Here is a 55,783-nt window from a genome sequence, read left to right as displayed (position 1 = left end):
TCCTGCACCCGGTGGCGGTGACGATCTTCGGCGGCCTCGTCAGCGCGACGCTGCTCGACACCGTCCTGACCCCCGTCCTGTTCCTGCGCTTCGGCCGCACGTCGCTGGAACGGCTGCGCGCCCTCCACGCCGAAGCCCCGGCCCACCCATCGCCGTCGGGCACGCCCCCGCGCCCGGCCGAGGCGTACTGACCCCCGAGGAGACACGCGCATGATCCGAACGAGCATGACCCTTGCCGCCGGCCTGCTGGCCGCAACCGCCGCCGACGCCCACGAGACTGCGGGCCGGCACGGCGGGCGCGTCGCCGACGCCGGCGACTTCCACGTCGAACTCGTCACCCGGGGCGAGACCGTCGACGTCTACGTGTCGGACGGCACGCAGGCGCCGGTCCCCGTCGCGGGCTTCAGGGGCACGGCCATCCTCGTGGCCGGCGGCAAGGCCGCCCGCGTGCCGCTGGAGCCGGCCGACGGCAACCGCCTGACCGGGAAGGCCCCGGCGGCGCTCGGCGACCGCCCGAAGGGCGCCGTGCAGCTCGCCGCCCCGGACGGGGCCACCGTCAGCGGCAAGTTCAACTGAACCGACCACCGAAGGGATCTCTTCCATGACCGTCGCCCGGACCCTCCTCGCCGCCGCCCTGCTGACCGCAGGCCTCGCCGGCACCGCCCGCGCGCAGGGCCTGCACGACCACGGTTCCATGTCCGGCCAGGGGAGGGGATCGATGAAGCCGGACCCGAAGGACGACGCCTCGACCCGGGCGTTCAAGGCCGCCGACCAGGCGATGATGACGGACATGGACGTCCCCTACACCGGCGACCCCGACGTCGACTTCCGCACGCACATGATCCCGCACCACAAGGGCGCGGTCGCCATGGCCGAGGTCGCGCTGAAATACGCCCGGGACCCCGCCACGCAGGCGATGGCCCGGAAGATCATCGCCGACCAGACCACGGAGATCGCCGACATGGAGGCGTGGCTGAAGCGGCACGGCCGGTAGTCGCCGCCGGGGCCGGGCCGCCGACAGGGGCGCCCGGCCCGCGTCCCGATTCCACCCGCGCCTGTCCGGGGGCAACCGATGCATGCCGCCCGCAAGGCCACGCTCCACCGCATGGCCCCCTCCGAGCGCCTCTGTCCCTCCGGCCTGAAGGCCTAGGACCTGCGCGAACGCGGGGGCTTCGCGGTCGAGGACCGCAGGCTCACGGCCCGCGATGAGGCCGAACGCCTCAAGGACGAGCCCCCGGTCAAACCGACGCCCCGGACCTTCATCGACGACCTGCAGCGCCGTCTCGGCAAGGCGGCCCACGCCCGAACATGCCGACCTCCGTGCCGGCCAACGCGGTGTTCAAGGCGGTCGACCTCGAAGGGCGCGACATCGAGTGCGCCTGCGCCGGCGGGGCGAGCACGGTGCCGCCCGGCTTCGTCGCGCTGACCGAGAGCGTGATGATGGTCGCCCTGGCGGTCCGGATGCTGGCGATGCCCCCGTGAGCGGGGTCGTCGGCCTCTTCCCGCGGGGCCGGCCGCTCCCTGCGGCTCTTCAACCCGGCGATCCGGCCCCCCGGCTGAGACGCGTGGGGCATGTGGTCCGGCCCGTCGGCGCCCGCTCGCCGTGGACTGAGGCCCCTTCCGCGGGCGGCACGCCACGCTGGAGGCGCACCACCACGGGACGGTCAGCCTCCGAGCGGGCCGCGTACGCCCCTCACGTGCCGAACGGGCATCACTCGCGGGTCCATGGGCTGGCATCCATGGCCTGGCACGGTCTGAGCGAACGGTGTGAAACAGCCATGTGAGCCGCACCAGCACCTTCAGCTACGGGCTTGAATGTGCTGGCGCGCCCTACGGGAATCGAACCCGTGTTTTCGCCGTGAAAGGGCGACGTCCTGGACCGCTAGACGAAGGGCGCTCTGGCTAGGCCGGGGTTCTATAGTCGGACCGGAGACGCCCGGCAACCGTTCATGCGCGGCACTGGTGCCACAGGACCCAGGTTTGACCGCGGGCCGGGTTGGGGCGATGGAGGACGGATGCCCCAATCCCCCCCTCGCATGACCCTCGTCCTCGGCGGGGCGCGGTCCGGCAAGAGCGCCTACGCGGAGGGGTTGATCGAAGCCTGCCCCGGCCCGTGGCTGTATCTCGCCACCGCGCAGGCCTTCGACGACGAGATGGTCGCGCGCATCGCCCAGCACCGCGCCCGGCGCGCCGGGGCGTGGCGCACCCGCGACGTGCCGCTCGCCCTGCCGGAGGCGGTCGCCGCGTCCGAAGGGCCGGTCCTGGTCGATTGCCTCACGCTCTGGCTCACCAACCTGATCCTCGCCGAGGCCGATCTGGACGCTGCGACGGCGCGCCTCCTCGCAGCCTGCGCCGGCGCGCCCGGCCCGGTGGTGCTGGTCGGCAACGAGGTCGGGCTCGGGATCGTGCCCGACAACGCCCTCGCCCGCCGCTTCCGCGACGCAGCCGGCCGCCTGCACCAGCAGCTCGCCGCCCGGGCCGACCGGGTCGTGCTCACCGTGGCCGGCCTGCCGCTGGTCGTGAAGCCGCAAGCCCCCACCGCAGGAGCCTCCGCATGAGCGACGACGACGCCCGCCACCGCGCCAAGATGGAGAAGCGCAAGGCCGTCCAGGATGCCGAGGTGGCCGCCAAGACCCTCGAGAAGGGCCTGCTCCTCGTCCATACCGGTCCGGGCAAGGGCAAGAGCACGGCGGCGCTGGGGCTGATGCTGCGGGCGCTCGGCCGCGGCTGGCGGGTCGGCATGGTGCAGTTCATCAAGGGCGGCTGGGATACCGGCGAGCGCCACGCCGTGGCGGCATTCGGCGACCGGGTCGTGTGGCACACCCTGGGCGAGGGCTTCACCTGGGAGACCCAGGACAAGGCCCGGGACATCGCCGCCTGCCGCCACGCCTGGGAGGTCGCCGCCGGCCTGATGGCCGATCCGACGATCCGCCTGCTCGTCCTCGACGAACTGAACATCGCGCTGCGCTACGACTATCTCGACCTCGACGCCGTCGTCGAAGCCCTCCGTACGCGGCGGCCGGACCTGCACGTGGTCGTCACCGGCCGCAACGCCAAGCCGGCCCTGATCGAGGCCGCCGACCTCGTCACCGAGATGGGCAGCGTCAAGCACCACTTCGCCGCCGGCGTGAAGGCGCAGGAAGGGATCGAGTTCTGAGCCCACCGCGGACAAAGGCCCTGATGATCCAGGGCACCGGCTCCGATGTCGGCAAGTCGCTGCTCGTGGCGGGGCTGGCGCGCGCCTTCACGGAGCGGGGCTTAAGGGTCCGGCCGTTCAAGCCGCAGAACATGTCGAACAACGCCGCCGTCACCGCCGATGGCGGCGAGATCGGCCGCGCGCAGGCCCTCCAGGCCCGGGCCGCCCGGGTGGCGCCCTCCGTCCACATGAACCCGGTCCTGCTCAAGCCGCAGAGCGAGGTCGGCTCCCAGGTGGTGGTGCAGGGCCGGATGGTCGCCACCGTGAAGGCGCGCGACTACCAGGCCTGGAAGCCCCGGCTGATGTCGGCCGTCCTCGACAGCTTCTCCCGGCTCGCCGGGGAGGCGGATCTGGTCCTCGTCGAGGGCGCGGGCTCGGCCTCAGAGGTGAACCTGCGGGCCGGCGACATCGCCAATATGGGCTTCGCCCGGGCCACCGACACGCCGGTGGTGCTGGTCGGCGACATCGACCGGGGCGGGGTGATCGCGAGCCTCGTCGGCACCAAGGCGGTGATCGACCCGGAGGACGCCGCCCTGATCGCGGGCTTCCTCGTCAACCGCTTCCGCGGCGACCCGAGCCTGTTCGCCGACGGCATGCGGCTGATCGCCGAGCGCACCGGCTGGGCGGCTCTGGGCCTCGTGCCGCACTTCCCCGATGCCGCGCGCCTGCCGGCCGAGGACGTGCTGGGGCTCGCCGGCTCGGAGTCGCGCGGGCCCGGAGCCGTCACGGTGGCGGTGCCGGTGCTGCCGCGCATCGCCAATTTCGACGACCTCGACCCCCTGCGGGCGGAGCCGAACGTGTCGGTGGTGCTGGTCCGGCCCGGCACGCCGATCCCCGCCGAGGCCGCCCTCGTGCTGCTGCCGGGCTCCAAGACCACGATCGACGACCTGGAGGCCTTTCGCCAGGAGGGCTGGGACGTCGACCTGCGCGCCCATATCCGCCGGGGCGGGCGGGTGCTCGGCCTGTGCGGCGGCTACCAGATGCTGGGCAACAGCCTCGCCGACCCGCACGGGATCGAGGGCGCGCCCCGCACGGTGGCGGGCCTCGGGCTCCTCGACGTCGACACCGTCATGACCCCCGAGAAGCGCCTCGCGGCGGTCACCGGCACGAGCCTGCCGGACGGCGTTCATTTTGCCGGCTACGAGATGCATATCGGCGCGACGGAGGGCCCCGACGCCGCCCGGCCGCTCCTGCGCCTCGCCGACGGGCGCCTGGACGGGGCGGTCTCGGCGGACGGGCGCGTGGCCGGCACCTACGTGCACGGCCTGTTCGCCCACGATGCCCAGCGGGCGGCCTGGCTCGCGCGCCTCGGGACGGCCTCGGACGGCCTGGGCTACGAGGCCGGGGTCGAGGCGGCGCTGGACGGCCTCGCGCGACACATCGCGGCCCATGTCGACTGCGACCGCCTCCTGGCGCTTGCCCGGTAGGCGCGGGCCGCGCCAGGAATTACTCTGTGTAATGCCGGTCCCGCCACGAAGGGCCGCACGCGCCAGAGGAACGCCCCATGCCCCCCACGCAATCCCCCGTCGGGGAGGATCTCGGCGCGAGCACCGTCCGCACCGTGACGCTGCGGCTGATGCCGCTCCTCGGCCTGCTCTACCTGATCGCCTATATCGACCGGCAGAACGTCTCCTACGCCAAGCTGGAGATGGTCGGCAGCCTCGGCCTCTCCGAGACCGCCTACGGGCTCGGGGCCTCGCTGTTCTTCCTCGGCTACTTCCTGTTCGAGGTGCCGGCCAACGTCTTCCTGGAGCGGGTCGGCGCCCGGATCTGGTTCGCCCGGATCATGATCACCTGGGGGATCGTCACCGTCCTGCTGGGCTTCACCCAGGGCACGGCGATGTTCTACGTGCTCCGCTTCCTGCTCGGCGCCGCGGAGGCCGGCTTCTTCCCCGGCGTGCTGTTCGCCCTGACCCTGTGGTTCCCGCAAGGACACCGGGCGCGGATGATCGGCTGGTTCATGATCGCCAGCGCGGTGGCCAACGCGGTGGGCGCGGCGGTGGGCGGCGCGCTGCTCGGCCTCGACGGGCTCCTCGGCCTCCAGGGCTGGCAATGGGTGTTCCTGGCCACCGGCGCGCCGGCGATCCTCATGGCCGCGGTGGTGCTGGTGGTCCTGCCGGACGGTCCCGAGACGGCGCCCTGGCTGTCGCAGGCGCAGCGCGACTGGCTCGCCCGCACCCTGCGGGCCGAGCGCGAGGAGGGCGGCCATGTCGACCACGGCAACCCCTTCGCGGCGCTCCTCGACCGGCGGGTGCTGATGCTCGCCGGGGTCTACGTCTCCCTGCCGCTCGCCGCCTACGGACTGGGCTACTGGCTCCCCACCGTGGTCAAGGGCTTCGGCGTCTCGAACCTCACCAACGGCTTCCTCAACATCATCCCCTGGATGGCCACGGCCGTCGCCCTCTGGTGGGTGCCGCGCCACGCCGCCCGCACGGGCGCGCAGGGCAATGCCCTGACCTGGCACGTCGTCGGGCCGGCGCTGGTGGGAGCGGCGGGCCTCGCGCTCTCCGTCGTCCTGCCGGGCAACGCCGTGAAGTTCGCCTGCCTGTGCGTGGCCGCCGCCGGGACCTTCGCGGCCCAGCCGGTCTTCTGGTCGATGCCCGGGACCTTCCTGCGCGGCGCCTCGGCGGCGGCCGGGATCGCGGCGATCAACTCGGTGGGCAATCTCGGCGGCTTCGTCGCCCAGAACGCGGTGCCGTTCATCCGCGACCAGACCCGGAGCGACCTCGTGCCGATGCTGTTCCTGGCCGCCTGCCTCGCCGTGGGCGCCGGCCTGATGTTCGTGGTGCTCTCCGCCCTGCGCCGGGACGCGGCGCGGCGGGCGGCGCCGAATGGGGCACGTCCGGCCTGAACACGGGCCGGATCCGTGCGTTATCCTTCCTCAAGCCGGATCGTCCGGCAGGATGATGCAGGACCGCATCCCGCGGGACAGCGTCGAGGAGGACTACACGATGAGCCAGGGATTTCCCCTTATGATCCTCGCCTTCGGGACGCTCGGCGGCATCTGGTTCCTGGCCGCCGCAGCCCGGAAGCAGGTCGCAGACGCCAAGGGCAGCCCGGAACGCTCCAACCTGATCCACCAGCACGGCGGCACGCCGCGGCCGAACATGCCGGGCACCGAGCACTGAGGCTCCGTCAGCCGGCGGCGATCCGCCGGCAATGATCGAGGGCGGCGCCGATCAGGTTGTCGCTGGCCTCTGGCGTCCGGAACGCCGAATGCGCCGAGAGGGTGACGGCGGGCAGGGACACCAGCGGGTGGTCCGCCGGCAGGGGCTCGACCGTGAACACGTCGAGCCCGGCCTGCGCGACGCGGCCGCTGCGCAGGGCCTCGACCAGGGCGGCCTCGTCGATCAGGGCCCCGCGGGCGGTGTTGATCAGGAGGACGCCGGGCTTCATCGCGGCGATGCGCGCGGCCGAGAGGAAGCCGCGGGTCTCGTCGGTCAGGAGCAGGTGGAGCGAGACCACGTCGCTCTCGGCGAGCAGCCGCTCCAGCGGCACGAAGGTCACGTCCGGATGCGCCTTGGGCGTCCGGTTCCAGGCGAGCACCCGCATGCCGATGCCCCGGCAGAGCCGTGCCATCTCGGCCGCGATCCCCCCGAACCCGACGAGGCCGACCGTCTTGCCGGTGAGCTGGACCGCCTCGCGGCGCAGCCAGGTGCCGGCACGCATCGCCCGGTCCATCTCGGATAGGCCGCGGGCCGCCGCCCACATCAGCGCGAAGGCGCATTCGGCCACCGCCGTGTCGCCGTACCCCTTGATGGTGTGGACCGTGATCCCGCATTCGGCCGCGAGGGCCTCCGGGTCCATGTAGCTGCGGGCGCCGGTGCCGAGGAACACCACGTGCCTCAGGCCCCCGCAGGCCCGGGCCACCGCGCGGGGGAGGGCGGTGTGGTCGATCACGGCGATCTCCGCCCCGGACAGGAGGCCGGGCAGGTCCTGCGGAGCGATGCCGGGATCGGCGTGGATCGCGAAGGGCGGGTCGTCCGGCCGCAGCAGCCGCCGGGCCACCGCCGCCAGGGTCTCGTTGGCATCCACGAACACCGCGCGCATCGGGGTCTCCCTGTCCGGTCCCGTCACGATGCGTCGGGAGCGCGGGCCGTGCCAAGGCCCGGTCGGCCGGGGCGGACGGGTCAGCCCGCCAGCGCCAGGGACAGGGCGAGCAGCCCCAGCACGAGCCCGCCCTGGAGCCAGCAGGCCGTCCGGTACAGGGTCAGCGCCCGGGCGATGTCGTCGGCCGTGGCCTCGGCCCGCCCGTCGCCCATATGGGCGTCCGGGACGAGGGTGCCGTCATAGACCCGCGGTCCCGCGAGCCGCAGGCCGAGCGCCCCGGCCATGGCGGATTCGGGCCAGCCGGCATTGGGCGAGCGGTGGCGGCGCGCGTCCCGGGCCATCGCCCGGAGCGCGCCCCGCGCGTCGGCGCCGCGCAGGAGCGCCGCCCCGGCGATCAGCAGGCCCGCGAGCCGGGAGGCCGGCAGGTTCACCCCGTCGTCGAGCCGCGCCGCAGCCCAGCCGAAGGCTTCGTAGCGGGGCGTCCGGTGGCCGATCATGCTGTCGGCGGTGTTGATCGCCTTGTAGAGGGCGCCCCCCGGCAGGCCGAGGCCGCCGATCCAGAAGGCCGGCGCCACGATCCCGTCGGAGAAGTTTTCCGACAGGCTCTCGATCGCGGCGCGGCAGACCGCCGGTTCGTCGAGGCGCTCGGGGTCGCGCCCGACGATCATCGCCACCGCCCGGCGCCCGGCCTCCAGGCCGCCGGTGCGCAAGGCCTTCTCCACGGCGGCGACGTGCTGGTGCAGGCTGCGCTGCGCCGGCAGGCTCGCGCAGAGCAGGCCGAGGAGGAGCAGGGCGGGGAGGGGGCCGGCCAATCCCGCCAGCACCGTGAGGGCGAGGGCCGGCAGGCCCACCGCGGCAAGCAGGCAGGCCAGCGCGGCGCAGCCGGCGATCCGCCGCCGCCGCGCGGAGCCGCGGTTGAGGCCGCGCTCCAGGGCGGCGATCAGCCGGCCGATCCAGGTGACAGGGTGACCGGCCGCCCTGTAGAGCGCGTCGGGATAGCCGGCCGCCGCCTCGATCCCGAGGGCGACGGCGAGGACGGCAAGCGTGTCGGCAAACGTACCGGGCAGATGGACCATTCGGTGTGGAGCGTTCCCACGCGTGAGGTCGCCCCGATCGCGCATGGCGGCGATCTCGGCGGACTCCGCAAAGCCTTTCCCGACGCGCCGGAGCCCTGGCTCGACCTCTCGACGGGGATCAATCCGGTCCCGTACCCCGTGCCGCCGGTGGAGACCAGCGCCTGGACGCGGCTGCCCGAGGCCGCCGAGCTCGGGGCGCTCCGGGCGGCGGCCGCCGCGGCCTACGGCGCGCCGGACGCCGCGCATGTCGTGCCCGCCCCCGGCACCCAGATCCTGATCGAGACCCTGCCCCGGCTGATGGCGCCGACCCGCGTCGCGGTGCTCGGGCCCACCTATGCCGAGCACGCCGCCGCCTGGGCGCGCGCCGGGCACGCGGTGACGGAGATCCGGAATCTCGATGCCCTCGGCGAGGCCCGGGTGGCGGTGATCGTCGATCCCAACAACCCGGACGGGCGGACCCTGCCCCTGGCCGAGCGCCGGGCCCTGGCCGCGGCCCTCGGCAAGCGGGGCGGCCTGCTCATCGCCGACGAGGCCTTCGCGGATCTGGAGCCGGTGGAGAGCCTGTGCCCACACGCGGCGCCGGGCCTCGTGGTGCTGCGCTCCTTCGGCAAGACCTACGGGCTCGCCGGCCTGCGCCTCGGCTTCGCGGTGGCCGATCCCGGCACGGCGACCCGGATCGCCGAGGCCCTCGGACCCTGGGCGGTGTCGGGCCCGGCCCTGGCGATCGGGCGCGCCGCCCTGTCGGATGTGGGCTGGCGCGCGCAGGCCGCGGCGGCGCGGTCCGCGGACGCGGCCCGCCTCGACCGGATGATCGCCCGGGGCGGCGGCCGGATCGTCGGGGGCACCAGCCTGTTCCGGACCGCCGACTTTTCCGACGGGCCCGACCTCTACCGGCGGCTCGCGGCGGCCGGGATCGCGGTGCGGCGCTTCGCGGATCGCCCGGAGCGCCTCCGCTTCGGCCTGCCGGCCGGGAAGGCGGCGTGGTGCCGTCTGTCGCGGGTCCTCAGGTAGACCGCACGCCGGGCGGATGCGGATCGCGCGCCGCCACGATCACGGCCAGCGCCGAGAAGGCGAGGCCCACCGCGCAGACCCCCGCCCAGCCGACCAGCAGGAACGCCTGCGAGCCGGCATAGGCGCCGAGCGCCCCGAACACGAACAGGGTCGTGAACAGGACCGTGTTGATGCGGCCCCGCGCCCCGGGGACCAGGGCGTAGGCCCGCGTCTGGTTGGCGATGAGGGCGCCGTTTATGCCGATGTCGATCAGCAGCACCCCGAGGGCCACCGCGACGAGCGACCACGTCCCGCCGGCCCAGAGCACCATGAAGGACAGCGCCACGAGCAGGCTACCGCCGAGCACCACGGGCTTGGCGCCCCGCCGGTCGGTGAAGCGGCCCGACAGGGGTGCCACGAAGGCGCCGCAGACGCCGATCACCCCGAACAGCCCCGCGCCCGCGGCGGAGAGTCCGAAGGGCGGCCCCTCCACCAGCAGCGCCAGGGTCGCCCAGAAGGCGTTGAAGGCGGCAAACAGCAGCGCCTGCGACAGGCTCTCGCCGTGCGCAGCACCGGCTGCGTGCGGGCGAGGTGCAGGATCGACAGCATCAGGGCGCGGTAGCGCAGCGGGTGCGTCTGCACCGTGTGGGGCAGGGTGGCCCGGGCGATGGCCGCCATGGCGAGCGCCAGCAGGGACGCGACCAGGAAGACCGGCCGCCATCCGAGATGCGCCCCCAGGACGCCGCTCGCCGTCCGGGCGAGCAGGATGCCGGTGAGCAGGCCCGTCATGACCTGGCCGACGATCCGCCCGCGGCTCGCATCCGGGGCGAGTTCCGCCGCGAACGGGACCGCCTGCTGGGCCGCGCTGGCCAGCACCCCGACCGCGAGGTGGGCGAGGGCGAGGCTCGCGAGGTTCGGGGCCAGGCCCACCGCCAGCAGCGCCAGGGCGAGTCCGAGGCATTGCCCCACGATCAGGGTGCGGCGCGGCAGGGCATCGCCGAGGGGCACGAGCCCGACGATGCCGAGCCCGTAGCCGACGAGCGCCGTGGTCGGCACCCACAGGGCGGCGCGGTCGCCGAACTCCGCCACGATCAGCCCGAGCAGCGGCTGGTTGTAGTAGATGTTGGCGACCGCTCCGCCGGCGATCAGCGTCAGGCCGAGCCGGGCCTTCGCGTCGAGCGTCGTGGTCACGGCTGGGTCGGGGGCAGGCAGGCACGCCGCCGCGGAAGGGCCATGGTCGGGTCCGTGTGCGGGAGAGGTCCGGGCCGCGAGCGATACGGGCGGAGCGTGCGGTGGAGCAAGCTGCGGCGATGCATCCCTGCCGGCACGCCCCCGGCCCCTTCACCGGAACCGAGGGCGCCCCATATGCGGAAGATGCAGCCGGCGCCGTCCGCACGCGAGCGGGCGCCGCAGGCCATGCACCGGGCGTCGAGCCGATAGAGGTTCCGAACCGGATTACGAACGAGAGGGCGGTTTCGTTCCGGATGAACGGGGCCGGAACCGCCGCAGCAGGGAGTACGGGATGCCGAACTACCGCATCGACTTTGCCAAGGAGATCCTCGGGGTACCGTTCACGGTCGGCTCCGTGGCGATCACGCGGGCCCGCGATCCCGAGCGCGCCCGCCGCGCCGCCGAACTCCGCTTCGCCCGCCAGCACGGCGTCGGCGACTGGCGGGAGCGGGCCGACCTCGCCACCGTCGCCGAACAGCTCTGACGCACCCGACCCGGGATCGTCACACGACCTTCGTGCCGCTCCCGCACGCTGGGAGCGCGCCGTTCGGGCCGGTCAAGCTCTGGTCGCGGCGGCCGCGGCGCCGTAGAATGGCGGGCGGATCGGGACGCTGAGCGAGCCGCCCCGGAGTGGGCGGCGGCTGCCGGATCCGCACGCGCCCGTCCGACGAGCCGGCGTCGCGGGGCCGGAAGCGTCTCGAATCCGGGTCGACGGGGGTCAGTGCAAGGGTCATGGCGGCGATCTCCTTCTTCGGCGACCTGCTTCAGACCATCAGCGAGCGCGGCCGCGACCTGATCGGCATCGGGCGCGGGGACATGACGTCCCGGGCCAGCGCGGGCGACCTCGTCAAGCTGTGCGAGGACCTGATCTCCCGGCGCGGCGAGGCCTCCGGGGTGGCGCTTGCCCGCCTGATCCTCGACCGCTACGCCAGCTTCGGGCAGGCGGAGCGCCACGCCTTCCTGCGGGCCATCGCCCTCGATTTCGATGCGGACCACGAAGCCGTCGACGAGGCGATCGCCGCCTACCGGGCCGCCCCCTCCCGCGCCCGCCTCGGCAGCCTGCACGAGGCCGCCGAGCCGCGCAGCCAGGAGCTGATCCGCCGCCTCAACCTCGCCCGCGGCGGCACGCTCAGCCTCGTGCGGATGCGCGAGGACCTGTTCGACCTGCGCCGGGCGCTGCGCGCCGGCGACGAGGCCGACCCCGCCCTGATGGACGCCGTCGACAGCCTGGACAGCGATTTCGAGCACCTGTTCGCCTCGTGGTTCAACCGCGGCTTCCTGGTGCTGCGCCACATCGACTGGACGACGCCGGCCCATATCCTGGAGAAGATCATCCGCTACGAGGCGGTGCACGCCATCGCGGACTGGGACGACCTGCGCGCCCGCATCGAGCCGCCGGACCGGCGCTGCTTCGCGTTCTTCCACCCGGCGCTGGCCGACGAGCCGCTGATCTTCGTGGAGGTGGCGCTCACCGACCAGATCGCCCCGGCCATCGCCCCGATCCTGTCGCGGGAGCGCAAGCCGCTGCAGCCGCAGGCGGCCAACACGGCGGTGTTCTACTCGATCTCGAACTGCCAGAAGGGGCTCGCCGGCGTCACCTTCGGCAATTTTCTGATCAAGCAGGTGGTCGAGGACCTCACCCGCGAGGTGCCCACACTCAAGACCTTCGTGACGCTGTCGCCGGTGCCGGGCTTCGCCGCGTGGCTGGCGCGGGAGCGCCGGGCCGACAGCCCGCAGGGCCTGCTGCCCGAGGATGTCGAGGTCCTGCGGGCGCTGGACGACCCGAACTGGCCGGCCGACAAGGCCCGGGCCGAGACGGTGCGCCGGGCGCTGATCCCGGCGGCGGCGGCCTATTTCCTGCGCGCCAAGAACGAGCGCGGCCGCCCCCTCGACCCGGTGGCCCGGTTCCACCTCGGCAACGGCGCGCGCCTCGACCGCATCAACTTCCTGGGCGACACCTCGAAGAAGGGTCTGGCCCAGTCGCACGGCCTGATGGTCAACTACCTCTACGACCTCGCCGCCATCGAGCGGAACCACGAGACCTATGCCAATCTCGGCACCGTGGTGGCCGCGCCGGCGGTGACCCGTGAGCTGCGCGCCAAGCTGCCGCCGCCGCGGGCCGTGGTGCTGGCCGAGGCGTAGGATCCGGGCCGGTCGGGGCCCGCCTGTCACCGCCGGGCCGCGGAGCCCCACCGGAAAGGGCTCGCCGGAAGGCCCTCCGGGCGGTTATGGGTGCGTCAGACAGACAGGTCCCGCGACAGCTCTAGCCTCACGATGACGAACCACCTCTTCTCCCTGGTGCGGGACGGCGTCCCCGATCCCGCCAAGACCGTGATCGAGACCCCTGAGGGCCGCCGATACACCTACGCGGACCTGATCGCCCGCTCCGGCGCCTACGCGGCGGCCCTGCGGGCGGCGGGCGTCGAGACCGGCGACCGGGTGGCCGTGCAGGTCGAGAAGAGCCCCGAGGTGATCTTCCTGTATCTCGGCGCGGTCCGGGCCGGCGCCGTGTTCCTGCCGCTCAACACCGCCTACACCCCGGCGGAGATCGGCTACTTCCTGAACGACGCCGAGCCCGCCGTGTTCGTCTGCGACCCGGGCCGGCGCGACGCGCTGGCGGAGGCCGCCGCGGGCGTGCGCCGGATCTGGACCCTCGACGGGGCGGGCGGCGGCAGCGCCGCCGAGGCCGCGGACCGGGCCGGGGATGCGGGGAGCGCCTTCGCCGACGTGCCCCGGGGCCCGGAGGATCTCGCGGCGATCCTCTACACCTCCGGCACGACCGGGCGCTCCAAGGGCGCCATGCTGACCCACGACAACCTCGCCTCGAACGCCCGGACCCTCGTCGATTTCTGGCGCTTCACCGCCGACGACGTGCTGATCCACGCCCTGCCGGTGTTCCACACGCACGGCCTGTTCGTGGCGACCAACACGGTGCTGGCGAGCGGCGGCTCCATGCTGTTCCTGCCCCGCCTCGACCCGAAGCTGATCCTGAGCCTGATGCCCCGGGCCAGCGTGCTGATGGGCGTGCCGACCTTCTACACCCGCCTCCTCAAGGAGCCGGGCCTCACGCCGGAGGCGGCCGGAGGCATGCGCCTGTTCGTGTCGGGCTCGGCGCCGCTGCTCGCCGAGACGCATCGCGCGTGGCAGGCCCGTACCGGCCACGCCATCCTCGAGCGCTACGGCATGACCGAGACCAACATGAGCACCTCGAACCCCTATGCGGGCGACCGGGTCGCCGGCACGGTGGGCTTCCCCCTGCCGGGCGTGTCCCTGCGGGTGGTCGATCCGGAAACCGGCGCGGCCCTCGGTCCGGACGCGGTGGGCATGATCGAGGTGAAGGGCCCGAACGTGTTCCTGGGCTACTGGCGCATGCCCGAGAAAACCGCGGCCGAGTTCCGGGCCGACGGGTTCTTCATCACCGGCGACCTCGGCAAGGTCGATGACCGGGGCTACGTCCACATCGTCGGGCGCGGCAAGGACCTGATCATCTCAGGCGGCTTCAACGTCTACCCCAAGGAGGTCGAGACCGAGATCGACGCGCTGCCGGGCGTGGTCGAATCCGCGGTGATCGGCTTGAGCCATCCCGATTTCGGCGAGGCCGTCACCGCCGTGGTGGTGGGGGGCCCGGGATGCCCGGACGAGGCCGGCGTACAGGCCGCCCTGGAGGGCCGGCTCGCCCGGTTCAAGTGCCCCAAGCGCGTCCTGTTCGTGAGCGAGCTGCCGCGCAACACCATGGGCAAGGTGCAGAAGAACCTTCTGCGGGACGCGCATGCGGAGCTCTACCGGGACTGACGATCCGATCCGCCGGCAGGGACCGGCGGATCGGGAATTCGGCCGCACCGTCGTCGCGCGCGGCGGGATGACGGTGCGGGCGTAACGCGACGGTGCCGATCCGGAACGCGGATCAGAGATTGTGCTCCTTCCGCTCGCCCTCCGGCGGCGTGTGGCTGTCCGGATCCACCACCTTGCGGGCGGCCGCGTTCAGGTTGTCCGGATCGAGGGCGGTCTGGACGAAGTCGCGGCCGATGCTGGTCACCTCGCGGGCGTAGCGCAGGCCCTGGTCGCGGACCTCGTCGGCCCAGGGACCGATGCTCCGATCCTCCTGGCGGGTGCGCGGCAGCAGCGCGCCGAGCAGAAGGCCGGCGGCCACGCCGACCACGCCGACGAGGAGGGGATTGTCGTCCACGAAGCGCTCGACGGCGGTGCGGCCGCGGTTGAGCCCGTCGATACCCTGGGTGGTCAGGCCGTCCAGCGCCCGCATGTTGCGCCGGCGCAGCGTGCCGGCCCGCTCCCGGACCTCGTCGTAGGCGGACGCCGCGCGGTCGCGGGCCTGATCGGCGGCGCCGCCGAGACGGTTGCCGACATCGTCCGCGAAGTCCGACACCGTCTGCCGTGCCTGTCCGGCGAGATCCGCGGCACGGTCACCGGCCGCCTGGACGCCCTCCTTCACGGTGGCGGAGGCGGCGTCCACCCGCGAGGCGCCGGTGGCGCCGCCGCTCGAATGGCCGCCGGCCGAGAGGGGCGCGGCGCCGTGCGGCAGCGGGTCGTGCAGCCCGCGGGGGTCGGGCCGGAGCGTGAAGTCTCCCGCCGCCGCGCCGGGGATCCCGCGCGGGTCGCCGAGACCGGCCGGATCGGGCCGCAGGCTCCCGTCCCGAGCGCCGTGCGGCGGCGCCTCGCCGGGGCGCGGCTCGGGAATGCTGGAGGGGGTGGCGGGGGTACCCGGCTTGTCGGTCATGGCGGTGTCCTCGAATGTCGGTCCCGGCAGCCCGCCTTCGGCGCCGGTCTGCCCGGCCGTCCGGCCGGGCGCGGGAGGTTTCTCGGTCCGGGCCCCGCCCGGTCGTCAGATCTCGGTCGTGTCCAGCGGATCGCGGGCCGGGCGCGCGGTCGGAAGGTCGGGGTCGTAGCCGCGGGCCGCGCCGGTGTTCAGGGTGGGCACGCGCTCCGCCGAGACCTCGGTGCGCCGGCGCTGGGCGTCGCGCGCCATCCGGTTGAACAGCAGGCCGACGCCGGCCGCGATCAGCAGCACCGGCACCGGGTTGCGGCGCACCGCCTCCAGGGCCGAGTCGTAGGTGCTGTTCAGGGCCGGCACCCGCCGGGCATTGCCCAGCATCTCGTCCACGAGGTTCGGCACCGAGAGCCGCCCCTGGATGCGGTCGATCGTGTCGTCGAGCCGGGCGCGGCTCTCCTCGATCTCCTTCTCGAGGTCGTTCATCGTACTCATCCGGACACGCGCTCCGACAGGGCCTGGGCATCCTGGCGGACCTGGCGCGTGGTGCGCTTCGGGGCCAGGGTCGAGAGGGACAGGACGCTGCGCGCCCACAGGGCCATCCCGAGGGCGAGGGCCAGCAGCACGCCGCCGACGATCAGGGCCGAGAGCCACTCGGACCCGACGATGGTGGCGAGCCATTTCACGAAGGCGCCGATCAGGACCAGCAGGGCGACCACGGCGAACACCGCCGAGCCGACCATGCAGGCGAGGCCGACGATGAGCTGGCGGATGTTGCCGGCCATCTCGGCCCGGAACAGCGCGATCTCCTTGCGGGCGAGTTCGTTGGTCTCCCGCAGGGCATCGCCGATGAGGCTTTGGATGCTGGAGGCGCCGGTCTGGCGCGGGTCGGAGCCGTGCGTCATGGCGTCAGGCCCGGAAGCTGTCGCGGGCATCGCCGTCCGGCGCCTCCGGCGGCAGGCTCGACGACTTGATGAAGCGGGCGGCGATCAGGCCGGCCACGAAGGTCCCCACCGCCACCGCCACCGGCGCGCGCCGGGCGAAGGCCTCGGCCTCGCTGTAGAAGTCGCCGAGGCTGCGGCGTTCGATGGAGGAGCCGAGCTGCTCCAGCCCGTCGGCGGCGCTGTCGAAGAAGGCGCGCACGTTCGGCTTGTCGCCGAGGTCGCGGCCGGAATTGCGGATCGTCTGGGCCAGATCGTGGACCGACTGGGCCGCATCGCTCTTGCGCTGCTCGACATAGGTCTGGGCCTGCAGCCGGGCCGCGTCGAGCAGCCCGCGGCCGCGTTCGGCCGCCACGTCGGCCAGCCCCTCGACATCGCCCTGCAGGGCGCGCCACTGGGCACGCTCCTCCGCGGCGGTGTGCGGCGCCGCGCCGTGCGGATCCGCAACCGGGTCCACGGGGGCGCCCTGCGGTAACTCGTTGCCGGCCATCTCGAAAATACTCCTCGCGGCGCGGGTACGGAGCCGCTCGCGGCGACCGCGAGCCCCGCGATGGCTGAGTAACCGACTCGGCTGTCACGGGTTCCGGTCCCGGTGCACAGTTCCGATCTGCGCACGGGCTCCGACGGGACGGGCGGCACCGCTCACTCCACGTTCAGGCACGATCTGCCAGAACCGCCACGCTTGCACAACGCGCCCGATCGGGACGGAGCGGCCCCCCTGTCCCGGAACGGTAGGGCCTCGACTTGACCCGCGCCCGGCTTCACGCTTGGGTTGCCTGACAAGCAACAAAGGATCGCGCAGGCCCCCCGCGCGTTCTGACATGTTAGTGAAGTCTCGATGCAGGCGCGGCCGGCCGCGCCCCTGATCCGGAGCCGACCCGCGTGGCACGCCTTGTGATCGTATCGAACCGCGTCGCCATCCCGGAAGAGGGCGGCAAGGCGGTGGCGGCGGGCGGCCTCGCCGTCGCGGTCAAGGAGGCCTTCACGGCCTATGAGGGGCTTTGGTTCGGCTGGAGCGGCACCATCTCTGAGGAGCCCTCCGAGGAGCCGACGCTGATCGACCGGGGCCGGGTCCAGTACGCGGTCGTCGACCTCTCGCCGCAGGACCACCTCGAATATTACGCCGGCTTCGCGAACCGCGCCCTGTGGCCGATCATGCATTACCGGCTGGGGCTCGGCGCCTTCTCGCGCTCGGATTATGCCGGCTACAGCCGTGTGAACCGGACCTTCGCGCGGGCGCTCGCCAAGCTGGTGGAGCCCGACGACATCATCTGGGTGCACGATTACCACCTGCTGCCGCTCGCCGCCGAGTTGCGCGGCCTCGGGCTCGACAACCCAATCGGCTACTTCCACCATATCCCCTGGCCCGCCGCCGACGTGTTCAACTCGCTGCCGGCGAGCGGCGAGCTGCTGCGTGCCATCGTCGATTACGACCTGATCGGCCTGCAGACCGAGGCGGACGTGCAGAACCTGCAGCGCAACCTCGTCGATACCCAGCGGGCGATCCCGCTGGGCGGCGGCTCGCTGATGGTGGATGGCCGCCGCACGCGGATCCGCGCCTTCCCGATCGGCATCGACGTCGCGGGCTTCAAGGAGGCGGCCGAGAAGGCCAACGCCAACAAGGTCGTGCGCGAGACCATCGCGGGCCTGCGCACCCGCAAGCTGCTGATCGGCGTCGACCGGCTCGACTATTCCAAGGGCGTGCCCGAGCGGATGGAGGCGGTGGAGAGCTTCTTCGCCTCGAATCCCGACCAGCGCGGCAACGTCACCTACATCCAGATCACGCCGAAATCCCGCAGCGAGGTGCCCGAATACGAGCAGCTCTCACGCGACGTGAACGAGAAGGTCGGCGAGATCAACGGCTCGCTGGGCGACCCGGCCTGGACGCCGATCCAGTACATCACCAAGGCCTATCCGCGCCCGGTGCTGGCGGGCCTCTACCGGGCGGCCCGGGTCGGCCTCGTCACGCCGATGCGCGACGGCATGAACCTCGTCGCCAAGGAATACGTGGTCGCCCAGTCCGAGGACGATCCGGGGGTTCTGGTCCTGTCGAAATTCGCCGGCGCCGCCCGGCAATTGCCCGAGGCGCTGCTGATCAACCCCTACGACCGGTTCGAGGTGGCGGAGGCGATCCGGGCCGCGCTCTACATGCCGAAGGCCGAGCGTGTGGCGCGCTGGAAGCCGATGGTCGAGCGCATGACCCGCGAGGACGTCGATTGGTGGGCGCGCAACTTCCTGGCGGAGCTCGAGAATTTCCGCACGATGGAGCGCGAGGCCCCCACCGCCGCCGCGGCCGCCGAATAGCCGGCGCAGCCCGCTGATTCCGCCTGCAGCCCCCCGTGTGACCGGACGCCCCACATGATCGCCGTCGATGACGGGGTGCCGGCGCCGCTCGGCGCCCATTTCGACGGGCGCGGCGTCAACTTCGCCCTCTTTTCCGAGCACGCCACCGCGGTCGATGTCTGCCTGTTCGAGGCGGGGGAGCGGCACGAGACCCGCACGGTGCGGTTGCCCTGCCGGACCGACGACGTCTGGCACGGCTACCTGCGCGGCGTGCTGCCGGGCCAGCTCTACGGCTACCGGGTGCATGGCCCCTGGGATCCGGCGTCCGGCCACCGGTTCAACGCCTCGAAGCTCGTCCTCGACCCCTACGCCCGGGAGATCCGCGGCCGGATCCGCTGGCACGATGCGCTCTACAGCCATCGCCGGGGCGGGCGCGAGGACCGGATCGACCGGCGCGACAGCGCGGTCTACATGCCGAAATGCGTGGTCACCGCCCCGGAGGTGCCCGATCTGGCCCTCACGCCGGTGCGGCGGCCGCTGGCCGAGACGGTGGTGTACGAGGCGCACGTCAAGGCGCTGACCCGCACCCATCCCGACATCCCCGAGGCGGAGCGCGGCACCTACGGGGCGCTCGCCCACCCGGCGATCATCGAGCACCTCGTCAGGCTCGGCGTCACCGCCCTGGAGCTGCTGCCGATCCAGGCCTTCGCGGACGACCGCTTCCTGGTGGAGAAGGGGCTCGTCAATTTCTGGGGGTATCAGCCCCTGGGCTACTTCGCCCCGGAGCCGCGCTACCTGGGGGAGGGCGGACTGGGCGGCCTGAAGGCGGCGATCCGGGAGCTGAACGCTGCCGGGATCGAGACCTGGCTCGACGTGGTCTACAACCACACCGCCGAGGGGGACCACACCGGCCCGACCCTGTCGTTCCGCGGCATCGACAACGCCAGCTACTACAAGCTCGATCCCGCCGACCCGCGCCGCACCATCGACTGCACCGGCTGCGGCAACACCTTCGACGCGAGCCATCCGCGGGTGATGCAGCTCGTGCTGGATTCCCTGCGCCATTGGGTCACCGCCTACGGCATCGCGGGCTTCCGCTTCGACCTGGCCTCGAGCCTCGGGCGCGCGCCCTTCGCCTTCACCCCGCAGGCGGCCTTCTTCCAGGCGGTGGCGCAGGATCCGGTCCTCGCCCGGGTGAAGATGGTGGCCGAGCCCTGGGATATCGGGGAGGGGGGCTACCAGCTCGGCGGCTATCCGCGCGGCTGGAGCGAGTGGAACGACAAGTTCCGCGACGCCGCGCGGGGCTTCTGGAAGGGGGATTCCGGCACGCTCGCCAAGGTCACGCAGGGGCTGACCGGCTCGCGGGAGGTGTTCGCCCCGTCCCGGCGCTCGCCGCTGGCCAGCGTCAACTTCATCGCCAGCCACGACGGCTTCACCCTGGCCGACACGGTGGCGTACGAGCAGAAGCACAACGAAGCCAACGGCGAGGACAACCGCGACGGCCATAACCACAACGTCAGCCGCAACTACGGCGTCGAGGGCGACACCGACGACACGGCGATCCTGGCTCTACGCGCCCGCCAGAAGCGCAACATGCTGGCCACCATGATGCTGGCCCAGGGCGTGCCGATGCTGCTGATGGGCGACGAGCGCTCCCGCAGCCAGGGCGGCAACAACAACGCCTATGCCCAGGACAACCCGACGAGCTGGATGGACTGGAGCGTCGATCCGGATCCCGCCCTCACGGATTTCGTCGTCAACCTGCTGGCCCTGCGCCGGGCCCAGCCGGCCCTGCGGCGGCGGCGCTTCTTCACCGGCGCGCTGATCGACCCCGACGAGCCCCTGCGCGACGTGCACTGGCTCTCCCCCGAGGGCACCGAGATGGAGGGCCGCCACTGGTCCGACGACGGGCTCCAGGTGTTCGGCATGCAGATCGGCAACGACGGCGATCCGGGCGACCGCCTCCTGATGCTGTTCAACGCCGGGGAGGGCGCCGTCCCGTTCCGCCTCGCCCCGGTGGTGGGCGGCCCCTGGACGCCGGTCTTCGACACCGGCGAGCCCGCGGGCGCCCGCGCGCCCGGCACGCCGGCCGTCGAGTCCGGGGCCGCCGTGCCGCTGCCCGGCCGCACGGTCCTCGTGCTCACCGCACCGGGGACGGAGACCGGAAACCGGGGCGGCTGGGTGCCGGAACGCTAGGGGCAGGAGCCCCCCCGCGGATTCGTCAGTCGAACAGGCTGGAGACGCTGGATTCCGTCGCCGTGCGCCCGATCGCCTCGCCCAGCAGCGGCGCGATGGTGGCCACGCGGATGTTGCGGGCGAGCTTGACGGCCTGCGTCGGCTGGATCGAGTCGGTGATCACCAGCTCCTTCATCCGCGAGGCGGCGATGCGCGAGACCGCGCCGCCCGACAGCACGCCGTGGGTGATGTAGGCCGAGACGTCCTTGGCGCCGGCATTGAGCAGGGCCTCGGCGGCGTTGACCAGGGTGCCGCCCGAATCGACGATGTCGTCCACGAGGATGCAGGAGCGGCCCTCGACCTCGCCGATGATGTTCATCACCTCGGACTCGCCCGGGCGCTCGCGGCGCTTGTCGACGATGGCCAGCGGGCAGTCGATCCGCTTGGCGATGGCCCGCGCCCGCACCACGCCGCCGACGTCGGGCGAGACCACCATGCGGTTGTCGCCCGGCAGCCGCTCCTTGATGTCGCGCACCATCACGGGGGCGGCGAACAGGTTGTCGGTGGGGATGTCGAAGAAGCCCTGGATCTGGCCGGCATGGAGATCGAGGGTCAGGACGCGGTCGGCGCCCGCCTCGGTGATGAGGTTCGCCACCAGCTTGGCCGAGATCGGCGTGCGGCCGGAGGTGCGCCGGTCCTGCCGCGCATAGCCGAAATACGGGATCACCGCCGTGATGCGCCGGGCCGAGGATCGGCGCGCGGCGTCGATCATGATCAGCAGTTCCATCAGGTGGTCGTTCGCCGGGAACGAGGTCGACTGGACGATGAACACGTCCTCGCCGCGCACGTTCTCCTGAAGCTCGACGAAGATCTCCATGTCGGCGAAGCGCCGGACCATGCACTTGGCCAGCGGCAGTTCGAGATAGGCCGCGATCGCCTCGGCCAGGGGCCGGCTGGCATTCCCGGCGATGATCTTGATCGAGGATTTCATGGGCGGCCGCTCACTCGCGGCCGGACCTTACCGCCGCTCTTGTCCAGACCGGTCTCCCGAGGAGCCGGAACGATCCGATGACGGGCGAGGCTCTTAGCAGCGGGCAGGAACTGTCACAATGCCTTCACGGCCGCCCAGCACTCGCCGCCGACAGGTAGAGCGGCGGCGCTCAGGGAGCCGGCGGCTCCAGCAGGCGGTGCAGGTGCACCACGAAATAGCGCGTCTGCGCGCTGTCGACGGTGGCCTGGGCCTTGGCCCGCCACGCGGCCTGGGCGGAGGCGTAGTCCGGGAAGATGCCGACGATGTCGAGGCCCTTGATGTCCCGGAACCGGACCCCGTCGAGATCCTGCAATTCACCACCGAAGACCAGGTGCAGCTTCTGGTCGCTGTCGATCGCCGTCGCCATGGCCTCTCCTCACGTTTCTCCGCGGCGCTCGCAAATGGCGGGCCTCCGGTCAAGCCTGCATGGTCGCAGCCGAGCCCTGAACCCGCCGCAGGTCTGCGCGGCGGCCGGGTTCCGGGCGCAGCGCCGCGCCGGATGCGCAACCTCGGATGCGTCATGCTACGAGCGGACCATGACACGCCGACCTCTCGCTCTCCTCGTCCCCGTCGCGGTGACCGTCAGCCTCAGCGCGGCGCAGGTTCTGGCGCAGCAGGCGCCCCGGGCGCCCCGCGCCGCCGGATCCGACAGGAGCGCCCCCGACCGGCGGGGCGGGCCACCGGTGATCGGCTGCCCGTCGCTCGCCAATTACCGGATGCTGATGCGCGACGGCGCGGCGGCGGCCGCGGCGCATCTGGCCGATCCCAAGGCGGACCATCTCGGCTGCTCGGCGCTGGCGCGCACGGAATTCACCGGCATCGTCGACAAGGTGACCTTGGGCGGCCAGAGCTACGATTGTGCCGGCGTGCGCGGCACCACGGCCTGCCACTGGATCGCGCCCGGGACGATTCCCGAGACGCCCGCGCCGGCCAAGCGCTGACCCCGACGGGTCTCTCGGTCCGGCCTCAGCGCAGGTGGCCGCTGGCGCGCAGGTCGCGTTCGACCGCCTCGTGGACGGCCTGGAGCGGATTGTCGTTGATGGCGGCGGGGGGAAGCAGCGGCGTCATCGCGGCGGGCCGCGTGTCGAAATCCGGCAGGATCGCGGATTGCGGCGCCGGCGGGCGCACCGGCACATCTGCCGGCATGCGTGCCGGCAGATGTGCCGGCATGCGCGCCGCGAGGGTCCGCAGCGCCTCACGGGCGCCGGAGGGCAGGAGCGTCACGAGTCTGTTCAGCATGGCCGGCCTCAGCGCGCACGGCCGGCCGGGGCCGGCGGGAACGGGACGGTGGCGGCGGAACGGTTCTTCACGGGGACACCAGCACGGGATCGGTCGCGGGAAACGAACCGGCCCCCCCACAGTTCCGACAGATCAGTATTGCCAAATTTTCGGCGCGTGTCGCCTGGATACAGGCGAACACTGATTTGTCGGTTGAGGCAGTCTGAAGAATGGCGGAAGCGGATGGGAATCGAACCCACCGTACGCTGTTGGCGTACCGCTGGTTTTGAAGACCAGGAGGGCCACCAGACCCCGTTCGCCTCCACCACCGGGGTTACGGGCCGCCGCCGGACGGGTCAAGGTCCAGGATGCCGGCAGGCGGGCGTGGCGGCGGGCCAGCGCGCAAAGGTCGCGGGCCGGGGTCGGGGTCGCGGGTCGGGGGCTGCGGGTCAGGGATCCCGCTCGTCCGGCGCGCGCGTCAGGCCGACCGAGGTCCCGGTTCGCGCCGACCTGAGCGCCGCCTCGAGGCAGGCCATCACCCGCACGGCCTCCAGCGCCTCGGTCTGGTCGACCGGGGTGCGGGCGATCGCCCCGGCCACGGCGCGGTAGAATGCGCGCTGGTCGCCGGCCAGCGCCGGTGCGCGCGCCACCCGCCCGGTCGCGTTGTGGATCTCCAGCCCGTCCGGATCCGCGCCCCAGCCGGCGGCCCCCGGCTTCACGCCGGCCAGCAGCTGCTGCTCTTGGATGTCGGGACGGTGTTTGATCAGGCTGCCGGCCTCGCCGTGCACCAGGAAGCGGGGCGATCCGCCGGCAGCCAGCATGCTGGCATGCAGCACCACGCGCAGGCCCGGATAGTCCAGCACCGCATGGGCCCAATCGTCGGCCTGCGCGCCGGGGCGGAGCCGCGCCAGATGCGCGCTCACCCGATCGGGCAGACGGAAGAGCTGGAGCGCCTGGTCCACCAGATGCGGACCGAGATCGTACCAGATCCCGCTGCCCGGGCCGGGCCCCTCCCGCCAGCGGTCGCGGACCTCCGGACGGAACCGGTCGAAGTGCGATTCGAAGTGCCGGACGCGGCCGATGCGCCCCTCCGCGACGGCTTGGCGGACGCTGAGATAGTCGCTGTCCCAGCGCCGGTTGTGGAAGACGCGCAGCAGCCGGCCCCCGCGCCGCGCCGCGGCGGCCAGCCCGCGCGCCTCGGCGAGGTCGAGGGTGAAGGGCTTGTCGACCACGACGTGCTTGCCCGCCGCCAGGGCGGCCCGCGCCAGGGGCGCGTGGGTGTCGTTCGGGGTGGCGATCACGACGAGGTCGACGGCCTCCGCCGTGGCCACCGCGACCGGATCCGCCGACACCCTCACGTCGGGCAGGTCGGCCCGGACCCGGGCGGGCGCGCTCGAGCCGACCAGCCGGAGGTCGAGCTCCGCCACGGCGCCGATGAGCGGGGCATGGAAGGTCCGGCCGGAATAGCCGTAGCCGATCAGACCGACCCTGATCCGTTGCCCTGCCTGCATGCCGCGCCCCCGGCTCTCCGGGGCGACGCCGAGACCCGCCGCACCCGACTTCTGGCCCCCCGGCACCGCCGGTCCCAGCGCGCCACCCTACACCCCGCAGGCCGTGCGTGGCTGGACCGGCCGCGCGCCGCGCTCCGGAGGACGCGGGCGGCCACCGGGACCGGGGCCCGCGGTCCGGACTGTGGTCGTGGCGGTCGCATGCGACGGATCGCGCCGCCGATCCGCCGCCCGGAAGCCCGGATTCGTATTAATTCCGCCACACTGTTGTGGCCCTGCACCAGTCATGCCGTTCCTGAGACGCCCACGGACAGAGGAAGGCTCCACGCCGGCACCCGAGAGGGCCGGCGACGGGGCTGGCCAAGACGTGGCTCAAGGGGCGGCTGAAGCCGCTGGCCAGCAGGCCGCGGACCAGCGGGACGCGGGTATGCCCGCGGGTTCGGACGCGCCCCCGCCGTCCGGGACGCCCCTGGCGGAATCCCTGCAGCCCGGCCCGCGCGGTCCGGGCTGGATCGGCGCGGCCATGGTGGTCACCGCCCTGGTCTCGGCGCTGGCGACCTTCCTGATCCTGGCCGGGGTGATCCGGGTGACGCCGACGCCGGCCTACGGCGTGACCCTGCTCGCCATCAACGCCGCCCTGGTGCTCGGGCTGGCGGTCATCATCGCCTGGGAGGCGCGGGTCTTCCTGCACGCCCGCAAGGCCAACGCCGCGGTGGCGCGGCTGCACACCCGCATCGTCGGCCTGTTCAGCCTGATCGCGATCCTGCCGACGATCCTGCTCGCCGTGGTGGCGTCCGTGACGATCGACCGGGGCCTGTCGCTGGGCTTCACCGACCGGGTCCGCGACGTGGTGCTGAAATCCGTGGAGGTGGCCGACGCCTACCAGGAGAACCAGTGCCAGAGCCTCGCCCGGGAGATCCGCATCCTCGCCGACGACCTGACCCGGGCCCGGCCGAATTTCGACGTGAACCGGGACTGGTTCCAGACCTTCCTGACCACCCGGGCGACCAATCTCGGCCTGCCGGTGGCGCAGATCATGCGCGGCCCCACCGAGGTGGTGGCCCGGGCCAAGATCGACGTCCTGAAGACGAACCGCCTGCCCTCGGCGGCGGCCTTCGAGGACGCGGCCAACTCGGCCGACCCGATCTGCCTCCTGCCCACCGAGGGCCGGGTCTTCGCCGCGCTGCTGCGCATGCCGGCCTACGACGACGCCGTGCTGATGGTGCAGCGGGAGGTGAGCCAGCTCGCCATCGAGTTCCCCGGCGTGTCCCGGGCGGCGGCGGCCGAGTATCTCACCTACGATTCGCTGCGCCGCTCGATCCAGATCACCTTCGCGTCGGTGTTCCTGCTGATCGCGCTGATCGCGCTGCTCTCGGCCGTCTGGTTCGGGATGAACTTCGCCAACCGGTTCGTGGCGCCGATCCGGCGGCTGATCAACGCCGCCGACCAGGTGGCATCGGGCAACTTCTACGCCCAGGTGCCGACCAAGAAGACCAGCGGCGACCTCGCCCATCTCGGCGAGAGCTTCAACAAGATGACCCAGGAGCTGCGCCGCCAGCATGCCGGCCTGATCGCGGCGAGCGACCTGATCGACACCCGCCGCCGGTTCACCGAGGCCGTGCTGTCGGGGGTCTCGCCCGGGGTGATCGGCCTCGACGCGGCGGGCTTCGTCACCATCGCCAACCCGGCCGCCGAGCGGATGCTCGATCTGCCGAGCGACGCCCTGGTCGGCCAGCCGCTGGCCCGCGCGGTGCCCGAACTCGCCCCCGTGCTCGCCGAGAGCGAGGCGCGCTCGCGCAGCCTGCAGCAGCAGCAGATCCAGCTCACGCGCTCCCGGGGCGAGCGCACCATCACGGTGCGGGTCACGAGCGAGCAGGCGCAGGGCGCGTCCCGGGGCTCGGTGGTGACGCTGGACGACATCACCGACCTCGTCCAGGCGCAGCGCAGCTCCGCCTGGGGCGACGTGGCGCGCCGCATCGCCCACGAGATCAAGAACCCGCTGACCCCGATCCAGCTCTCGGCCGAGCGGATCCGGCGCAAGTACGGGAAGGTCATCACCGCCGACAAGGAGGTGTTCGACCAGTGCACCGCCACGATCGTGCGCCAGGTGGACGAGATCAAGCGCATGGTCGACGAGTTCTCGGCCTTCGCGCGGATGCCCAAGCCCGCGATCGCGCCGAACGACCTCACCGAGATCGCCAAGCAGAACCTGTTCATGATGCGGGTCGCGCATCCGGATATCGACTTCGCCTTCTCGGCCCAGAGCGGCGCCGGGGGATCCGAAAAGATCGTGGCGGCCTTCGACATCAGGCTGCTCAGCCAAGTGATCACCAACATCCTCAAGAACGCCGTCGAGGCCGTGGCCGAGGTGCCGGAGGCCGAGCTCGGCAAGGGCAAGATCGCCTTGAGCCTCGCCGTCGAGGACGGCTTCGCGGTCATCGCCGTCACCGACAACGGCAAGGGATTTCCCGCCGAGGGGCGCCAGCGGCTCCTCGAGCCCTACATGACCACCCGCGAGGGCGGCACCGGGCTGGGGCTTGCCATCGTCAGCAAGGTGCTGGAGGAGCACGGCGGCGGGATCGAGCTGAACGACAATCCCGCCGGCCGCGGCGGCCAGGTGCGGATGCGGGTCCCGCGCGAGCACGGGCCCGAACCGTCCGGCGCGGGTCCCGACACCAAGACCCCCGAGACGAGTCCCGTCACGACAGAGGAGAAGGGCGCCGCACCGACGGCCCCCCGGATCGCGGAGATGCACGCATGAGCGCCGATATCCTGATCGTCGACGACGAGGCCGACATCCGCGACCTCGTGGCCGGGATCCTGGACGACGAGGGCCACCGCTGCCGCACGGCCGGCGGCTCGGACGAGGCGCTGGCCGCCATCGAGGCGCGCCGGCCGCACCTCGTCTTCCTCGACATCTGGCTGCAGGGCTCGCGGCTCGACGGCCTGCAGGTGCTCGACCTGATCAAGGCCGCCAACCCCGACCTGCCGGTGGTGATGATCTCGGGCCACGGCAACATCGAGACCGCGGTCTCGGCCATCAAGGCGGGCGCCTACGACTTCATCGAGAAGCCGTTCAAGGCCGACCGGCTGATCCTCGTGGCCGAGCGGGCGCTGGAAGCCTCCCGGCTCCGGCGCGAGGTCCGCGACCTGACGGCGCGCTCCGGCGCCACCAACCGGATCGTCGGCACGTCGCTGGCCATCAACCAGCTGCGCCAGACCCTCGACCGGGTGGCGCCGACCAACGCCCGGGTGATGATCACCGGGGCCTTGGGCTCCGGCAAGGAACTCGCCGCGCGCAGCCTGCACAAGGCTTCGGCCCGGGCGAACGGCCCCTTCGTGCTGCTCAACGCGGCGGCGATCCTGCCCGAGACCATGGAGGCGGAGCTGTTCGGGGTCGAGGGCGAGAGCGGCCGCCGGGTCGGCGCCCTGGAGGAGGCCCATGGCGGCACCCTCTACCTCGACGAGGTCGCCGACATGCCGCGCGAGACCCAGAACCGGATCCTGCGCGTCCTCGTCGACCAGAACTTCCAGCGGGTCGGCGGCACGACCCGGGTGCATGTCGACGTGCGGATCATCTCGTCCTCCTCCCGGGACCTCCAGGAGGAGATCGCGGCGGGCCGCTTCCGCGAGGACCTGTTCCACCGCCTCTCGGTGGTGCCGATCCGGGTGCCAGCCCTGTCGGAGCGCCGGGAGGACGTGCCCGAGTTGATCCAGTTCTTCATGGACAACATCTCGTCCCAGACCGGCCTGCCCAAGCGTCGGATCGCCGAGGACGCCATGGCGGTGCTGCAGTCGCACAACTGGCCCGGCAACGTCCGCCAGCTCAAGAACAACGTCGAGCGGCTGATGATCCTGACCCAGGCCGACCCGGAGCAGGAGGTCACCTCCGAGATGCTGCCCTCCGAGATCGGCGCCCTGGTGCCGACCACCCCGGGGGGCGCGGGCGGCGAGAAGCTGATGAGCCTCGCGCTCCGGGAGGCCCGGGAGATCTTCGAGCGGGAATACCTCGTGGCGCAGATCGCGCGGTTCTCGGGCAACATCTCGCGCACCGCCGAATTCATCGGCATGGAGCGCTCGGCCCTGCACCGCAAGCTGAAGTCCCTGGGCATCGGCCCGTGAGGCTCCGGAGCCGGGGCGCGCGTTGAGGGCGGGGCCGATCCGTCACGGATCGGCTGGAACGGGGGTTGCTTGCGCCCACGCTTTCACGGCGTCATGGTATTTGTATACATGGGCCCTGGACCGGGTGTTCGGACGATCCGGCCGGCGGCATACGACTCATCCCGGACGGAGCGATCCGGGACAACAAGAAGGCTAAGAAGATGGCGGGCGAACGCGCACAGAACCTTCAGGACACGTTTCTCAACCATGTCCGCAAGAACAAGATCCCCCTGACCATCTTCCTCGTCAACGGCGTCAAGCTGCAGGGCGTCGTGACGTGGTTCGACAATTTCTGCGTGCTGCTGCGCCGGGACGGGCATTCGCAGCTGGTCTACAAGCACGCGATCTCCACGATCATGCCGGGCCATCCGGTGCAGCTGTTCGAGCCGGACGAGACCACCGAGAAGGCGTGAGGGCTCGTCGCCCCGGGCGCCCGGGGCGAGGCCGGCGGATCGGACCGACCGAGGCCGCTGCCGAAGCTGGGACCGGTCCGGGGCTGTCGCGCGGGGCGAGGGCGGCCTCCGGACCGATGCCGCCGCGCGGCCTGGTTCCCGATGCCGTCGCGGATATCCGCCACCGCCCCGGCCCGGCCCGGCATATTGACCCGGCATCTTGGCTGAGGTCGCCCGCATCCCCATTCTGTCGGATCCGACCTCTCCAACGAAGCCGCCGGCCTCCCGGCGGTCACAAAGGCTGCATGAGCGAGACGCTGACGTCCGGCGAAGCCCGCCTCCAGGCGCAGGCCGCCCCCGAGGGCGAGATCGCCGCGGCGACCCACACCCTGGTGATCGGCCCCTATCTGGCCCGCGGCGCCTCGGGGGCCGGGCAGGGGGGCGGGCAGGGGGCCGCCGCGCCGTCCCGCTCCGTGGAGGCCCGCCTCGACGAGGCCACCGGCCTCGCCGCGGCCATCGAACTCGACGTGGTCGAGAGCCTCGCCGTCAGCCTGCCGCGGATCCGGCCCTCGACCTATCTCGGCAAGGGCCGGGTCGAGGAGATCGCCGGCCTGATCCGCGCCCGGGAGATCGGCCTCGTGGTGATGGACTGCGCCCTGTCGCCGGTGCAGCAGCGCAACCTGGAGAAGGCCTGGGGCGCCAAGGTCATCGACCGCACCGGGCTGATCCTGGAGATCTTCGGGCGCCGCGCCTCGACGCGCGAGGGAACCCTTCAGGTCGAGCACGCCCACCTCGCCTACCAGAAGTCGCGCCTTGTCCGGTCCTGGACCCACCTGGAGCGCCAGCGCGGCGGCTTCGGCTTCCTGGGCGGCCCCGGCGAGACCCAGATCGAGGCCGACCGGCGCATGATCCAGGAGCGCATGACCCGGATCGAGCGCGACCTCGACGCGGTGGTCCGCACCCGCGGCCTGCATCGACAGAGCCGGGCGCGGGTTCCGTATCCGATCGTGGCGCTCGTGGGCTATACCAACGCCGGAAAATCCAGCCTGTTCAACGCCTTGACCCGAGCCGAGGTCACCGCCAAGGACATGCTGTTCGCCACCCTCGATCCCACCGCCCGGGCGACCAAGCTGCCCCACGGCGAGACCGTGATCCTGTCCGACACGGTGGGCTTCATCTCCGACCTGCCGACGCCCCTGATCGCCGCCTTCCGGGCGACGCTGGAGGACGCCATCGAGGCCGACGTGCTGCTGCACGTGCGCGACGTCAGCCACGTCGATTCCGAGGCCCAGGCCGAGGATGTCGGCGAGGTGCTGCGGGAGCTCGGCATCGAGACCACGGCGGACCGGATCATCGAGGTCTGGAACAAGGCCGATCTCCTCGACGACGACGAGCGCACGCGGCTCCTGAACCTCAGCGGCCAGGCCAAGGCCCGCAACGACCGCGACAGCGCCGCGCCGGTCCTGGTCTCGGCGGTCACCGGGGAGGGGCTCGCCGCCCTGACGGCCCGGATCGAGGCGCGGATCGGGCGCAACCGCGCGAGCTTCGCGGTGGCGCTGCCGCCGGAGGACGGTGCGGCGCTCAACTGGCTGTACGAGAACGCCGAGATCCTCGACCGCCGGTCGGAGGCCGACGGCACCCTGCATCTCGCGGTCCGGATCGCCCCCGAGAAGGAGCCGCGCTTCCTCAACCGCTTCGCGGCGGCCCGGCGCCTCGGCCGGGGCGGTTGATGGCCTCCGGCAGCTTCGGCAATCCACCGCTTCCCGGCCTGCAGACCATGCGGGCGCCGGCGGCGGGCCGGGCGGATCCGGGATCGGACGACGAGGCGGTGCTGCGGGCCATGCAGGCCGGCGGCGGCCTGCGCCTGCTCGGCCTGCGGATCGTGATCGTGCTGGTGCTGCTGATGGCGGCCCAGGCCTATGACGGCTCGCTGCATGCCCTGAGCCACTGGCTCATCCTCGGCTTCTACGGCCTCGGCACGGTCTGGTTCGGTCTCCGGGAGCGGGGCGGCGGCCCCGCGGCCAACGTCTACAGCTGGGCCGGCACCGGGCTCAACGCCGGTCTCGCCGTCTACGTGATCATCGAGCACATGCTGGCCGGCGGCGGGGCCGGTCTCGGCGCCGACGCGGTGAGCCGCCTGCCCGCCTTCCTGCTCCTGCTCCAGACCGGCCTGAGCATGCGGGTGGCGCAGACCCTGCTGTTCTGCGGCGTGGTCACCCTCTGCTGGAGCGCGGCCTTCCTGGTCGGGCTGCTGCATCCGGACCTGTTCCCGAACGCCGAGACGTTTCCGACCGCGCAGCTCACCGGGCTCGCCACCTTCATGGCGGCGGGCCTCCTGGTGGTCGACGGCATGATCCGCCTGCGCGCGGCGGTGGCGCGGGCCCTGCGCATGGAGCACGAGCGGGCCCAGCTCGCCCGCTTCGTGCCCGACACGGTCGCCCTCGATCTCGCCGCCGAGGACGGGGATTCCGGCCTCGGCATCCACCGGCGCCACGCCTGCCTGATGATCCTCGACATCCGCGGCTTCTCGCGGCTCTCCCGCGAGCATCCGCCGGAGGCCATGGTCACGGCCCTGCTGGCGGTCCGGGCGGCCGCCCAGGCGGCGGTGGCGGAGCAGGGCGGCCTCGTCGACAAGTATATCGGCGACGCGGTGCTGGTGCAGTTCGTCGTCGGCCACCCCGACGCCCAGGCCCGGGCGGCGCTTGCCTGCGCCCTGTCGATCCGCGACCGGATCGCCGCCCTCAACGCGTCCCGCGCCCGGGAGGGGCTGTTCCCCCTGCGGGTCGTGGTCGCCCTGCACGCGGGCGACCTCCTGGTCGGGGTCTTCGACGACGGGGTGCGGGCCGAGTACACGGTGCTGGGTCCGGCGATGAACGCCCTGGCGCGGATCGAGACCCGGGCCAAGGCGGCCGAGATCGAGCTCGCCGCCTCGGGGGATTTTCTGGATCTGCTCGGCGGCGTGCTCCCGGCCGGGATCCGGGCCGTGCCGGTGCCGGACGCCGCCCTGCCGGAGCCCCTCACCCTGGCGGCGATCACGGTGGCGCCGGGCGCCTGAGGCGGACCGGGCAGGACCGGGACTACGGCGCGCCGATCGCATTCGGTCTCGGCCGGCCGCTTCCGACGCCGCAGGGCGCCGGAAGCGCGCGGATTGAGGCTGGCGGGCCGGGCGTCTTCTGCTACGTCCGCCGGATTGTCAGCCCACCGTGCGTGGGCACGGTGCCACGAGGAAACGATGCTGGGATCGAAGCGGGAATCGGGATGGTTGGGGCGGCTCGCCCTGGGAGCCCTGGCGGCCCTGGCCGGCGCCGGGCCGGTGCGGGCGCAGGAGACGGCAGCCCCGAAGGCGCTCCCGCCCCTCGTGTTCACCGGCATCCCCGATCAGGACGAGAGCCGCCTGGTCGAGCGCTTCGGCAAGGTCGCCGCCTATCTGGAGGCCAAGCTCGGCGTGCCGGTGCGCTACATCCCGGTGAAGAGCTACCCGGCGGCGGTCACCGCCTTCACCAACGGGCAGGTGCAGCTCGCGTGGTTCGGCGGCTTCACGGGCGTCCAGGCGCGCAAGGCCGTGCCGGGCGCCCAGGCGATCGCGCAGGGCGCCGAGGACGCGGCGTTCAAGACCTACCTCATCGCCAACGCCGCCACGGGGCTGAAGCCCGACAAGGCCTTCCCGAAGGACATCGCGGGCAAGACCTTCACGTTCGGCGCCCGCGCCTCGACCTCCGGGCGGCTGATGCCCGAGTATTTCATCCGGCAGGCCTTCCCGGGGCAGAGCCCCGAGCAGGTCTTTGCCCGGGTCGGCTTCTCGGGGGATCACAGCCGCACCATCCAGCTGGTCCAGTCCGGCGCCTTCGCGGTGGGCGCCGTCGACTACTCGGTCTGGGACCTCGACGCGAAGGCCGGCAAGGTCGACCGACAGGCGGTCTCGGTGATCTGGGAGAGCCCGGCCTTCCCCGACTACCAGTGGACCGTGCGGGGCGACGTGGAGCAGACCTACGGCGCCGGCTTCACCGAAAGGCTGCGGGGGGCGCTCGTCGGCATCACCGACCCGGCGATCCTGGAGCCGTTCGGGCGCTCGAAGTTCATCCCCGTGACCAACGCCGCCTACGAGCCCCTCGTCGCGGTCGGACGCTCCACCGGCCTGCTGGACTGACGTCCGTGGCGAGCGGCGCGCAAGCCCGGGCGGCCATCGTCCTCCGGAACGCCTCCGCATCCTATGGCGGGCGTCCGGTGCTTTCGGGCCTCGACCTGACCGTGCGGGCGGGGGAGCGCGTCGCGCTGATGGGCCGCTCCGGGGCGGGCAAGTCGACCCTGATCGGCCTGATCCACGCCCAGGCGCCCGAGCAGGTGGCGCTGGTGCCCCAGGCCGCCGCCCTCGTGCGGCCGCTCTCGGTGTTCCACAATGTCTATATGGGCCGCCTCGACCGGCGCTCGACCCTGCACAACCTGCGCACCCTGGTCCGGCCGGCCCGGGCGGACGTCGCCGCGGTGGAAGCGGTCCTCGACCGGGTCGGGCTCGCGGACCGGCTCTGGGCCCGGGCCGGCGAACTCTCCGGCGGCCAGCAGCAGCGCGTCTCCGTGGCCCGCGCCCTCTACAACGGCCGGCCGATCCTGGTCGGGGACGAGCCGGTCTCGGCGCTCGACCGCCAGCAGGGCGCGCGGATCCTCACCGAGCTGGCCCGCAGCCACGAGACCCTGATCCTGGCGCTGCACGACGTGGCCCTGGCCCTCGCCCAGACCGACCGGATCGTGGTGCTGGAGGCCGGCCGGATCGTCCTCGACGCCCCGTCGGCGGGCCTCGATCCGGCGCGGCTCAGCCCGTTCTACGCGGCCGCCTGATGCGCAGCCCCGCCTTCCTGCCGCGGCCCGGCTACGCGGCGGTGAGCCGCTGGTTCCTGGCCGCGGCGCTCGCCGGCCTGCTGGTGGCGGACCTGCAGGTCACGACGCTCCACCCCTTGGCCGACCTCGCCCGCCTCCTCGGCGGCCTGATCCGGCCCGATTTCCCCGCGGTGGAGGGCTGGAGCGTCGTCTACACCGTCGCCTTCGCGATGCTCGGCGTCGGGCTCGGCGCCGGGACGGGGCTGCTGCTGGCGATCCCCTTCGCCCGCTCGCGCACGGTCCGGCTCGCCTGCGCGGGCGTCCGCGCCGTCCACGAGCTGTTCTGGGCCCTGCTGCTGATGCAGGTCTTCGGGCTCTCGGCGACCACCGGCGTGCTCGCCATCGCGCTGCCCTATGCGGGGATCTGCGCCAAGGTCTATGCCGAGCTGATCGAGGAGGCCGACCTCGCGGCCGTCCGGGTCCTGCCCGCGGGCACCGGCGCGGTCTCGGCCTTCCTGTACGCCCGCCTGCCCGAGGTGGCCGGGCGGATGCGCGACTACACCCTCTATCGCCTGGAATGCGGCCTGCGCTCCAGCCTCGTGCTCGGCTTCATCGGACTGCCGACCATGGGCTTTGCCTTCGAATCCGCCTTCCGCCAGGGCCGCTATGCGGAAGCCGGGGCGCTGCTCCTGATCTTCTACGCGCTGATCGGCACGCGGCGGCTCTGGGTGCGGGCCCGGACGCTGCCTCTCCTCCTCGTCGGATCCGTGCTGGCGCTGCCGCCCACCGTCGGCAGCGCGGCGATCGGCCCGAGCCTCGCGCGCTTCCTCGGCCACGACATCGTGCCGGCGCCGCTCCGGGACGCCGCCCTCGCCGAGCCCGAGACCTGGGTCCGGCTCTGGTCGTGGCTGCGCCCGATCCTCGCCGGGCAGATCCTGCCCGGCACCGCGCAGACCCTGATCCTGGCGCAGATCGCGCTGGTGGCCACCGCCCTCGGGGCGCTGGTCCTGTTCCCGCTGACCGCGCGGCGCTTCGCCGGCCCGGTCGGGCGGCCCCTCGGGCGGGTGCTTCTGGTGGTGGTGCGCTCCACGCCGGAATACGTGCTCGCCTATCTCGGCCTGCAGCTCCTGGGCCCCTCGATGCTGCCGGCGATCCTGGCGCTTTCGCTGCACAATGCCGGGATCGTCGCCTACCTGATGGGCCGCCACGCCGACGCGATCCCCTACCGGGCCGACGCGCCCCGGGGCCTCGATCTCTACGCCTACGAGACCGTGCCGCGCCTCTACGGCCAGTTCCTGGCCTACCTGCTCTACCGCTGGGAGCTGATCCTGCGGGAGAGCGCGATCTTCGGCATCCTGGGGGTCACGACGCTGGGCTTCTACGTCGACGCGGCGATCTCAGAGCTGCGCCTCGACGTGGCCGTGGTGCTGATCGCCGCCACCGCCCTGGTGACGGTGGCGGTCGACGCCCTCTCCCGGGCCCTGCGCCGGTCCCTGCGGATCGACGCCCTGCCGACCCGGCTCTCCGGGCCGCAGCCGATCACCGGGGCGGAGCCGACCTGAGCGGGATCGGTGACGCCGGCCCGGACGGGGCGCCGGCCGGCGATCCGCGGCGCGAACCGAACCCGGGTCGCCCGGAGCCTGCGCCGGACCGGGACCGTGAAACCCGGGCGCCCCGCCTCACCACTTGTAGCTGATCTTCGCCAGCACCCGCCGGGCATCGCCGTAGAAGCAGGAATTCTGCGCCTGGCAGGAGGAGACGAAGCGCCGGTCGGCGAGGTTCGTGGCGTTCACCTGGAAGCGCCAGTTCTCGTAATCGTAGTGCACCTGCGCGTCGAACAGCACGTAGTCCGGCAGGCGCAGGGTGTTGCCGACGTCGGCGAAGGAGCGGCCGATGTAGCGCACGCCGCCGCCGAAGCCGAAGCCGCGCCAGTCGCCGGTCGGAATCGTGTAGTCGAAGAACAGGTTGGCGAGGTTTTCGGGGGTGTTGACCGGCACGCGCCCGAGCTGGTCGACGGTGCCCCGCACGGTGTTGATCCCGAAGACCGTGAAGGAGCCGACGACGTTGAGGCCGTCGAACAGGTTGGCCACCAGCTGCGCCTCGAAGCCGGTGGAGCGCACCGCGCCGAGCTGGCTCTGGAACAGCGTGTTCGCCGGATTCGGCGTCAGCACGTTGTTGCGGTGGATGTCGAAGCCCGCGAAGGTCAGGAAGTAGCCCTGGCCCGGCGGCTCGAACTTGACGCCGCCCTCGATCTGGTCGCCCGTCTCCGGCTTGAAGGTCTGGCTGTTGATGTCCGTGCCGATCAGCGGCTGGAACGAGGTCGAGTACATCACGTACGGCGCGAGGCCGAAGTCGAAGTTGTAGATCGCCGCCGCCCGGTAGGTGAAGGCGCTGTCGTTGCGGCCGTTGCTGTTGGCGGGGGTCAGGCGGTCGTAGACCCGGTTGTCGACGAAGTCCTGCCGGCCGCCGAGGATCAGGCTCAGCTCCGGCGTGAGCTTGATCTGGTCCTGGAAGTAGAGCCCGACCTGCTGGAACGAGTCGGCGTTGATCAGGTACGGCGAGGCGGAGACCGTCTGCGGACCGTAGACCGGCGCGAGGATGTTCAGGTTCGGGGCCGGGAAGCCCGAGGCCTGGTTGTCGTGGATCTGGAAGTTCCGGTACTCCACGCCCATCAGGAAGTCGTGCCGGAAGAAGCCGTCGGAGAACTGCGCCTCGGCCTGGGTGTCGACGTCGAGCTGGGCGACCTTGGCGTGGTCCCGGAACAGGTAGCGGGCGAGCTGCGTCTGCTGCGGATCGGCGTAGCCGAGCTGGCCGATATAGGAGTTCTGGTAGCTCTCCGCGAAGGCGTAGCGGGCGTTCTGGCGGACCGTCCAGGTCTCGTCAAAGGCGTGCTCGAACTCGTAGCCGATGAAGGCCTGGTCGCGCCGGAAGGTGTTGAAGCCGGCATCGCCGACGTTGAGCGCGCGCGGGATGCGCAGGCCCAGCGCGGTCGGCTTCACCGTCCCGTAATAGGGCAGGAAGTTCGAGGTCACGGCGGAGTTGTCGCGCTGGAAGCTCGACAGGATCGTGAGCCGGGTCGCGCCGTCCGGCTTATAGGTGAAGGCCGGGGCGATGTAGTAGCTGTCGTCCGGCGCCCCCTGGACCTGGGTGCCGCCGTTGCGGGCGTAGCCAGTCAGGCGGGTGAACCAGTGGCCCTCCCGATCCGCCGGGCCGCCGACGTCGAAGGCGGCGTAGCGCTGGTCGAAGGAGCCGCCGCCGACCTCGATGGAGCCGAACGGCGTCTCGGTCGGGCGCTTGGTGACCTGGTTGATCAGGCCGCCGGGATTGCCGGCGCCGAACAGCACCGCGGCGGGGCCGCGCAGCACCTCGACGCGCTCCAGCCCGTAGGTGTTGACCCGGTAATACGCGAATCCGTAGTTCAGGAGCTGCAGGCCGTCGCGGTAGAGGCCGTAATCGCTCGCCACGAAGCCGCGCAGCTGGAAATAGTCGAGGCGCGAATCCGCGCCGAAGGTGCCCGCATAGGTGCCGGCCACGTACTGGGTCGCCTGCTGCAGGGTCTGGGCGTTCTGCGTGTCGATCTGCTGACGGCCCACGACGGTGATCGATTGCGGGGTCTCGATCAGCGGGGTGTTGGTCTTGGTGGCGGTGGCCGAGCGCCGGGCCACGTAGCCGTCGATCGGGCCGGTCGGGCTCTCCACGGCGCGCGCGGGCGCCCCGGCGCGGACCGCGGAGGCCGGCCCGCCGCCGCCCTGGCTCTCCACGCTGAGCTCCTCGAGCTGCACGCTGCTGCCGGCCGGCGACGCGGCGGCACCGCGGCGCGGCCCCGCGTCCTGCGCGCGGGCCGGGCCCGGCGCGGCCTGCGCCAGGACGGCCAGGGAGGCGCCGGCGAGGAGGGTGCGCAGGGTGACGCGCCGGACGATGCCCGTGGCGCCGGGGAGGGGGTGGGCGGCTCTCATGATCTCTTGCCGGATGCGACGCTGCGGGCAGCCGGCCGCGTTCGCCGGATTCGCCCCCGACGTGTCGGCCGCGCTGTTTAGAATCGTGATAAACTACTGTAATACTTGATCTTTCCAGCCCCGGACTACGGGCAGCCGGGCGCGGCCGCAAGCAGCCTTCGCGCGGAAGACGAGGGCTGTTGCCATTTCAACACGTATCGGTGGTGCAGCGACCGGGCCCGCGGCCCGGCGGCCCGGGGCTACTTCACGCGGCCCGCGATCCAGCCGGCCAGGACGTCCGCCACGGCGTCGCTGTTCGTCTCCAGCATCATCATGTGGCCGTTGCCGTGGAGGCCCTGATCGGCCAGCCGGACCACGTCGGGCTTGGCGCCGGCCTGGGTCAGGAAGGCGATGGTGCACTCGTCGTAGGTGGCGTGGAACGAGGCCTCCGCGGTCACCACCACGGTCGGCACCTTCGCGAGGTTCGGCAGGGCCCGGACGGGCTCGCCCTGCAGCCAGCAGCGGATCCGCCCGTCGCCCCCCTTCGGATCGCCCCCCTTGGCGTCGGACCCTTTGGCCTGCTGCGCCACGATCAGGTCCTCGGGGGCCTTGACCGGGGGATCGAAGGTCAGCGGCATGCGGGTCAGGCCGTAGGCCCGGGCGCGCCCGTCCCCGGTCTTCTCCCAGAACTCCTTGCCGCCGCGGAACTGCACGTCGAAGAAGGGCGGGCCGTTCGGCTCGACGGCGACATGCGCCTTGACGAGGTCCGGCCGCGCATCCGAGGCGGCCCAGCCGAACAGGGCCGCCTGGCCGTGGGTGATCAGGATCGCCGGACCGATCTTCTCCAGCAGGGCCAGCAGGGCGGGATCGACCAGCTCCTCGGTCTGCTGGCTGTTGGCGAGGAAGGGGACTTGGCTGGCGAAGAACTGATCGAAGGCGGCGTTGCCCGGCACGCCCGCCCCGCCCGGCCAGCGGGTGTGGAGCTTGGCCTGCGGGTACAGGTCGTAGACCTCCGGGGCCGTGTGGGTGCGCTCCAGGCTCCGGGTGCCGAGCCGGTCGTAGGGGCCGTAGACCTCCGGGTTGGTGCCCGAGCGCCCGCGCCCGACCTGGTCGACCACGTAGACCGGGTAGCCCTTCTCGACGAAGCGCTGCACCCAGCCCGGGCGGCCATCCGCGGTGGCGAGGTAGTTCACGCCGGTCTGGGCGAGGCCGTGGACCATCACCACCGGGTAGGCTTGCGTGATCCGGGCCGGGCTGCGCGACTGCACGAACATCTGGCCGACCATCACGGTCTTGTCGCCGAGCTTCTGGTAGCGGCCGCCGATGTAGAAATAGCCGGCGCGCGTCACCGGCTCGGACGGTCCCGCCGGGGCGGAGGCGGGCGCCACGCTCTGGGGGGCGGCGGCCTGCGCCGGCGGCTGGGCCGGGACAGGGCCCTGGGCCCGGGCCGGCCCCGCCGCCAACCCGGCGGCCAACCCGGCAGACAGGCTCAGCCCCTGAACGGCGAGCAGCGCCGCGCGGGCGCCGTTCGCGATGCCGTTGCCGGCCATGCCGTCTCTCCCGGATGCGCGCCACTCCGCGCGGGCGCTTATTGCGGGAAACGCAACGTTCGGCCAGCCGGGAAAGCTGCACCATCCCGCCCGCGATGTCCGCAGCGGGGTCGGGCGAAGCGTCACGGCAACCGGATCGCGGCCGAGCCCGGCCCCCGGCGCATGCCAGGCGCGCCCGCGGCGGTGCTGGCGCGGCGCGGGTGGCACGCCCACCTTGGGATCGCATCGGCGCCGCTACGCGCGCCCCTCGCCCGGATCACCCGCGGCGGGGCAAAGCCAAGGACTCCAGCCGTGGATCCCGCAACCGCCAAGACCCTGGTTTCCGCCGCCCTGGTCGCCGCCATCAGCCTGTTCAGCCTGGTGTCGCTCCAGGCCTTCGTCGCTCAGATCCTCGCGGACCTCCGCGACGCCGGGTCCGCCCCCAGGGCGGTGCCGGTCCCGGTCCGCGTCGACCGCCGGATTCCGCCGCAGGCCTGATCGGTCCGAGCGGGCGGCGTCAGCCCCGTCCGCCGGGATCTTCTGACGGATGCCGGTCAGGTCCCCTCCTGCCGGGCCCGCTCGCGCAGGATGAACTTCTGCACCTTGCCGGTGGAGGTCTTGGGCAATTCGCCGAACACCACGTGGCGGGGGAGCTTGTAGGAGGCCAGCCGCCCCCGGCACCATTGGATCAGCTCGTCGGCACTGGGGGATGCGCCGGGCTTCAGCTCCACGAAGGCGCAGGGGGTCTCGCCCCATCTCGCATCGGGCTTGGCCACCACCGCCGCGGCGGCCACCGCCGGGTGCTTGAACAGGGCGTCCTCAACCTCGATCGACGAGATGTTCTCGCCCCCCGAGATGATGATGTCCTTCGAGCGGTCCTTGAGCTGCACGTAGCCGTCCGGGTGCTTCACCCCGAGGTCGCCGGTGCGGAACCAGCCGCCCTTGAAGGCGGCCTGCGTGGCGGCGGGATTCTTGAGGTAGCCGCGCATCACCACGTTGCCGCGCATCATCACCTCGCCGATCGTGGCCCCGTCGGCGGGCACCGGCTCCATCGTCTCAGGGTCGCGGACGTCGAGGGCCTCGAGCACCGGATAGCGGACGCCCTGGCGCGCCTTCTTGGCCGCCCGCTGGTCGGCCGCGAGGGCGTCCCAGTCGCCGTGCCAGGCATTCACAACCGCCGGCCCGTAGCTCTCGGTCAGGCCGTACAGGTGGGTCACGTCGAACCCGGCCTCCGACATGCCGGCGAGCACCGCCTCCGGCGGCGGCGCGGCGGCGGTGAAGAACGCGACGCGCTTGTGCAGGTCGCGGCGCTCGGCATCGGAGGCGTTGATCAGCATCTGCATCACGATCGGCGCCCCGCAGAGATGCGTGACCCCGTGCTCGTCCATCAGCCGGTACATGGCCTCCGCCCGGACCTGGCGCAGGCAGACATGGGTGCCGGCCACCACCGACAGGGTCCAGGGGAAGCACCAGCCGTTGCAGTGGAACATCGGCAGGGTCCAGAGATAGACCGGGTGCTGGCCGAGCCCGCCCGTGATGACGTTGCCGAGCGCCAGCAGCGCCGCCCCCCGGTGGTGGTAGACCACGCCCTTCGGGTCGCCCGTGGTGCCCGACGTGTAGTTCAGGGCGATCGCGTCCCACTCGTCGTCCGGGAGACGCCAGTCGTGCTCCGGGTTGCCGCCGGCCAGAAACGATTCGTAGTCGGTCTCGCCGAGGCGGGCGCCGGGGCCATCGTATTCGGGATCGTCCACGTCGATCACGAACGGCTTGGTCTCCAGCCCCTCCAGCGCCGCGGCGGCCGTGCGGGAAAATTCGCGGTCGGTGATCAGCACCGCGGCCTCGCCGTGTTCCAGGCAGAAGCGGATCGCGCCGGCGTCGAGGCGGGTGTTGAGGGTGTTGAGCACCGCCCCGGTCATCGGCACGCCGTAGTGGCACTCGATCATCTCGGGGGTGTTGGCCAGCAGCGCCGCCACGGTGTCGCCCCGGCCGATCCCGCGCGCCGCCAGCGCCGAGGCGAGGCGGCGCGCCCGGGCGTAGAGGTCCCGGTAGGAGCGCCGCAGGGGGCCATGGACCACCGCCACGTGCTCGGGAAACACCCGCGCGGCCCGGTCCAGGTAGAGCAGGGGGGTCAGCGGCTGGTGGTTGGCCGGGACGCGGTCGAGGTCGCGGTCGTAAATCGTGTCGCGGGCCATCCCCGTCCTCCCGGCAAAATGTTGCCGGGACCGTAGCTTGCCGGGACGGGCGCGATCAATCGGGCGGGCGCGGGCATCCTCAGTGGCGGGGCTCGTCCTCGGGCTCGGGCAGGAAGCGGGCGAGTTCGAAGCCGATCTCGATCATCAGGTGCTCGATCCGGTCGGTGAGGGTCGGCCGGTGCAGGGCGCGGGCGAGGTCGCGCAGGGCGATGATGTGCTCGGCCATCCGGTTCACCACCCGCTCGCTCTGCACGAGATTGGCGGCCTGCTCCTCGGTGCGGTCGATGGCGATGCCGCGCCCCCGGGTCGCCCCGCCGGCGGGGTCCCGCTCGATCCGGCCGCGCATCAGCAGCGTGCGGATCCCGGTGCGCGTGTCGCGGGTGCGGAACTCCGCCTCGACCGGACCGCCGGTCTCGGCCATCGCGTGCAGGTAGCTCTCGATCCGGATGCGGTCCTCGGGATGGGTGTGATCGAGGAACACCTCGAGGGACACCCCGCCGGCGGCGGCCTCGGGGTCGAGGCCGAGCAGATCCGCGAAGGTGGCCGAGAGCGCCAGCTGCCCCGCCCAGTAATCGTGGGCCCAGGTGCCCACGACGCCGGAGGCTTCCAGAACGGCTTGCGGGATCGGGGCTTCGGCCGCGCCAGTCCGCGCCGGGGCGACACCCGCTTTTAAACTTGAGGTTTTCACCCCCATCGGACTCCTCGTCTCACCCGCACTCACGCTACGGTATCCGAGCGCCGCTGGAAAGGCTGTTAACTCTCTATATGCTAAGAATCTTAACCTGAAGTTTAGATGGATAGCCTGTGGCCGCATTGGGCCGGGATCTTCGGAACGACGCGCCGTCTTAACGGGTCGTTAACCATGTCGGCCGCAACCTGCCTTGGGACATCCTTGGGTCACAGGATCGCGGCACGCCGCAAATTCCATACCTGAGGTTGATCCAGACGGCGCAGCGACCGGCGGTCGCGGGCGCCCGAACGGATTCACGGGGCCTTCTGGAGGACGCCCAGGATGAAAGCGATCACCTTCGTCACGCAGAAGGGCGGCAGCGGCAAGAGCACGCTGTGCATCTCCCTGGCGGTGGCCGCCCGGGAAGCCGGCCACACGGTCTGCATCCTGGAGATGGACCGGCAGGCCACGATCTCCGACTGGCTCGACCACCGCACCGCCGACGGCCCCGAGGTGGCGCAGATCGACGCCACCCAGATCGACGCCGTGATGGAGCGCCTGCGCGAATCCGCCTACGATTACGTGTTCATCGACACGCCGGGGGTCGATTCCACCGGCACGCTGTCGGCGATCCGCGCGGCGGACCTGTGCATCATCCCGTGCCGGCCGACCCCCGCGGACCTGCGGGCGTTCAAGCCGACCCTGGCCGCCGTCTACCGGCTGGAGAAGAAGTTCGCCTTCGTGCTGAACCAGACCCCGCCGCGCTCCTACCGGGTCCGCGACGCCGCGGACGGGCTGGCGGTGCTCGGCATCCTGCCCGACGTGAACATCGTCGCCCGCACCGACCACCAGGACGCGATCGGCCTCGGGCAGGGCGTCACCGAATTCAACCCGAAGGGCCAGGCCGCCGGGGAGGTCCGCCGCCTCTGGTCCTGGATCGAGCGCCGCACGCAGCCCCTGAGGACGGGTCAGCATGTCCAAGCCGCCTAAGCTCAGCCTCGCGGCGATCGTGGCCTCGGCGAGCCCGCAGGTGAAGCCCCTCGCCCGATCCGCGCCGGCGGTCCGGCCGCAGGGCGCCGAGATCGTGTCGTTGACCCTCGCGCCTCCGGTGCCGAAGCCCGCGGCCACGCTCAAGCAGCGGGCCCGCCAGATGTCGGTCTATCTGGAGCCGCCGGTCTACGACCAGCTGCGCGACCTCGCCTACGCCGAGAGGACCAAGATGCACGCCCTGATTCTGGAGGGCCTCGACCTGCTGTTCAAGCAGCGCGGCGCCCAGTCGATCGCGCAGCTGACCGACGCGCAGTCCCGCTGAGGGCAGGCGGCTCCGCCTCCCTCCCCCGCGGCGGGGAGGGAGATGCCCTCCGGGAGCGCCTTTTCCCTTCTCGAACAGCCTTTTATGCGTCGATCCTGAGATCACGCACGAACCGCCCGGCACCGTCGGGCGCAGCGCCTGAACCCCGACCTCCGGCAACGTTCAGGCTTCCTTTACGCGATCCCTACAATTCTGGGTGGACCCGGCCGCGGGCCTCTTGGCGCGTCCGGATCCGGTCCGGTTCGGGCCCCGGCCACGCGTAGAGTTTGGTGACCCCCACGATGGTGCGCACGACGCTTCCCCGGCCGGCGCGCCTCGCCCTGCGGCTCATGGCCGTCTCGGGCGTGGCCCTGGCCACCGCCAACTGCGCCACCTCGCCCCAGCAGAAGCTCGCCGCCGGGAACGGTATCGACCCGAAATACGGGGTCAAGGCGAGCCCGCGCCTCTACAACGAGGGCGACGTGATCCCGAAGGGCGGCGGCCGCCGCTACACCGGCAAGCCCTACGTGGTCGCCGGCCAGACCTACGTGCCGAAGGAGAATCCGAACGGCTACGTGCGCGAGGGGCTCGCCTCCTGGTACGGCTCGGCCTTCCACGGCCGCATGACCGCCAACGGCGAGGTGTTCGACCGCCACTCGATCGCCGCCGCCCACCCCACCCTGCCGCTGCCGAGCTACGCCCGGGTGACGAACCTCGACAACGGCTACTCGATGGTGGTGCGCGTCAACGACCGCGGCCCCTACCATGCCGGGCGCGTCATGGACGTGTCGGAGGAGGCGGCCGACGCCCTGGGCTTCCACCGCAAGGGCACCGCGCATGTGCGCGTCGAATATGTCGGCAAGGCCTCGGTGGCCGGCAGCGACGACCGCAAGCTGCTCGCCAGCCTGCGCACCGACGGCCGGCCGGCCGGCCGCTCGACCGTGATGATGGCCGATCTCGGCCCGACCGAGGACACGGAGCGCTACACGCGCTCCGCCCCGGCGCCGCTGGCCTTCCGTCCCGCCCAGGATTCCGCGTCGGAGCCCGCCGAGACCCCGGCCGCGCGGCCCGAGAGGACGGCACCGGTGCGCGCGCCGATCATGCTGGCCTCCGCCGCCGTGACGGTCCCGGCGGCCGTGCAGCCCACCGCCCCGCGGGTGCGGGAGTTCCGGCCCGCCCCCGTCCAGACCGCCGCCGCCAAGGGTGGCGGCGTCGGGGCCGGCAACCTGAAGGTCGCGGGTCTCAACCCGGCCCTCGCCCAGGGAGCGCCCCAGGCGCCTGGGCATGCCGCTGCCGGGAAAATCGCCTCGAAACCCGGCTCGGCCGCCCGTCCGGCGCTCGCCGAGGTCCACGGCCGGGGGGCTCCGGCGCCCGGCCCGACGAAGCTCGCCAAGGGCCCCTCCGCGCCGCCCTCCGCGCCGCTGCCGGCTTCGGCCAAGCTCGCCATGGCACGCCTCGCCGCCGTGCCGGCCAAGCCCGCGGCGGCCGCGCCGTCCAAGGCGGCGCCTGCCAAGTCCGCAGCGCCTGCCAAGTCCGCGGCGCCCGGCAAGGCGTCACCGAGCAGGATCGCCGCCCCTGCCGGCGCCCATCACGCCCGCCTGGCCGGGATCTACTGACGCCGCCCGCGGCGTCGGCCATCGGGGCCTCGGCCGGATCCCGGCCGGGTCTCGGCCGCCGATGCGGCATTTCGCGTTCGATCCGGCGCCGAAACCGTAATATGGTCACGCTTGTTATTGGGATACGGCCGGGATGCTTCCGGGCCGGCGGCAGGCGTGGGACGGAACGGTGATGCGCAGACCCCTTCTCACCCTCCTCGCGGCCGCCTGCGCCCTGGGCGCCGGCCTCGCCGCCGCCGCCGCACAGAGCTTCCAGACCGCGGCCCCGCACGCGATCCTGATCGACGCCGATTCCGGCTCGGTCCTGTTCGAGAAGGCCGCCGACGAGCGGTTCTCGCCGGCCAGCATGGCCAAGCTGATGACCACCGACATCGTGTTCGAGGCGCTGAAATCCGGCCGCCTCTCCATGGACACGGAGTTCACCGTCACCGAGGACGCGTGGAAGCGCGGCGGCGCCGGCGGGGGCGGCTCGTCGATGTTCGCGCAGGTCAACAGCCGCATCAAGATGGCGGACCTGCTGCGCGGCCTGATCGTGCAGTCGGGCAACGACGCGGCGATCACCATCGCGGAGAACATGGCCGGGTCCGAGGAGGCCTTCGCGGGGCTGATGAACCAGCGCGCCAAGGAGATCGGGCTGACGAACTCGACCTTCCGCAACGCCACCGGCTACGCGGCGCCCGACCAGAAGGTCACGGCCCGGGACATGGCCAAGCTCGCGCTGCACATCATCGACACCTACCCGGATTACTACAAGATCTTCTCCGAGAAGGAGTTCACCTGGAACAAGATCCGCCAGCAGAACCGCAACCCGCTGCTCGCCCTCGACATCGGCGCGGACGGGCTCAAGACCGGCTACCTGGAGGAATCGGGCTACGCGCTCACGGGCTCGGCGGTGCAGAACGGCCAGCGGCTCGTTCTGGTGGTCTCGGGGCTGAAGAGCGCCCGGGACCGCGCCTCCGAGTCGCGCAAGCTGATGGAATGGGGCTTCCGCGCCTTCGAGCCCCGGCAGGTCTTCACGCCGGGCGAGACCGTGGCCGAAGCCTCCGTGTATGGCGGCCAGTCGGGCTCGGTGCCGCTGGTGGCGAAGAAGCCCGTGCGGGTCCTGCTGCCGCGCGGCTCCAGCGACCGGGTCAGCGCCAAGGTGATCTATACCGGGCCCCTCGTCGCCCCCGTGGAGGAGGGCCGGCGAGTCGGCGTCCTGCGCATCCAGCGCGGCGATACGGTCGCCCTCGACCAGCCCCTCTACGCCGGCGCCTCGGTGGAGCCCGGCACGCTGTCGCAGCGGGCGATGGATGCGGCGCTGGAATTCGGCACCGGCCTCGTCCGCAAGGCCCTCGACCGGGCCGGCAAGGGCGGCGACAAGGGTGGCGACAAGGGGACGGACAAGGGTGCTGCCGGGGCGGCCAACCCCTCGTGACGGCGCGCGCGTGACCGTGCTGCGGCTCCGGGATCCCGCGGAGGCGGGCGGCGCCTTCCTCACCTTCGAGGGGGGGGAGGGGGCCGGCAAGTCGACCCAGATCGCCCGCCTCGCCGCGACCCTGCGCGCGCAATCGGGCCGGGCCGTCTGCGTGACGCGCGAGCCCGGCGGCTCGCCGCGGGCGGAGGAGATCCGCACGGCCCTGCTCGACGGCGTCGCCAAGCCCTACGGCCCCTTCGCGGAAGCCCTGCTGTTCAGCGCCGCCCGGATCGACCACCTCGACCGCTTGATCCGTCCGGCCCTGCGCCGGGGCGAGATCGTGCTGTGCGACCGCTTCATCGACTCGACCCGGGCCTATCAGGGCGCCGCAGGCGGCCTCGATCCCGGGATCCTGGACGCCCTGGAGCGGGTCGTCGTCGGCCCGACCCGGCCCGACCTCACCCTGATCCTCGACCTCGCCCCCGAGGCGGGCCTCGCCCGCGCGGCCGGGCGCGGCGCCGGGACGGGGCAGGGGGCCGACCGGTTCGAGGCCGAGGCCCTCGACTTCCACATCCGGCTGCGGGAGGCCTTCCTGGCGATCGCCCGGGCCGAGCCGGAGCGCTGCGCGGTGATCGACGCGTCCCGCGATCCCGACGCGGTCGAGGCGGCGATCCGGGCCGTCGTCGCGTCCCGGCTGCCCGAGCTTCTGCCCGACCGGCCGAAGGGGACGGGCAGAAGCGGCGATGCGGTGTGAGCGGCGGCGCTCCGCGGCCGGTTTGCGGCGTGCCCCGTTCGGGCTATCGTCCGGGCTATCGTCCGGATGGAAACCGCCGCTCCCTGGCGCTGACCCGTCAAGGTCGAGCCGGCGCACGATCACGGGGTGCAGGGCGCGTCGGCGGTGGAACCTCCGCTCGCCCTGTTCCGCGCGCGAGAATGCCGGAGAGGCCCATTCTCGGCACGCAGGCTCGGCACGCAGGGCCGCGCGCGACCGGCGCGGGGTGGGTCGGTGAGGCCCGGGCGAGGCCGGTGCGACCGGCCCAGGGGCGTTCCGAGGGGCGCTCTCGGGGGCGCTGGGCACCGCCCGTGGGCTTCCGGAAGCGCAGCGGTGCCGGAACCGCCAGAGGAGCGAAGGCTCGCATGAAACCCGTGGACCGCGCCGCCGACGACGTCGAGCCCGGAGACCTGTCGGGCATCCCGCGCCCGCGCGAGACCCTCGGGCTCGTCGGCCACGGGGCGGCGGCCGACGCCTTCGCGGCCGCGATCGCGGCGGGCCGCCTGCACCATGCCTGGCTGATCGGCGGCGCCCCCGGCATCGGCAAGGCGACGCTGGCCTACCGGGTCGCGCGCCGCCTGCTCGCCCATCCCGCGGGCGGCGGGCCGGCGGGCCTCGACGTGCCGGCGGACGATGCCGTCATCGGCAAGGTGGCGGGCCTGTCGCACCCGAATCTGGTGGTCCTGCGCCGCCACCGGACCGCCGGCACCAAGACGCTGCCGACCAAGATCTCGGTCGACATGGTGCGCCGGGCCCTTGACCTCTTCGCCTCGACGGCCACGGATTCCGGCTGGCGGGTCTGCATCCTCGACAGCGCCGAGGATCTCAACGCCAACGCCGCCAACGCCCTGCTCAAGGTCCTGGAGGAGCCCCCGCCCCGGGCGCTGTTCCTGATCCTGTCCCACCAGCCCGGCCGGCTGCTCCCGACCATCCGCTCCCGTTGCCGGGTCCTGATGCTGCGCCCGCTGTCCCCCGCGGCGGTCGCCCAGGTGGTGCGCGGCCTGCCCGAGCCCTTCCCGCAACCCGACGAGGCCGCCCTGGCCCGGGCGCTGGCCCAGTGCGAGGGCTCGGTCGCCCGGGCGCTGGCGATGCTCGATCCGGTCACCGCCGGCCTCGTGGCCGAGATCGAGACCCTGCTGGCGCGGGCGCGCACGCCCGATTGGGGCCGGGTGCTCAAGCTGGCCGAGACCCTGGCGGGCCGCGACGCGGAGGCGCGGTTCGAGGCCGCCCAGGACGCGGTGCTGCGCTTCGTCTCGGCTGAGATCGACCGGCGCCGGGACGAGCCCCCCGCCCGCCTCGCCGCCCTGGTGGAGGTCGCCGACCGGTTCGGCCGCGCCGCCCGGGAGGCGGCGATCTACAACCTCGACCGGCGCCCGGTGATGCTGTCCCTGTTCGGCGACCTCGCCGAGGTGGCGTAGGGCCGGACGCGGCGGTGCCGCGGGCGATGGGCGCCGTGAGAGGCCGCTGCGTGAGGCCGCCGCGTGAGGCCGCCGCATCCCGTCGTCCCGGGGCCGCCCGGCGGGGCCTGGGATCCAGACACGCCGAGGCGGCACGGCCTCGCACGGACGGTGTTCCCGGGTCGCCCGGCTCCGGCGTACCCCTCCGGGTCCGGGTTCGTCTGCGGCACCCCGGAATGACCGCGCGGATCGATGGGCGCAGGGCATCACCGCCCGGACGCGCCGCCCGCACCTTGACAATGTTCCTATTTTGTGCTTCCTGACCGCACCTGTCCGCGGCGGCCCGGGAGCGATCCCGGGGCGTCCTTCGGGGCCCGCCCGGTGGCTGACCGGGCGGGTCCGGGGCGGGGCGGCGCCCGCGTCGGTGGCTTTCAGCCGCCATCGCCCGGGCGGCGGACCGGTGCGGGGCGTGTCTCGGAAGCGGGCGTGAGACCGGGCGGCAGTTTGCCCGGCGGGGTCGAGGAAATGCCCCGCGCCGACCCGCCTCTGGGCCGACCCTGAGCGACCTGCGGACCCGCCCACTACGAGGCGGGGGGCGGCTGGAAGGCCACGGCGCTGATGCGGGTTCCGGAGGTGCGGGCACGGCGTGCCTGGGCTTCGCCCGAGACCGCGAACAGGGAGTCGCAGGACCGGGGCGCTGGAGACGCCGCGACGAGAAAGACGGCACCGGCCGGGGCAGGCGCCCGGTCGATGCCGCGGGGCGCCGCGGGGATCGGATCCCGCGCGACTTTGGCCGACACCTGGGTTCCCGCGGCGTCCCGCGTCCCTCGTGTTCGCTCCCGGGCCATGCCCCCGGCGCCACCGGCGCGCGGGGACTATGACGCATGTCCGGAGACGGTCGACGACGGCCGCCTCCCGGACCGGCCGCCGTCGCGGCAGCGCCGGTCTTGCCGGCCGCGACGGTTGCGTCCCGGCTCCGGTCGCGCGACAACGCGGGCAGCTTCCCGCGCTCATCCGGAACACCACAGACGTGACGTCCAACGCCCCGGCGCCCCTGAAAAAAACCTTCGGCCTCTCGACCGCGATCTCCTACCCCAACGGCGCGCCCCATATCGGCCATGCCTACGAGGTGATCGCCGCCGACGCCATCGCGCGCTTCCACCGGCTCGACGGCTACGACGTGCTGTTCTCCACCGGGACCGACGAGCACGGGCTGAAGATCCAGCAGGCCGCGACCCGGGCCGGCACCACCCCGCGCGCGTATGTCGACGGCACCGCCGCCCGGTTCCAGGCGATGGCCGACCGGCTGGACTGCGCCTACGACCGCTTCATCCGCACCACCGAGCCCGGCCATTCCGCCGCCGCCCAGGAGATCTGGCGGCGGATGGAGGCCAACGGCGACATCTACCTCGACAAATATGCCGGCTGGTACTCGGTCCGCGACGAGGCCTATTACGACGAGGCCGAGACCCGGCTCCTGGAGGACGGCAGCCGCCGCAGCCTCGCCACCGACACGCCGGTCGTGTGGATGGAGGAGGAGAATTTCCTGTTCCGGCTCTCCGCCTATCAGGACCGGCTGCTGCAGCTCTACGCGGACCAGCCCGACTTCATCGGGCCGGACACCCGCCGGAACGAGGTGGCGAGCTTCGTGCGCTCCGGCCTCAAGGACCTCTCGGTCAGCCGCACCAATTTCGACTGGGGCGTGCCGGTGCCCGGCCATCCGAGCCACGTCATGTACGTGTGGGTCGATGCGCTCACCAATTATCTCACCGTCACCGGCTTCCCCGACGAGTCCGATCCGCGAAAAAAATTCTGGCCGATGGATCTGCACATCATCGGCAAGGACATCGTCCGGTTCCACGCGGTCTACTGGCCGGCCTTCCTGATGTCGGCCGGGCTGCCCCTGCCCAAGCGCGTCTTCGGCCACGGCTTCCTGCTCTCCAAGGGCGAGAAGATGTCGAAGTCGCTGGGCAACGTCCTCGACCCGTTCGAGCTTGCCGACACCTACGGCGTCGACCCGGTGCGCTACTTCGTGCTGCGCGAGGTGCCGTTCGGCGGCGACGGCAGCTACAGCCACGAGGCGATCATCGGCCGGATCAACGCCGATCTCGCCAACGACCTCGGCAACCTCGCCCAGCGCTCGCTCTCGATGGTGGCCAAGAACTGTGACGGTGCGGTGCCGGATCCGGGCAGCCTGGACGAGGCCGACCGCGCCCTGCTCGCCCAGGTCGATGCCCTGCCGGAGCGCGCCCGCACCCTGATGGGCGACCTCGCGCTGCACAGCATCCTCGCCGAGATCTGGGCCGTGGTGGCGGAGGCGAACCGCTACTTCGCCGCCCAGGAGCCCTGGCGCCTGCGCAAGTCCGACCCGGCGCGGATGAACGCCGTGCTCTACACGACGCTGGAGGCGTTGCGCGTCTTCGGCATCCTGACCCAGCCCTTCGTGCCGGGGGCGGCCGCCAAGCTCCTCGACCTGCTGGCGGTGCCGGCCGACCGGCGCAGCCTCGCCGCCGTGGGGGAGGGGGGCCGGCTCGTGCCGGGCACGGCGCTCGCCGCCCCCGCGCCGATCTTCCCGCGCTTCGAGCGCCCCGAGACCCCGTCCGCCTGACGAATCTTGCCGCCCGACGGCCCCGAGACCCGATGCTCATTGACAGCCACTGCCATCTCGACTTCCCGGATTTCGCCGCCGACCTGCCCGGGGTCATCGCCCGGGCGAAGGCCGCGGGCGTCACCGGCATGCTCACCATCGCCACCCGGGTCGCCAAGGCCGACACCTACCGGGCGATCGCCGAGGCTCATCCGGAGGTCTGGTACACGATCGGCACCCATCCCCACGGGGCCGCCGATGAGCCGGACGTCGCCGCCGGGGCGATCGCGGAGATCGCCGCGGCCAGCCCGCGCTGCGTCGGGATCGGCGAGGCCGGGCTCGATTACCACTACGCCGACGCCGCCCCCGAGGCGGTGCAGGAGCGGGTGCTGCGCGCCCATATCGAGGCGGCGCGCCTGTCCGGCCTGCCGCTGGTGATCCACGCCCGCGACGCCGACGACCACATGGAGCGGGTGCTCTCCGACGAGATGGGCCACAAACCCTTCCGGGCGGTGCTGCACTGCTTCTCCTCGGGGAAGCGGCTGGCGGAGGCCGGGGTGGAGCTGGGGCTGTTCGTGTCCTTCTCGGGCATCGTCACCTTCCGGCGCTCGCACGATCTGCGCGACATCGCCCGGAGCGTGCCCCTGGATCGGATCCTGGTGGAGACCGACGCGCCGTTCCTCGCCCCCGAGCCCCATCGCGGGCGGACCAACGAGCCGGCCTACACGGCCGACACGGCCCGGTCCCTCGCCGAGACGCTCGGGCTGCCGGCCGAGGACCTCGCCCGGATCACCACAGCGAACTTTTTCAGCCTGTTCGACAAGGCGGCCGGCGCAACGCCCCGCAGCGGCGCGTGACCGAAGCGGGCGGGAGCGGGAGATCCGGATGGCGCGCCTGACCCTGCGGATCCTCGGCTGCGGCTCCTCCGGCGGGGTGCCGCGGGTCGGCACCGGCTGGGGTGCCTGCGATCCGGAGGAGCCACGCAACCGCCGGAGGCGCTGCTCGATCCTGGTCGAGCGGGCATCCGGGGCCGGGCGGACCACGCTTCTGGTCGACACCTCCCCCGATCTGCGCGAGCAGCTCCTGGATTCCGGCATCCGGCGTCTGGACGGGGTGCTCTACACCCACGCCCATGCCGACCACACCCACGGAATCGACGACCTGCGCCCGCTGGTGATCGCCATGCGGGCACGGATCCCGGTCTACGCGGACGCCCTGACCCGGTCGCTGCTCACGACCCGGTTCGGCTATTGCTTCGAGACGCCCCCCGGAAGCGCTTACCCGCCGATCCTCGACCTGCGCGACCTCGACGCCGACCGCGACCTGACCCTGGAGGGGGAGGGGGGCCCGATCACCGTGGCATCGCTCCCGGTGGAGCACGGCAACGAGGCCGCCCTCGGCTTCCGCTTCGGCAATGCGGCCTACATGCCCGACGTGAGCCTGATCCCGGACGCGACCCTGGCCCGGCTCCACGGTCTCGACCTGCTGATCATCGATGCCCTGCGGGACACCCCGCACCCGACCCATTTCTCGGTCTCGGACGCGCTGGCCCTGATCGAAGCGGTCCGGCCCCGCCAGGCGGTGCTCACCAACCTCCACACCGACCTCGACTACGGCACCCTGGCGGCGCGCCTGCCCATGGGTATCGCGCCCGCCTATGACGGGATGAGCCTGACCCTCGACGTCTGAGGACGGCGGGCAGGGGGAAGGCAGGAGCGAATCGCCCGTCACACGCCTGTCGTCGCCGGAGTCCAAGAAAATCGACTTCCCTGCGAAGAAGGCTGTTGACGGCCCGGAACGGTGGGCCTATACCCCGGCTCATCGGCGCCGGCCGCGGAAGTGGACCGGGCGCTGAGGCATCTTCTGACAAGCGGCGGGATTGGCCGGCGGGTTTAGCCGGGCGGCCTTCTGTTTTCTGCGAGATGCCGGCTCTGCGGAGGGCCGCTACGGCGGTTTCGAGGCGGGGTTGACAGGAAGATCGGCGGGCTCTAGACGCCCTCCACCGCTGAGGCGGACCACTGAACAGTCGGTCCGGTATCACGGTTCCTCCAGTCGAGCAAGGGTCCCTCGGGCGTCAGCCCGGACGGTCTGTTGCCGGCGCGGGCTTCGGGTGACCGGAGCCGCTCTTTGACAAGTTGGAATTGAGGAAGGGAGACGCGGGCGGCGTTTGTCCTTGCGGCCAGGCCTTAGGGTCTGGCGTGAGAGACTTGTGCCGATCTGTTGTTCTTCTTTCTGAGCTCACCGACGGGTGTTTGGCGCTGTGAAGCGTTGGATGCTTGGTCGATGTGAGGCTCCGTCTGAGAATATACGTGATCGGCCAGATCAATCTCTTCAACGTGAGAGTTTGATCCTGGCTCAGAGCGAACGCTGGCGGCAGGCTTAACACATGCAAGTCGAGCGGACCTTTCGGGTCAGCGGCGGACGGGTGAGTAACGCGTGGGAACGTGCCTTCCGGTTCGGAATAACCCTGGGAAACTAGGGCTAATACCGGATACGCCCTTATGGGGAAAGGTTTACTGCCGGAAGATCGGCCCGCGTCTGATTAGCTAGTTGGTGGGTAACGGCCTACCAAGGCGACGATCAGTAGCTGGTCTGAGAGGATGATCAGCCACACTGGGACTGAGACACGGCCCAGACTCCTACGGGAGGCAGCAGTGGGGAATATTGGACAATGGGCGCAAGCCTGATCCAGCCATGCCGCGTGAGTGATGAAGGCCTTAGGGTTGTAAAGCTCTTTTATCCGGGACGATAATGACGGTACCGGAGGAATAAGCCCCGGCTAACTTCGTGCCAGCAGCCGCGGTAATACGAAGGGGCTAGCGTTGCTCGGAATCACTGGGCGTAAAGGGCGCGTAGGCGGCGTTTTAAGTCGGGGGTGAAAGCCTGTGGCTCAACCACAGAATGGCCTTCGATACTGGGACGCTTGAGTATGGTAGAGGTTGGTGGAACTGCGAGTGTAGAGGTGAAATTCGTAGATATTCGCAAGAACACCGGTGGCGAAGGCGGCCAACTGGACCATTACTGACGCTGAGGCGCGAAAGCGTGGGGAGCAAACAGGATTAGATACCCTGGTAGTCCACGCCGTAAACGATGAATGCCAGCTGTTGGGGTGCTTGCACCGCAGTAGCGCAGCTAACGCTTTGAGCATTCCGCCTGGGAGTACGGTCGCAAGATTAAAACTCAAAGGAATTGACGGGGCCCGCACAAGCGGTGGAGCATGTGGTTTAATTCGAAGCAACGCGCAGAACCTTACCATCCTTTGACATGGCGTGTTACCCAGAGAGATTTGGGGTCCACTTCGGTGGCGCGCACACAGGTGCTGCATGGCTGTCGTCAGCTCGTGTCGTGAGATGTTGGGTTAAGTCCCGCAACGAGCGCAACCCACGTCCTTAGTTGCCATCATTCAGTTGGGCACTCTAGGGAGACTGCCGGTGATAAGCCGCGAGGAAGGTGTGGATGACGTCAAGTCCTCATGGCCCTTACGGGATGGGCTACACACGTGCTACAATGGCGGTGACAGTGGGACGCGAAGGAGCGATCTGGAGCAAATCCCCAAAAGCCGTCTCAGTTCGGATTGCACTCTGCAACTCGAGTGCATGAAGGCGGAATCGCTAGTAATCGTGGATCAGCATGCCACGGTGAATACGTTCCCGGGCCTTGTACACACCGCCCGTCACACCATGGGAGTTGGTCTTACCCGACGGCGCTGCGCCAACCGCAAGGAGGCAGGCGACCACGGTAGGGTCAGCGACTGGGGTGAAGTCGTAACAAGGTAGCCGTAGGGGAACCTGCGGCTGGATCACCTCCTTTCTAAGGATGCTGACAGCAGGATGACCGGTTCTCCGGTCCGCTCCTCGGACGGCGTCATTAGGATATCAGGGCTCAGTCAGAGCCCATTGGCGGGACAGATGCCGCCCTCGTTTCTCTTCCTCACCAGATAGCGCGATCGCTCAAGCGATCCGACTGCGGCTGATGCTGCGGTTTGGTCTCGCGACAGCTTGATCGTACTGGGCCTGTAGCTCAGGTGGTTAGAGCGCACCCCTGATAAGGGTGAGGTCGGACGTTCGAGTCGTCCCAGGCCCACCATGGACGGGACGTTCGACCTGCTGGCATGCCCCTTGGGGACATAGCTCAGTTGGGAGAGCGCGTGCTTTGCAAGCATGAGGTCGTCGGTTCGATCCCGTCTGTCTCCACCATCTTTTTGGACTTGGCGTCGTGCAAACGGCCGCCGCCCGAAGGTGTGTGTCGAGGCCGCTATCTGGAGACTGCGTTTGCCGCGGCAATGATCAGCGAGGACCGACAGGTTCGGTTGATGCTGCCGTGTGCGAAAACAATCAGTGACATCGTGAAGAGGGAATGTGGCCGTCAGGCGCGCGAAAGCGTCTGCCCGGCGGTCATGTTCGGCAAGCATACGGTGATCGGGTCGGAAACGATCTGATCACTGGTCTTTTTGTGACCGTGTCGCGCTGATCGGCCAGCCTTACGGCTGTCGGATCAGCGACGGACATCGATCACGAGAGCGATCAAGTGCCTTAAGAGCATTCGGTGGATGCCTTGGCGCTGAGAGGCGATGAAGGACGTGGTACGCTGCGATAAGCCTTGGGGAGCTG

At 71.9% G+C, this 55,783-nt stretch carries 49 protein-coding genes, 4 tRNA genes, 2 rRNA genes and 1 pseudogene (2 of these 56 running past the window's edge); 38 read left to right on the top strand and 18 right to left on the bottom strand.

Annotated features, from left to right (window positions below):
- The 4 genes from A3862_RS23980 to A3862_RS32530 all read left to right on the top strand — a co-directional run.
- Positions 1-191, top strand: partial view of an efflux RND transporter permease subunit gene (locus A3862_RS23980; protein ID WP_111474038.1) — the final stretch only. 2,959 nt of this gene lie to the left of the window's left edge; 191 of the gene's 3,150 nt are visible here — the last part of the coding sequence; the start codon falls outside the window, past its left edge; the stop codon is at positions 189-191.
- Between the two features lie 19 nt (positions 192-210).
- Entirely contained in the window at positions 211-576 is a 366-nt protein-coding gene (locus tag A3862_RS23975; RefSeq protein WP_043756630.1) for a hypothetical protein, read from the top strand.
- A 25-nt stretch (positions 577-601) separates the two neighbouring features.
- Complete coding sequence (gene copM, locus A3862_RS23970) at positions 602-994, top strand: CopM family metallochaperone (RefSeq protein WP_111474037.1); 393 nt, start codon at positions 602-604, stop codon at positions 992-994.
- 314 nt (positions 995-1,308) lie between these two features.
- Entirely contained in the window at positions 1,309-1,482 is a 174-nt protein-coding gene (locus A3862_RS32530) for a hypothetical protein (RefSeq protein ID WP_306307448.1), read from the top strand.
- Positions 1,483-1,821: 339 nt separating this feature from the next.
- Here A3862_RS32530 and A3862_RS23960 read toward each other — a convergent pair.
- Positions 1,822-1,897, bottom strand: a tRNA-Glu gene (locus tag A3862_RS23960).
- A 118-nt stretch (positions 1,898-2,015) separates the two neighbouring features.
- On the opposite strand from A3862_RS23960, the gene cobU reads away from it, so the two are divergent.
- The 5 genes from cobU (at position 2,016) to A3862_RS23935 (ending at position 6,324) form a co-directional block, all read left to right on the top strand.
- Positions 2,016-2,558 carry a bifunctional adenosylcobinamide kinase/adenosylcobinamide-phosphate guanylyltransferase gene (gene cobU, locus A3862_RS23955; RefSeq protein WP_170861817.1) on the top strand — a complete coding sequence of 181 codons (543 nt, stop codon included), beginning with the start codon at positions 2,016-2,018 and terminating at the stop codon, positions 2,556-2,558.
- Complete coding sequence (gene cobO / locus A3862_RS23950) at positions 2,555-3,157, top strand: cob(I)yrinic acid a,c-diamide adenosyltransferase (protein ID WP_043389395.1); 603 nt, start codon at positions 2,555-2,557, stop codon at positions 3,155-3,157. Before cobU ends, cobO begins: the two co-directional genes overlap by 4 nt.
- A 23-nt stretch (positions 3,158-3,180) precedes the next feature.
- Positions 3,181-4,623, top strand: a complete 1,443-nt coding sequence (locus A3862_RS23945; protein ID WP_111474036.1) for a cobyric acid synthase — start codon at positions 3,181-3,183, stop codon at positions 4,621-4,623.
- A 77-nt stretch (positions 4,624-4,700) separates the two neighbouring features.
- Positions 4,701-6,047, top strand: coding sequence for an MFS transporter (locus A3862_RS23940; RefSeq protein ID WP_043355965.1), 1,347 nt, complete (start codon positions 4,701-4,703; stop codon positions 6,045-6,047).
- Positions 6,048-6,099: 52 nt separating this feature from the next.
- The gene (locus tag A3862_RS23935; RefSeq protein ID WP_043389407.1) at positions 6,100-6,324 is read left to right on the top strand and encodes a hypothetical protein; all 225 of its coding nucleotides are present in this window, start codon (positions 6,100-6,102) and stop codon (positions 6,322-6,324) included.
- 7 nt (positions 6,325-6,331) lie between these two features.
- Here the strand turns inward: A3862_RS23935 and A3862_RS23930 are convergent, their stop codons facing one another.
- Together A3862_RS23930 and cbiB are read right to left on the bottom strand one after the other, a co-directional pair.
- Complete coding sequence (locus tag A3862_RS23930) at positions 6,332-7,246, bottom strand: NAD(P)-dependent oxidoreductase (protein ID WP_111474035.1); 915 nt, start codon at positions 7,244-7,246, stop codon at positions 6,332-6,334.
- An 80-nt stretch (positions 7,247-7,326) separates the two neighbouring features.
- The gene (gene cbiB / locus A3862_RS23925; protein WP_043352844.1) at positions 7,327-8,322 is read right to left on the bottom strand and encodes an adenosylcobinamide-phosphate synthase CbiB; all 996 of its coding nucleotides are present in this window, start codon (positions 8,320-8,322) and stop codon (positions 7,327-7,329) included.
- Between cbiB and cobD the strand changes: the two genes are divergently transcribed.
- Complete coding sequence (gene cobD, locus A3862_RS23920; RefSeq protein ID WP_111474034.1) at positions 8,314-9,333, top strand: threonine-phosphate decarboxylase CobD; 1,020 nt, start codon at positions 8,314-8,316, stop codon at positions 9,331-9,333. The two genes, cbiB and cobD, sit on opposite strands and share 9 nt — an antisense overlap.
- Here cobD and A3862_RS23915 read toward each other — a convergent pair.
- Positions 9,326-10,503, bottom strand: a pseudogene (locus A3862_RS23915) (MFS transporter). The gene cobD and the pseudogene A3862_RS23915 overlap by 8 nt on opposite strands.
- Before the next feature lie 331 nt (positions 10,504-10,834).
- On the opposite strand from A3862_RS23915, the gene A3862_RS23910 reads away from it, so the two are divergent.
- The 3 genes from A3862_RS23910 to A3862_RS23900 all read left to right on the top strand — a co-directional run bounded on the left by A3862_RS23910 (position 10,835) and on the right by A3862_RS23900 (position 14,334).
- Positions 10,835-11,026, top strand: a complete 192-nt coding sequence (locus tag A3862_RS23910; protein ID WP_043352836.1) for a hypothetical protein — start codon at positions 10,835-10,837, stop codon at positions 11,024-11,026.
- Between the two features lie 248 nt (positions 11,027-11,274).
- The gene (locus A3862_RS23905) at positions 11,275-12,684 is read left to right on the top strand and encodes a malonyl-CoA decarboxylase (RefSeq protein ID WP_043389412.1); all 1,410 of its coding nucleotides are present in this window, start codon (positions 11,275-11,277) and stop codon (positions 12,682-12,684) included.
- A gap of 132 nt (positions 12,685-12,816) precedes the next feature.
- Complete coding sequence (locus tag A3862_RS23900; RefSeq protein WP_043756652.1) at positions 12,817-14,334, top strand: malonate--CoA ligase; 1,518 nt, start codon at positions 12,817-12,819, stop codon at positions 14,332-14,334.
- 112 nt (positions 14,335-14,446) lie between these two features.
- On the opposite strand, the gene A3862_RS23895 is transcribed toward A3862_RS23900, so the two are convergent.
- From A3862_RS23895 to A3862_RS23880, 4 genes are all read right to left on the bottom strand, one after another.
- Positions 14,447-15,277, bottom strand: a complete 831-nt coding sequence (locus A3862_RS23895; RefSeq protein WP_111474033.1) for a hypothetical protein — start codon at positions 15,275-15,277, stop codon at positions 14,447-14,449.
- A gap of 105 nt (positions 15,278-15,382) precedes the next feature.
- Positions 15,383-15,754: a DUF3618 domain-containing protein gene (locus A3862_RS23890; protein WP_170861816.1), complete on the bottom strand. Its 372-nt coding sequence runs from the start codon at positions 15,752-15,754 to the stop codon at positions 15,383-15,385.
- A gap of 5 nt (positions 15,755-15,759) precedes the next feature.
- Positions 15,760-16,173 carry a phage holin family protein gene (locus A3862_RS23885; protein ID WP_043389422.1) on the bottom strand — a complete coding sequence of 138 codons (414 nt, stop codon included), beginning with the start codon at positions 16,171-16,173 and terminating at the stop codon, positions 15,760-15,762.
- A 4-nt stretch (positions 16,174-16,177) separates the two neighbouring features.
- A complete protein-coding gene (locus tag A3862_RS23880) occupies positions 16,178-16,699 on the bottom strand; it encodes a hypothetical protein (RefSeq protein ID WP_043352818.1) in 522 nt (173 codons plus the stop codon).
- 392 nt (positions 16,700-17,091) lie between these two features.
- Between A3862_RS23880 and A3862_RS23875 the strand changes: the two genes are divergently transcribed.
- Both A3862_RS23875 and glgX read left to right on the top strand, forming a co-directional pair.
- Entirely contained in the window at positions 17,092-18,513 is a 1,422-nt protein-coding gene (locus A3862_RS23875) for an alpha,alpha-trehalose-phosphate synthase (UDP-forming) (protein WP_043389425.1), read from the top strand.
- A gap of 54 nt (positions 18,514-18,567) precedes the next feature.
- The gene (gene glgX, locus A3862_RS23870) at positions 18,568-20,688 is read left to right on the top strand and encodes a glycogen debranching protein GlgX (protein WP_111474032.1); all 2,121 of its coding nucleotides are present in this window, start codon (positions 18,568-18,570) and stop codon (positions 20,686-20,688) included.
- 25 nt (positions 20,689-20,713) lie between these two features.
- Here the strand turns inward: glgX and A3862_RS23865 are convergent, their stop codons facing one another.
- Together A3862_RS23865 and A3862_RS23860 are read right to left on the bottom strand one after the other, a co-directional pair.
- Complete coding sequence (locus A3862_RS23865) at positions 20,714-21,658, bottom strand: ribose-phosphate pyrophosphokinase (protein WP_043356665.1); 945 nt, start codon at positions 21,656-21,658, stop codon at positions 20,714-20,716.
- A 169-nt stretch (positions 21,659-21,827) separates the two neighbouring features.
- Positions 21,828-22,064: a DUF4170 domain-containing protein gene (locus A3862_RS23860; protein ID WP_043356667.1), complete on the bottom strand. Its 237-nt coding sequence runs from the start codon at positions 22,062-22,064 to the stop codon at positions 21,828-21,830.
- A 169-nt stretch (positions 22,065-22,233) separates the two neighbouring features.
- On the opposite strand from A3862_RS23860, the gene A3862_RS23855 reads away from it, so the two are divergent.
- Complete coding sequence (locus A3862_RS23855; RefSeq protein WP_043356668.1) at positions 22,234-22,638, top strand: hypothetical protein; 405 nt, start codon at positions 22,234-22,236, stop codon at positions 22,636-22,638.
- A 25-nt stretch (positions 22,639-22,663) separates the two neighbouring features.
- Here A3862_RS23855 and A3862_RS23850 read toward each other — a convergent pair whose 3' ends face one another.
- The 3 genes from A3862_RS23850 to A3862_RS23840 all read right to left on the bottom strand — a co-directional run bounded on the left by A3862_RS23850 (position 22,664) and on the right by A3862_RS23840 (position 24,492).
- Positions 22,664-22,936, bottom strand: a complete 273-nt coding sequence (locus tag A3862_RS23850; protein WP_043356670.1) for a hypothetical protein — start codon at positions 22,934-22,936, stop codon at positions 22,664-22,666.
- A gap of 210 nt (positions 22,937-23,146) precedes the next feature.
- A tRNA-Sec gene (locus tag A3862_RS23845) sits at positions 23,147-23,239 on the bottom strand.
- Positions 23,240-23,364: 125 nt separating this feature from the next.
- Entirely contained in the window at positions 23,365-24,492 is a 1,128-nt protein-coding gene (locus A3862_RS23840; RefSeq protein WP_236961473.1) for an oxidoreductase, read from the bottom strand.
- Positions 24,493-24,850: 358 nt separating this feature from the next.
- On the opposite strand from A3862_RS23840, the gene A3862_RS23835 reads away from it, so the two are divergent.
- The 8 genes from A3862_RS23835 to A3862_RS23800 all read left to right on the top strand — a co-directional run bounded on the left by A3862_RS23835 (position 24,851) and on the right by A3862_RS23800 (position 35,350).
- Positions 24,851-27,184 carry a sensor histidine kinase NtrY-like gene (locus A3862_RS23835; RefSeq protein ID WP_420845367.1) on the top strand — a complete coding sequence of 778 codons (2,334 nt, stop codon included), beginning with the start codon at positions 24,851-24,853 and terminating at the stop codon, positions 27,182-27,184.
- Complete coding sequence (ntrX, locus tag A3862_RS23830) at positions 27,181-28,545, top strand: nitrogen assimilation response regulator NtrX (protein WP_012318476.1); 1,365 nt, start codon at positions 27,181-27,183, stop codon at positions 28,543-28,545. The genes A3862_RS23835 and ntrX overlap by 4 nt, the downstream gene beginning before the upstream one ends.
- A 200-nt stretch (positions 28,546-28,745) precedes the next feature.
- Positions 28,746-28,997: an RNA chaperone Hfq gene (hfq, locus tag A3862_RS23825; protein WP_043756666.1), complete on the top strand. Its 252-nt coding sequence runs from the start codon at positions 28,746-28,748 to the stop codon at positions 28,995-28,997.
- A 284-nt stretch (positions 28,998-29,281) separates the two neighbouring features.
- Positions 29,282-30,706 (top strand): GTPase HflX, encoded by a 1,425-nt coding sequence (gene hflX / locus A3862_RS23820; protein ID WP_043389440.1) that lies wholly within the window; start codon positions 29,282-29,284, stop codon positions 30,704-30,706.
- On the top strand, positions 30,706-32,031 hold the full coding sequence (locus tag A3862_RS23815) for an adenylate/guanylate cyclase domain-containing protein (RefSeq protein WP_043389442.1): 1,326 nt from the start codon (positions 30,706-30,708) through the stop codon (positions 32,029-32,031). The genes hflX and A3862_RS23815 overlap by 1 nt, the downstream gene beginning before the upstream one ends.
- A 177-nt stretch (positions 32,032-32,208) precedes the next feature.
- Positions 32,209-33,123, top strand: coding sequence for a putative selenate ABC transporter substrate-binding protein (locus A3862_RS23810; RefSeq protein WP_111474031.1), 915 nt, complete (start codon positions 32,209-32,211; stop codon positions 33,121-33,123).
- Positions 33,124-33,128: 5 nt separating this feature from the next.
- A complete protein-coding gene (locus A3862_RS23805) occupies positions 33,129-33,809 on the top strand; it encodes an ATP-binding cassette domain-containing protein (protein ID WP_052083591.1) in 681 nt (226 codons plus the stop codon).
- Entirely contained in the window at positions 33,809-35,350 is a 1,542-nt protein-coding gene (locus tag A3862_RS23800; RefSeq protein ID WP_051976368.1) for a PhnE/PtxC family ABC transporter permease, read from the top strand. The genes A3862_RS23805 and A3862_RS23800 overlap by 1 nt, the downstream gene beginning before the upstream one ends.
- Positions 35,351-35,467: 117 nt before the next feature.
- Here the strand turns inward: A3862_RS23800 and A3862_RS23795 are convergent, their stop codons facing one another.
- Both A3862_RS23795 and A3862_RS23790 read right to left on the bottom strand, forming a co-directional pair.
- Positions 35,468-37,744 carry a TonB-dependent siderophore receptor gene (locus A3862_RS23795; RefSeq protein ID WP_043354535.1) on the bottom strand — a complete coding sequence of 759 codons (2,277 nt, stop codon included), beginning with the start codon at positions 37,742-37,744 and terminating at the stop codon, positions 35,468-35,470.
- 239 nt (positions 37,745-37,983) lie between these two features.
- Positions 37,984-39,273, bottom strand: a complete 1,290-nt coding sequence (locus A3862_RS23790; RefSeq protein WP_053609827.1) for an alpha/beta hydrolase — start codon at positions 39,271-39,273, stop codon at positions 37,984-37,986.
- Between the two features lie 291 nt (positions 39,274-39,564).
- Between A3862_RS23790 and A3862_RS23785 the strand changes: the two genes are divergently transcribed.
- Positions 39,565-39,750: a hypothetical protein gene (locus tag A3862_RS23785; RefSeq protein ID WP_043354537.1), complete on the top strand. Its 186-nt coding sequence runs from the start codon at positions 39,565-39,567 to the stop codon at positions 39,748-39,750.
- A 56-nt stretch (positions 39,751-39,806) separates the two neighbouring features.
- Here A3862_RS23785 and A3862_RS23780 read toward each other — a convergent pair whose 3' ends face one another.
- Complete coding sequence (locus A3862_RS23780) at positions 39,807-41,444, bottom strand: acyl-CoA synthetase (protein ID WP_043756672.1); 1,638 nt, start codon at positions 41,442-41,444, stop codon at positions 39,807-39,809.
- Between the two features lie 79 nt (positions 41,445-41,523).
- Positions 41,524-42,138, bottom strand: coding sequence for a PAS domain-containing protein (locus tag A3862_RS23775; RefSeq protein ID WP_051044948.1), 615 nt, complete (start codon positions 42,136-42,138; stop codon positions 41,524-41,526).
- Positions 42,139-42,456: 318 nt separating this feature from the next.
- Between A3862_RS23775 and A3862_RS23770 the strand changes: the two genes are divergently transcribed.
- From A3862_RS23770 to A3862_RS23745, 6 genes are all read left to right on the top strand, one after another.
- Positions 42,457-43,104 (top strand): ParA family protein, encoded by a 648-nt coding sequence (locus A3862_RS23770; protein ID WP_043354541.1) that lies wholly within the window; start codon positions 42,457-42,459, stop codon positions 43,102-43,104.
- Positions 43,088-43,426 carry a ribbon-helix-helix domain-containing protein gene (locus tag A3862_RS23765; protein ID WP_043354543.1) on the top strand — a complete coding sequence of 113 codons (339 nt, stop codon included), beginning with the start codon at positions 43,088-43,090 and terminating at the stop codon, positions 43,424-43,426. The genes A3862_RS23770 and A3862_RS23765 overlap by 17 nt, the downstream gene beginning before the upstream one ends.
- Before the next feature lie 281 nt (positions 43,427-43,707).
- The gene (locus A3862_RS23760) at positions 43,708-45,021 is read left to right on the top strand and encodes a septal ring lytic transglycosylase RlpA family protein (protein ID WP_111474384.1); all 1,314 of its coding nucleotides are present in this window, start codon (positions 43,708-43,710) and stop codon (positions 45,019-45,021) included.
- A gap of 172 nt (positions 45,022-45,193) precedes the next feature.
- Positions 45,194-46,438 carry a D-alanyl-D-alanine carboxypeptidase family protein gene (locus A3862_RS23755; RefSeq protein ID WP_043354561.1) on the top strand — a complete coding sequence of 415 codons (1,245 nt, stop codon included), beginning with the start codon at positions 45,194-45,196 and terminating at the stop codon, positions 46,436-46,438.
- A gap of 10 nt (positions 46,439-46,448) precedes the next feature.
- Complete coding sequence (gene tmk / locus A3862_RS23750) at positions 46,449-47,171, top strand: dTMP kinase (protein ID WP_100794081.1); 723 nt, start codon at positions 46,449-46,451, stop codon at positions 47,169-47,171.
- A gap of 383 nt (positions 47,172-47,554) precedes the next feature.
- Positions 47,555-48,607: a DNA polymerase III subunit delta' gene (locus A3862_RS23745; RefSeq protein ID WP_043756674.1), complete on the top strand. Its 1,053-nt coding sequence runs from the start codon at positions 47,555-47,557 to the stop codon at positions 48,605-48,607.
- 560 nt (positions 48,608-49,167) lie between these two features.
- Here A3862_RS23745 and A3862_RS31655 read toward each other — a convergent pair.
- On the bottom strand, positions 49,168-49,386 hold the full coding sequence (locus tag A3862_RS31655) for a hypothetical protein (RefSeq protein ID WP_043756676.1): 219 nt from the start codon (positions 49,384-49,386) through the stop codon (positions 49,168-49,170).
- A gap of 230 nt (positions 49,387-49,616) precedes the next feature.
- On the opposite strand from A3862_RS31655, the gene metG reads away from it, so the two are divergent.
- The 7 genes from metG to A3862_RS23705 form a co-directional block, all read left to right on the top strand.
- Positions 49,617-51,194 (top strand): methionine--tRNA ligase, encoded by a 1,578-nt coding sequence (metG, locus tag A3862_RS23735; RefSeq protein ID WP_043354549.1) that lies wholly within the window; start codon positions 49,617-49,619, stop codon positions 51,192-51,194.
- 32 nt (positions 51,195-51,226) lie between these two features.
- Positions 51,227-52,030, top strand: a complete 804-nt coding sequence (locus A3862_RS23730; RefSeq protein ID WP_043756678.1) for a TatD family hydrolase — start codon at positions 51,227-51,229, stop codon at positions 52,028-52,030.
- Between the two features lie 28 nt (positions 52,031-52,058).
- Positions 52,059-52,862 (top strand): MBL fold metallo-hydrolase, encoded by an 804-nt coding sequence (locus A3862_RS23725; RefSeq protein ID WP_043354553.1) that lies wholly within the window; start codon positions 52,059-52,061, stop codon positions 52,860-52,862.
- A gap of 643 nt (positions 52,863-53,505) precedes the next feature.
- A 16S ribosomal RNA gene (locus tag A3862_RS23720) occupies positions 53,506-54,983 on the top strand.
- Positions 54,984-55,182: 199 nt separating this feature from the next.
- Positions 55,183-55,259, top strand: a tRNA-Ile gene (locus A3862_RS23715).
- Positions 55,260-55,293: 34 nt separating this feature from the next.
- A tRNA-Ala gene (locus A3862_RS23710) sits at positions 55,294-55,369 on the top strand.
- Between the two features lie 325 nt (positions 55,370-55,694).
- A 23S ribosomal RNA gene (locus tag A3862_RS23705) occupies positions 55,695-55,783 on the top strand; it runs 2,713 nt beyond the window's last position.
- The 16S and 23S rRNA genes sit together here with 2 tRNA genes alongside, the layout of an rRNA operon.

Source organism: Methylobacterium sp. XJLW, assembly GCF_003254375.1.
Classification (GTDB): domain Bacteria; phylum Pseudomonadota; class Alphaproteobacteria; order Rhizobiales; family Beijerinckiaceae; genus Methylobacterium; species Methylobacterium fujisawaense.
This window is presented reverse-complemented; position numbering and strand designations above follow the sequence as displayed.

What these genes read in the sequence shown, in the direction of transcription:
- A3862_RS23975 (WP_043756630.1), top strand. Translation starts at nt 211, where the DNA reads ATGATCCGAACGAGCATGACCCTTGCCGCCGGCCTGCTGGCCGCAACC.
- copM (WP_111474037.1), top strand. Translation starts at nt 602, where the DNA reads ATGACCGTCGCCCGGACCCTCCTCGCCGCCGCCCTGCTGACCGCAGGC.
- A3862_RS32530 (WP_306307448.1), top strand. Translation starts at nt 1,309, where the DNA reads ATGCCGACCTCCGTGCCGGCCAACGCGGTGTTCAAGGCGGTCGACCTC.
- cobU (WP_170861817.1), top strand. Translation starts at nt 2,016, where the DNA reads ATGCCCCAATCCCCCCCTCGCATGACCCTCGTCCTCGGCGGGGCGCGG.
- cobO (WP_043389395.1), top strand. Translation starts at nt 2,555, where the DNA reads ATGAGCGACGACGACGCCCGCCACCGCGCCAAGATGGAGAAGCGCAAG.
- A3862_RS23945 (WP_111474036.1), top strand. Translation starts at nt 3,181, where the DNA reads ATGATCCAGGGCACCGGCTCCGATGTCGGCAAGTCGCTGCTCGTGGCG.
- A3862_RS23940 (WP_043355965.1), top strand. Translation starts at nt 4,701, where the DNA reads ATGCCCCCCACGCAATCCCCCGTCGGGGAGGATCTCGGCGCGAGCACC.
- A3862_RS23935 (WP_043389407.1), top strand. Translation starts at nt 6,100, where the DNA reads ATGATGCAGGACCGCATCCCGCGGGACAGCGTCGAGGAGGACTACACG.
- A3862_RS23930 (WP_111474035.1), bottom strand. Translation starts at nt 7,246, where the DNA reads ATGCGCGCGGTGTTCGTGGATGCCAACGAGACCCTGGCGGCGGTGGCC.
- cobD (WP_111474034.1), top strand. Translation starts at nt 8,314, where the DNA reads ATGGACCATTCGGTGTGGAGCGTTCCCACGCGTGAGGTCGCCCCGATC.
- cbiB (WP_043352844.1), bottom strand. Translation starts at nt 8,322, where the DNA reads ATGGTCCATCTGCCCGGTACGTTTGCCGACACGCTTGCCGTCCTCGCC.
- A3862_RS23910 (WP_043352836.1), top strand. Translation starts at nt 10,835, where the DNA reads ATGCCGAACTACCGCATCGACTTTGCCAAGGAGATCCTCGGGGTACCG.
- A3862_RS23905 (WP_043389412.1), top strand. Translation starts at nt 11,275, where the DNA reads ATGGCGGCGATCTCCTTCTTCGGCGACCTGCTTCAGACCATCAGCGAG.
- A3862_RS23900 (WP_043756652.1), top strand. Translation starts at nt 12,817, where the DNA reads ATGACGAACCACCTCTTCTCCCTGGTGCGGGACGGCGTCCCCGATCCC.
- A3862_RS23895 (WP_111474033.1), bottom strand. Translation starts at nt 15,277, where the DNA reads ATGACCGACAAGCCGGGTACCCCCGCCACCCCCTCCAGCATTCCCGAG.
- A3862_RS23890 (WP_170861816.1), bottom strand. Translation starts at nt 15,754, where the DNA reads ATGAACGACCTCGAGAAGGAGATCGAGGAGAGCCGCGCCCGGCTCGAC.
- A3862_RS23885 (WP_043389422.1), bottom strand. Translation starts at nt 16,173, where the DNA reads ATGACGCACGGCTCCGACCCGCGCCAGACCGGCGCCTCCAGCATCCAA.
- A3862_RS23880 (WP_043352818.1), bottom strand. Translation starts at nt 16,699, where the DNA reads ATGGCCGGCAACGAGTTACCGCAGGGCGCCCCCGTGGACCCGGTTGCG.
- glgX (WP_111474032.1), top strand. Translation starts at nt 18,568, where the DNA reads ATGATCGCCGTCGATGACGGGGTGCCGGCGCCGCTCGGCGCCCATTTC.
- A3862_RS23865 (WP_043356665.1), bottom strand. Translation starts at nt 21,658, where the DNA reads ATGAAATCCTCGATCAAGATCATCGCCGGGAATGCCAGCCGGCCCCTG.
- A3862_RS23860 (WP_043356667.1), bottom strand. Translation starts at nt 22,064, where the DNA reads ATGGCGACGGCGATCGACAGCGACCAGAAGCTGCACCTGGTCTTCGGT.
- A3862_RS23855 (WP_043356668.1), top strand. Translation starts at nt 22,234, where the DNA reads ATGACACGCCGACCTCTCGCTCTCCTCGTCCCCGTCGCGGTGACCGTC.
- A3862_RS23850 (WP_043356670.1), bottom strand. Translation starts at nt 22,936, where the DNA reads ATGCTGAACAGACTCGTGACGCTCCTGCCCTCCGGCGCCCGTGAGGCG.
- A3862_RS23835 (WP_420845367.1), top strand. Translation starts at nt 24,851, where the DNA reads ATGCCCGCGGGTTCGGACGCGCCCCCGCCGTCCGGGACGCCCCTGGCG.
- ntrX (WP_012318476.1), top strand. Translation starts at nt 27,181, where the DNA reads ATGAGCGCCGATATCCTGATCGTCGACGACGAGGCCGACATCCGCGAC.
- hfq (WP_043756666.1), top strand. Translation starts at nt 28,746, where the DNA reads ATGGCGGGCGAACGCGCACAGAACCTTCAGGACACGTTTCTCAACCAT.
- hflX (WP_043389440.1), top strand. Translation starts at nt 29,282, where the DNA reads ATGAGCGAGACGCTGACGTCCGGCGAAGCCCGCCTCCAGGCGCAGGCC.
- A3862_RS23815 (WP_043389442.1), top strand. Translation starts at nt 30,706, where the DNA reads ATGGCCTCCGGCAGCTTCGGCAATCCACCGCTTCCCGGCCTGCAGACC.
- A3862_RS23810 (WP_111474031.1), top strand. Translation starts at nt 32,209, where the DNA reads ATGCTGGGATCGAAGCGGGAATCGGGATGGTTGGGGCGGCTCGCCCTG.
- A3862_RS23800 (WP_051976368.1), top strand. Translation starts at nt 33,809, where the DNA reads ATGCGCAGCCCCGCCTTCCTGCCGCGGCCCGGCTACGCGGCGGTGAGC.
- A3862_RS23795 (WP_043354535.1), bottom strand. Translation starts at nt 37,744, where the DNA reads ATGAGAGCCGCCCACCCCCTCCCCGGCGCCACGGGCATCGTCCGGCGC.
- A3862_RS23790 (WP_053609827.1), bottom strand. Translation starts at nt 39,273, where the DNA reads ATGGCCGGCAACGGCATCGCGAACGGCGCCCGCGCGGCGCTGCTCGCC.
- A3862_RS23780 (WP_043756672.1), bottom strand. Translation starts at nt 41,444, where the DNA reads ATGGCCCGCGACACGATTTACGACCGCGACCTCGACCGCGTCCCGGCC.
- A3862_RS23775 (WP_051044948.1), bottom strand. Translation starts at nt 42,138, where the DNA reads ATGGGGGTGAAAACCTCAAGTTTAAAAGCGGGTGTCGCCCCGGCGCGG.
- A3862_RS23770 (WP_043354541.1), top strand. Translation starts at nt 42,457, where the DNA reads ATGAAAGCGATCACCTTCGTCACGCAGAAGGGCGGCAGCGGCAAGAGC.
- A3862_RS23765 (WP_043354543.1), top strand. Translation starts at nt 43,088, where the DNA reads ATGTCCAAGCCGCCTAAGCTCAGCCTCGCGGCGATCGTGGCCTCGGCG.
- A3862_RS23760 (WP_111474384.1), top strand. Translation starts at nt 43,708, where the DNA reads ATGGTGCGCACGACGCTTCCCCGGCCGGCGCGCCTCGCCCTGCGGCTC.
- A3862_RS23755 (WP_043354561.1), top strand. Translation starts at nt 45,194, where the DNA reads ATGCGCAGACCCCTTCTCACCCTCCTCGCGGCCGCCTGCGCCCTGGGC.
- A3862_RS23745 (WP_043756674.1), top strand. Translation starts at nt 47,555, where the DNA reads ATGAAACCCGTGGACCGCGCCGCCGACGACGTCGAGCCCGGAGACCTG.
- A3862_RS23730 (WP_043756678.1), top strand. Translation starts at nt 51,227, where the DNA reads ATGCTCATTGACAGCCACTGCCATCTCGACTTCCCGGATTTCGCCGCC.
- A3862_RS23725 (WP_043354553.1), top strand. Translation starts at nt 52,059, where the DNA reads ATGGCGCGCCTGACCCTGCGGATCCTCGGCTGCGGCTCCTCCGGCGGG.